Origin of the sequence: Klebsiella planticola (assembly GCF_000783935.2) — a bacterium.
GTDB classification, from domain to species: Bacteria; Pseudomonadota; Gammaproteobacteria; order Enterobacterales; family Enterobacteriaceae; genus Klebsiella; species Klebsiella planticola.
In genome coordinates, this window is record NZ_CP026049.1 from 114152 (window position 1) to 171822 (window position 57671).

At 54.3% G+C, this 57671-nt stretch carries 42 protein-coding genes, 12 pseudogenes and 1 riboswitch (1 of these 55 cut by a window edge); of the genes and pseudogenes, 27 read left to right on the forward strand and 27 right to left on the reverse strand.

All coding sequences use genetic code 11. The features are described 5' to 3' along the window. From MC50_RS28000 to MC50_RS28020, 4 genes and pseudogenes are all read left to right on the forward strand, one after another. Nucleotides 1-863: the 3' portion of an acetamidase/formamidase family protein gene (locus tag MC50_RS28000; protein ID WP_004118225.1), read on the forward strand. 85 nt of this gene lie to the left of the window's left edge; only the last 863 of its 948 coding nucleotides appear in the window; its start codon lies beyond the left edge, outside the window; it ends in the stop codon at nucleotides 861-863. A gap of 7 nt (nucleotides 864-870) precedes the next feature. Further along, entirely contained in the window at nucleotides 871-2604 is a 1734-nt protein-coding gene (locus MC50_RS28005) for an ABC transporter ATP-binding protein (RefSeq protein ID WP_004118832.1), read from the forward strand. Nucleotides 2605-2779: 175 nt separating this feature from the next. Further along, nucleotides 2780-2929 (forward strand): annotated as a pseudogene (locus MC50_RS28010) (creatininase family protein); the annotation flags it as partial. Nucleotides 2930-2979: 50 nt separating this feature from the next. Next, nucleotides 2980-3674: pseudogene (locus MC50_RS28020) on the forward strand (IS1 family transposase). A gap of 14 nt (nucleotides 3675-3688) precedes the next feature. Here the strand turns inward: MC50_RS28020 and MC50_RS28025 are convergent. The 4 genes and pseudogenes from MC50_RS28025 to lacI form a co-directional block, all read right to left on the reverse strand. Continuing rightward, a pseudogene (locus MC50_RS28025) lies at nucleotides 3689-3829 on the reverse strand (maltose acetyltransferase domain-containing protein); the annotation flags it as partial. A 65-nt stretch (nucleotides 3830-3894) separates the two neighbouring features. Further along, on the reverse strand, nucleotides 3895-5148 hold the full coding sequence (gene lacY / locus MC50_RS28030; protein ID WP_004118826.1) for a lactose permease: 1254 nt from the start codon (nucleotides 5146-5148) through the stop codon (nucleotides 3895-3897). A gap of 51 nt (nucleotides 5149-5199) precedes the next feature. Continuing rightward, nucleotides 5200-8274, reverse strand: a complete 3075-nt coding sequence (lacZ, locus tag MC50_RS28035) for a beta-galactosidase (RefSeq protein WP_032427316.1) — start codon at nucleotides 8272-8274, stop codon at nucleotides 5200-5202. Between the two features lie 121 nt (nucleotides 8275-8395). Continuing rightward, nucleotides 8396-9478 carry a DNA-binding transcriptional repressor LacI gene (gene lacI, locus MC50_RS28040; protein WP_004152286.1) on the reverse strand — a complete coding sequence of 361 codons (1083 nt, stop codon included), beginning with the start codon at nucleotides 9476-9478 and terminating at the stop codon, nucleotides 8396-8398. 222 nt (nucleotides 9479-9700) lie between these two features. Between lacI and MC50_RS29175 the strand changes: the two genes are divergently transcribed. The 3 genes from MC50_RS29175 (at nucleotide 9701) to MC50_RS28055 (ending at nucleotide 12357) form a co-directional block, all read left to right on the forward strand. Beyond that, on the forward strand, nucleotides 9701-9916 hold the full coding sequence (locus tag MC50_RS29175; RefSeq protein ID WP_032427315.1) for a hypothetical protein: 216 nt from the start codon (nucleotides 9701-9703) through the stop codon (nucleotides 9914-9916). Nucleotides 9917-9938: 22 nt separating this feature from the next. Next, complete coding sequence (locus tag MC50_RS28050) at nucleotides 9939-10949, forward strand: zinc-binding alcohol dehydrogenase family protein (RefSeq protein ID WP_004152284.1); 1011 nt, start codon at nucleotides 9939-9941, stop codon at nucleotides 10947-10949. Between the two features lie 403 nt (nucleotides 10950-11352). Then, nucleotides 11353-12357, forward strand: coding sequence for an IS110-like element IS5075 family transposase (locus MC50_RS28055; protein WP_000427614.1), 1005 nt, complete (start codon nucleotides 11353-11355; stop codon nucleotides 12355-12357). Nucleotides 12358-12737: 380 nt separating this feature from the next. Here the strand turns inward: MC50_RS28055 and MC50_RS28060 are convergent, their stop codons facing one another. Next, nucleotides 12738-13091, reverse strand: coding sequence for a metalloregulator ArsR/SmtB family transcription factor (locus MC50_RS28060; protein WP_001549886.1), 354 nt, complete (start codon nucleotides 13089-13091; stop codon nucleotides 12738-12740). Nucleotides 13092-13574: 483 nt separating this feature from the next. Between MC50_RS28060 and MC50_RS28065 the strand changes: the two genes are divergently transcribed. Together MC50_RS28065 and MC50_RS28070 are read left to right on the forward strand one after the other, a co-directional pair. Continuing rightward, complete coding sequence (locus MC50_RS28065) at nucleotides 13575-15053, forward strand: SulP family inorganic anion transporter (protein WP_001549885.1); 1479 nt, start codon at nucleotides 13575-13577, stop codon at nucleotides 15051-15053. Between the two features lie 18 nt (nucleotides 15054-15071). Beyond that, nucleotides 15072-15899, forward strand: a complete 828-nt coding sequence (locus tag MC50_RS28070; protein WP_004118529.1) for a universal stress protein — start codon at nucleotides 15072-15074, stop codon at nucleotides 15897-15899. Between the two features lie 71 nt (nucleotides 15900-15970). Here the strand turns inward: MC50_RS28070 and MC50_RS28075 are convergent, their stop codons facing one another. Next, entirely contained in the window at nucleotides 15971-17167 is a 1197-nt protein-coding gene (locus tag MC50_RS28075) for an MFS transporter (protein ID WP_001549953.1), read from the reverse strand. A 380-nt stretch (nucleotides 17168-17547) separates the two neighbouring features. After that, nucleotides 17548-17618: riboswitch (Fluoride riboswitch) on the forward strand. Nucleotides 17619-17695: 77 nt separating this feature from the next. On the opposite strand from MC50_RS28075, the gene crcB reads away from it, so the two are divergent. Next, on the forward strand, nucleotides 17696-18070 hold the full coding sequence (gene crcB, locus MC50_RS28080; protein WP_004118534.1) for a fluoride efflux transporter CrcB: 375 nt from the start codon (nucleotides 17696-17698) through the stop codon (nucleotides 18068-18070). Between the two features lie 274 nt (nucleotides 18071-18344). Beyond that, nucleotides 18345-19493, forward strand: coding sequence for a Na+/H+ antiporter NhaA (nhaA, locus tag MC50_RS28085; RefSeq protein ID WP_011977829.1), 1149 nt, complete (start codon nucleotides 18345-18347; stop codon nucleotides 19491-19493). Nucleotides 19494-19846: 353 nt separating this feature from the next. Here nhaA and MC50_RS28090 read toward each other — a convergent pair whose 3' ends face one another. Together MC50_RS28090 and MC50_RS28095 are read right to left on the reverse strand one after the other, a co-directional pair. After that, entirely contained in the window at nucleotides 19847-20179 is a 333-nt protein-coding gene (locus tag MC50_RS28090; protein ID WP_004118538.1) for a DMT family transporter, read from the reverse strand. A gap of 131 nt (nucleotides 20180-20310) precedes the next feature. Beyond that, on the reverse strand, nucleotides 20311-20868 hold the full coding sequence (locus MC50_RS28095) for a recombinase family protein (RefSeq protein WP_004118540.1): 558 nt from the start codon (nucleotides 20866-20868) through the stop codon (nucleotides 20311-20313). Nucleotides 20869-21028: 160 nt separating this feature from the next. Here MC50_RS28095 and MC50_RS28100 point away from each other — a divergent pair, with 160 nt between their 5' ends. The 7 genes and pseudogenes from MC50_RS28100 to MC50_RS28130 form a co-directional block, all read left to right on the forward strand. Next, nucleotides 21029-24037 (forward strand): Tn3 family transposase, encoded by a 3009-nt coding sequence (locus MC50_RS28100; RefSeq protein WP_004118541.1) that lies wholly within the window; start codon nucleotides 21029-21031, stop codon nucleotides 24035-24037. A 183-nt stretch (nucleotides 24038-24220) separates the two neighbouring features. Continuing rightward, entirely contained in the window at nucleotides 24221-25048 is an 828-nt protein-coding gene (phnC, locus tag MC50_RS28105) for a phosphonate ABC transporter ATP-binding protein (protein WP_012637488.1), read from the forward strand. Next, a complete protein-coding gene (phnD, locus tag MC50_RS28110; protein ID WP_004152695.1) occupies nucleotides 25045-25908 on the forward strand; it encodes a phosphate/phosphite/phosphonate ABC transporter substrate-binding protein in 864 nt (287 codons plus the stop codon). Before phnC ends, phnD begins: the two co-directional genes overlap by 4 nt. Before the next feature lie 8 nt (nucleotides 25909-25916). Continuing rightward, complete coding sequence (phnE, locus tag MC50_RS28115; protein ID WP_047665750.1) at nucleotides 25917-26744, forward strand: phosphonate ABC transporter, permease protein PhnE; 828 nt, start codon at nucleotides 25917-25919, stop codon at nucleotides 26742-26744. An 8-nt stretch (nucleotides 26745-26752) separates the two neighbouring features. Next, complete coding sequence (gene ptxD, locus MC50_RS28120) at nucleotides 26753-27763, forward strand: phosphonate dehydrogenase PtxD (RefSeq protein WP_004152693.1); 1011 nt, start codon at nucleotides 26753-26755, stop codon at nucleotides 27761-27763. Beyond that, a complete protein-coding gene (locus MC50_RS28125; RefSeq protein WP_004152692.1) occupies nucleotides 27757-28626 on the forward strand; it encodes a LysR family transcriptional regulator in 870 nt (289 codons plus the stop codon). The genes ptxD and MC50_RS28125 overlap by 7 nt, the downstream gene beginning before the upstream one ends. A gap of 107 nt (nucleotides 28627-28733) precedes the next feature. After that, nucleotides 28734-29253: pseudogene (locus tag MC50_RS28130) on the forward strand (IS5-like element ISPst7 family transposase); the annotation flags it as partial. 219 nt (nucleotides 29254-29472) lie between these two features. Here MC50_RS28130 and MC50_RS29415 read toward each other — a convergent pair. Both MC50_RS29415 and MC50_RS28145 read right to left on the reverse strand, forming a co-directional pair. Then, nucleotides 29473-29685 (reverse strand): annotated as a pseudogene (locus tag MC50_RS29415) (hypothetical protein); the annotation flags it as partial. A 149-nt stretch (nucleotides 29686-29834) separates the two neighbouring features. Then, a complete protein-coding gene (locus MC50_RS28145) occupies nucleotides 29835-30815 on the reverse strand; it encodes an IS5-like element ISKpn26 family transposase (RefSeq protein WP_000019473.1) in 981 nt (326 codons plus the stop codon). A 68-nt stretch (nucleotides 30816-30883) separates the two neighbouring features. Here MC50_RS28145 and MC50_RS28150 point away from each other — a divergent pair. Further along, nucleotides 30884-31683: pseudogene (locus MC50_RS28150) on the forward strand (IS3 family transposase); the annotation flags it as partial. Between the two features lie 208 nt (nucleotides 31684-31891). Here MC50_RS28150 and MC50_RS29105 read toward each other — a convergent pair. The 4 genes from MC50_RS29105 to MC50_RS28165 form a co-directional block, all read right to left on the reverse strand. Next, nucleotides 31892-32023: a hypothetical protein gene (locus tag MC50_RS29105; protein WP_004218042.1), complete on the reverse strand. Its 132-nt coding sequence runs from the start codon at nucleotides 32021-32023 to the stop codon at nucleotides 31892-31894. A 160-nt stretch (nucleotides 32024-32183) separates the two neighbouring features. Beyond that, nucleotides 32184-33530 carry an ISNCY family transposase gene (locus MC50_RS28155; RefSeq protein ID WP_020314316.1) on the reverse strand — a complete coding sequence of 449 codons (1347 nt, stop codon included), beginning with the start codon at nucleotides 33528-33530 and terminating at the stop codon, nucleotides 32184-32186. Nucleotides 33531-33741: 211 nt separating this feature from the next. Continuing rightward, nucleotides 33742-34224, reverse strand: coding sequence for a GNAT family N-acetyltransferase (locus MC50_RS28160; protein ID WP_003026803.1), 483 nt, complete (start codon nucleotides 34222-34224; stop codon nucleotides 33742-33744). After that, nucleotides 34212-34478, reverse strand: a complete 267-nt coding sequence (locus MC50_RS28165) for a type II toxin-antitoxin system TacA family antitoxin (RefSeq protein WP_003026799.1) — start codon at nucleotides 34476-34478, stop codon at nucleotides 34212-34214. Before MC50_RS28165 ends, MC50_RS28160 begins: the two co-directional genes overlap by 13 nt. Nucleotides 34479-34747: 269 nt before the next feature. On the opposite strand from MC50_RS28165, the gene MC50_RS28170 reads away from it, so the two are divergent. Further along, nucleotides 34748-35536, forward strand: coding sequence for a DUF6685 family protein (locus MC50_RS28170; RefSeq protein WP_077255422.1), 789 nt, complete (start codon nucleotides 34748-34750; stop codon nucleotides 35534-35536). Here the strand turns inward: MC50_RS28170 and MC50_RS28175 are convergent. Then, a complete protein-coding gene (locus MC50_RS28175; protein ID WP_001067855.1) occupies nucleotides 35482-36186 on the reverse strand; it encodes an IS6-like element IS26 family transposase in 705 nt (234 codons plus the stop codon). The two genes, MC50_RS28170 and MC50_RS28175, sit on opposite strands and share 55 nt — an antisense overlap. A 712-nt stretch (nucleotides 36187-36898) precedes the next feature. Between MC50_RS28175 and MC50_RS28180 the strand changes: the two genes are divergently transcribed. Continuing rightward, complete coding sequence (locus MC50_RS28180) at nucleotides 36899-42790, forward strand: DUF3320 domain-containing protein (protein ID WP_004118855.1); 5892 nt, start codon at nucleotides 36899-36901, stop codon at nucleotides 42788-42790. A gap of 1390 nt (nucleotides 42791-44180) precedes the next feature. On the opposite strand, the gene repA is transcribed toward MC50_RS28180, so the two are convergent. Together repA and tap are read right to left on the reverse strand one after the other, a co-directional pair. Continuing rightward, the gene (repA, locus tag MC50_RS28190) at nucleotides 44181-44987 is read right to left on the reverse strand and encodes an incFII family plasmid replication initiator RepA (RefSeq protein ID WP_044348844.1); all 807 of its coding nucleotides are present in this window, start codon (nucleotides 44985-44987) and stop codon (nucleotides 44181-44183) included. 58 nt (nucleotides 44988-45045) lie between these two features. Further along, on the reverse strand, nucleotides 45046-45117 hold the full coding sequence (gene tap, locus MC50_RS29180; protein WP_071887233.1) for a RepA leader peptide Tap: 72 nt from the start codon (nucleotides 45115-45117) through the stop codon (nucleotides 45046-45048). 78 nt (nucleotides 45118-45195) lie between these two features. On the opposite strand from tap, the pseudogene MC50_RS29330 reads away from it, so the two are divergent. Beyond that, nucleotides 45196-45309, forward strand: a pseudogene (locus tag MC50_RS29330) (replication protein RepA). 23 nt (nucleotides 45310-45332) lie between these two features. On the opposite strand, the gene MC50_RS28200 reads toward MC50_RS29330, so the two are convergent. The 4 genes and pseudogenes from MC50_RS28200 to MC50_RS28215 form a co-directional block, all read right to left on the reverse strand. Continuing rightward, nucleotides 45333-45602 carry a replication regulatory protein RepA gene (locus tag MC50_RS28200; protein ID WP_040118434.1) on the reverse strand — a complete coding sequence of 90 codons (270 nt, stop codon included), beginning with the start codon at nucleotides 45600-45602 and terminating at the stop codon, nucleotides 45333-45335. A gap of 140 nt (nucleotides 45603-45742) precedes the next feature. Continuing rightward, complete coding sequence (locus MC50_RS28205; RefSeq protein ID WP_051800686.1) at nucleotides 45743-46309, reverse strand: phospholipase D family nuclease; 567 nt, start codon at nucleotides 46307-46309, stop codon at nucleotides 45743-45745. A 6-nt stretch (nucleotides 46310-46315) separates the two neighbouring features. Further along, nucleotides 46316-46534, reverse strand: a pseudogene (locus tag MC50_RS28210) (DUF2726 domain-containing protein); the annotation flags it as partial. A gap of 15 nt (nucleotides 46535-46549) precedes the next feature. Further along, nucleotides 46550-47947, reverse strand: a pseudogene (locus MC50_RS28215) (Tn3 family transposase); the annotation flags it as partial. On the opposite strand from MC50_RS28215, the pseudogene MC50_RS28220 reads away from it, so the two are divergent. After that, nucleotides 47936-48214: pseudogene (locus MC50_RS28220) on the forward strand (IS3 family transposase); the annotation flags it as partial. The pseudogenes MC50_RS28215 and MC50_RS28220 sit on opposite strands and share 12 nt — an antisense overlap. A 202-nt stretch (nucleotides 48215-48416) precedes the next feature. On the opposite strand, the gene hutG reads toward MC50_RS28220, so the two are convergent. The 4 genes from hutG to hutU are packed head-to-tail and all read right to left on the reverse strand — an operon-like array spanning nucleotide 48417 to nucleotide 53559. Next, complete coding sequence (gene hutG / locus MC50_RS28225) at nucleotides 48417-49226, reverse strand: N-formylglutamate deformylase (protein ID WP_004118865.1); 810 nt, start codon at nucleotides 49224-49226, stop codon at nucleotides 48417-48419. After that, on the reverse strand, nucleotides 49219-50427 hold the full coding sequence (hutI, locus tag MC50_RS28230) for an imidazolonepropionase (protein ID WP_004118868.1): 1209 nt from the start codon (nucleotides 50425-50427) through the stop codon (nucleotides 49219-49221). The genes hutG and hutI overlap by 8 nt, the downstream gene beginning before the upstream one ends. A gap of 11 nt (nucleotides 50428-50438) precedes the next feature. Continuing rightward, complete coding sequence (locus tag MC50_RS28235) at nucleotides 50439-51830, reverse strand: purine-cytosine permease family protein (RefSeq protein ID WP_004118873.1); 1392 nt, start codon at nucleotides 51828-51830, stop codon at nucleotides 50439-50441. A 52-nt stretch (nucleotides 51831-51882) separates the two neighbouring features. Then, complete coding sequence (hutU, locus tag MC50_RS28240; protein WP_040118402.1) at nucleotides 51883-53559, reverse strand: urocanate hydratase; 1677 nt, start codon at nucleotides 53557-53559, stop codon at nucleotides 51883-51885. Nucleotides 53560-54058: 499 nt separating this feature from the next. Between hutU and MC50_RS29185 the strand changes: the two are divergent. From MC50_RS29185 to MC50_RS29340, 4 genes and pseudogenes are all read left to right on the forward strand, one after another. Beyond that, nucleotides 54059-55064, forward strand: a pseudogene (locus MC50_RS29185) (ATP-binding cassette domain-containing protein). Nucleotides 55065-55096: 32 nt separating this feature from the next. Continuing rightward, a pseudogene (locus tag MC50_RS28250) lies at nucleotides 55097-55706 on the forward strand (ABC transporter permease). A gap of 2 nt (nucleotides 55707-55708) precedes the next feature. Beyond that, complete coding sequence (locus MC50_RS29335; protein ID WP_040118403.1) at nucleotides 55709-56044, forward strand: aromatic amino acid lyase; 336 nt, start codon at nucleotides 55709-55711, stop codon at nucleotides 56042-56044. A 7-nt stretch (nucleotides 56045-56051) separates the two neighbouring features. Next, a complete protein-coding gene (locus tag MC50_RS29340; protein ID WP_305956192.1) occupies nucleotides 56052-56222 on the forward strand; it encodes a hypothetical protein in 171 nt (56 codons plus the stop codon). 86 nt (nucleotides 56223-56308) lie between these two features. Here the strand turns inward: MC50_RS29340 and MC50_RS28260 are convergent, their stop codons facing one another. Together MC50_RS28260 and hutC are read right to left on the reverse strand one after the other, a co-directional pair. Next, the gene (locus MC50_RS28260) at nucleotides 56309-56866 is read right to left on the reverse strand and encodes a HutD/Ves family protein (protein WP_040118404.1); all 558 of its coding nucleotides are present in this window, start codon (nucleotides 56864-56866) and stop codon (nucleotides 56309-56311) included. Next, a complete protein-coding gene (gene hutC, locus MC50_RS28265) occupies nucleotides 56863-57624 on the reverse strand; it encodes a histidine utilization repressor (RefSeq protein WP_032413289.1) in 762 nt (253 codons plus the stop codon). Before hutC ends, MC50_RS28260 begins: the two co-directional genes overlap by 4 nt. Nucleotides 57625-57671 lie beyond the last annotated feature (47 nt).

Sequence of the window (57671 nt, forward strand, 5' to 3'; positions counted from 1 at the left end):
TAGCTTCCGGCAGCCAACTGGAGTTTCACTGCCTGGATGCGGCTAACGGCTGGTTCAACGCCGGTTCTACCGCAGCGGATATCCCAACGCTGCCGTTTGATAAGCTCAACCCGGTCAGTGGCCCGGTCTATGTGGAAGGCGCTCAGCCGGGCGATGCGCTAAAGGTGACGCTGGAATCCTTTCGTCCCAGCGGCTTTGGCTGGACTGCGAATATCCCGGGCTTCGGCCTGCTGGCCGATCAGTTTTCTGATCCGGCGCTGACGCTGTGGCAATATGACCGCCAGGGCTTAACCCCCTGCGCCTTTGGCCGATATGGCCGCGTACCGCTGAAACCCTTCGCCGGTACCCTCGGCGTCGCTCCCGCCGCCGCGGGCCATCATTCGGTGGTGCCGCCGCGCCGCGTGGGCGGCAATCTGGATATTCGCGATCTGGCAGCTGGCTGCACATTATGGCTACCGGTGGAAGTAGAAGGCGCGTTGTTTTCTATTGGTGACACCCACGCCGCGCAGGGCGATGGTGAAGTCTGCGGCACGGCGATTGAAAGCGCGATGGACGTGGTGGTGAAGCTGGAAGTGGTTAAAGATATGCCGCTGAAAACGCCGCGTTTCGCCACCCCTGGCCCAGTGACCCAACATCTGGATCGGCACGGCTACAGCGCCTTCACCGGCATTGGCCCTGACCTGATGACCGCCGCCCGCGACGCGGTAAGCTATACCATCGATGCGCTGTGCCGCGAACAAGGGATGTCGGCGGAAGAGGCCTATATGCTCTGCTCCGTGTGCGGCGATCTGCGCATCAGCGAAATCGTCGATCGGCCTAACTGGGTGGTGTCGTTCTATTTTCCCAACAGCGTGTTTAATTAGGAGCGTTATGTCAGCAGTCCTATTTCCGGCGCCGCTGCTCTCGGTCGAGCGCCTGTCGATCCAGTTTGGTACACAGCGGGTGGTGGATGACGTCAGCTTTGCGCTCTGGCCGGGAAAAACTCTGTGCATTGCCGGCGAGTCGGGCAGCGGTAAATCGCTGACTTCGCTGGCGATCATGGGTTTGCTTCCGGAGGAGGCACAGATTCCAGGCGGCGCGATTATTTTTGATAACCAGGATTTGCTCAGCCTGCCGGAGCGGCAAATGCAGCTGCTGCGCGGCAAGTCGGTTGCCATGATTTTTCAGGAACCGATGACCTCGCTCAATCCGCTGATGACGGTGGGCCAGCAGCTGGAAGAGACGCTGCAACGCCACGAAGTGCTGGGCCGCCGTGAACGGCGCAGCCGGGTCAGCACGATGCTGGACGCGGTCAAAATCAGTCATGTGGAGAAGCGCCTGCAACAGTATCCGCACGAGCTTTCCGGCGGTATGCGCCAGCGGGTGATGATCGCCATGGCAATGCTGTGCCAGCCACAGGTGCTGATTGCCGATGAGCCGACCACGGCCCTCGACGTCACTATTCAGGCGCAGATCCTCGAGTTGATGCGCGAACTGCAGCAGGCGTTTTCCACCAGCCTGCTGTTGATCACCCACGATATGGGAGTGGTGGCAGAAATGGCCGATGATGTGCTGGTCATGAGTCACGGCAAAATCATGGAGCAGGCTCCGGCAAAAACGCTGTTTACCTCGCCGCAGGCGGCTTATACCCGCCAGCTGTTGCAGGCGGTACCGGTGCTGGGCCAGGCGCCCGCGCTGGCGCCGGTCGAGGCGACGCGACCGTTGCTCAGCGTCCGCGACCTCAGCGTGCGCTTTCCGGTGCGCGGCGACGGCCTGCGCGTGCGTCGCGAAGTCCATGCCGTCGATGGCGTCAGCTTCGATCTTTTCCCCGGCGAGACGTTGGGCATCGTCGGTGAAAGCGGCTGCGGTAAATCGACGACGGCAAAAGCGCTGATGAATATGGTGCCATTTAGCGGCAGCGCGCAGCTTAACGGACAGGAGCTGCACGGCCTGAAGGACGAGGCGTTAAGAGCGGTACGCCGCGATTTGCAGATGGTGTTTCAGGATCCCTGGGCGGCGCTCAATCCGCGCAAAACTATTTTCGACCTGGTTGGGGAGCCGCTGCTGATTCATGAGCAGATGCCCGCAGTACAGCGCACGGAGCGGGTGGCGCAGCTATTGCAGCAGGTCGGCCTGCCAGCGGAAGCGATGCGGCGTTATCCGCACCAGTTTTCCGGCGGCCAGCGCCAGCGCATTTGCATTGCCCGCGCGCTGGCGCTGAACCCGAAAGTGATCATCGCCGATGAATCGGTTTCCGCGCTGGATGTTTCAGTACAGGCGCAGGTGCTGACGCTGCTGGAAGATTTGCGTCAGCGCTATCGGCTCAGCTATCTGTTTATTTCCCATGATATGGCGGTGGTGGAGCGCATCTGCCACCGGGTAGCGGTGATGTTTGGCGGCCAGCTCGTGGAGATCGGCCCACGAGATCGAGTGTTGCACCATCCGCAGCATCCTTATACTCAGCACTTGCTCAGCGCCGTTCCTATACCTGACGTTCAGCAAAGACGGCAACCCCGAGCCACCAGCGCAATGCCGATAAGACCAGAACCGATCAAACCCATCGGCTATCAGAGAGTACCGCAGCGCTTTACCGATTTTGGCGACGGGCACCTCGTCGCCTGCTGAACAAAAAAGCATTCAAACCGGCGGATTTCCGCCGGTGGCAACACTGTTGCCACACAACTCGACGAGAGGCCATTAAACTGGAAAAGTTAGCACATAGCAGGACATAGAGCCGGTCTAAAATGCCCTAAATGCAACGTACCGTATCTTTTATTGTTAGACAAAACCGGAGGTAAACATGCTTAAACCGTCTTCTCCCTAGTGGTGTGATCTCACCACGCGGGAATTCAGTAAACTGGATATGGCGAATATCGTCGCCGTACTACCTATTTGCGCCGTAGAACAACACGGAGCTCATCTGCCGGTTCGGGTGTTTGCTGCCATTAATGTGAAGTGGTTTACTGATTTAGTGTATGATGGTGTTTTTGAGGTGCTCCAGTGGCTTCTGTTTCTATCAGCTGTCCCTCCTGTTCAGCTACTGACGGGGTGGTGCGTAACGGCAAAAGCACTGCCGGACATCAGCGCTATCTCTGCTCTCACTGCCGTAAAACATGGCAACTGCAGTTCACTTACACCGCTTCTCAACCCGGTACGCACCAGAAAATCATTGATATGGCCATGAATGGTGTTGGATGCCGGGCAACCGCCCGCATTATGGGCGTTGGCCTCAACACGATTTTACGTCACTTAAAAACTCAGGCCGCAGTCGGTAACCTCGCGCATACAGCCGGGCAGTGACGTCATCGTCTGCGCGGAAATGGACGAACAGTGGGGCTATGTCGGGGCTAAATCGCGCCAGCGCTGGCTGTTTTACGCGTATGACAGGCTCCGGAAGACGGTTTGCGCACGTATTCGGTGAACGCACTATGGCGACGCTGGGGCGTCTTATGAGCCTGCTGTCACCCTTTGACGTGGTGATATGGATGACGGATGGCTGGCCGCTGTATGAATCCCGCCTGAAGGGAAAGCTGCACGTAATCAGCAAGCGATATACGCAGCGAATTGAGCGGCATAACCTGAATCTGAGGCAGCACCTGGCACGGCTGGGACGGATGTCGCTGTCGCTCTCAAAATCGGTGGAGCTGCATGACAAAATCATTGGGCATTATCTGAACATAAAACACTATCAATAAGTTGGAGTCATTACCCTTTTTTCAACTTCTGATGGATGCGAGTGATTGAACTCATACATTAATGTTTTCCCACGAAGTCTTTTTTCAGGTAAGCCTTCGCACATATCGGTAAATAGCTTGCCTGCTTTTATTTTTTCTGTCATCGACATGTTCATTTTTAACATTCCGTCCTGATAAGTTGGTCGGATAAGGCGCTCGCGCCGTATCCGACATTAATTTCTTAATCGACTTCATTCACCTGGCGACGCAGCAGAGAAAGTGGGCCGGGGCCGCTAAGCGTGAACACGGAAATTAAGGTGAAGCCCAGCGCCACCAGACCCAGCACCAGGTAAGCGCCCTGGAAACCGATGCTTTCATACATATTGCCCGCCAGAATAGACATAAAAATCATCGCCAGTTGCTTAAAGAAGCAGAAACAGACCAGATAAATCGTCGCTGAAAAACGCACTTCAAACTGGCTGGTAATATATTTAAAGCAGCCCACCAGCAGGAACGGTACTTCAAACATATGCAGCGTTTTCAGAATAACCACTTCCAGTGCTGAGGTAGCGAACGATGAGCCAATAATACGTACTGACATAATAGTGCCAGCCAGCAGCAGGGCGTTTTTCCCACCGATGCGATTAATGATCAGTGGCGCAAAAAACATAATCGAGGCGTTAAGTAATTCGCCCATTGTCGTTACGTAGCCAAATACCCGCGTACCCTGTTCACCGGTAGCAAAGAACGAAGTAAAGAAATTAGCAAACTGTTGGTCAAAAACATCGTAGGTGCAGGAAACGCCAATAACATACAGTGACAAAAACCACAGTTTTGGCTGTCTGAACAGTTCCAGCGCCAGCTTAAGGCTAAATGCCGAATGGTTGGCACCTACCGCATTGGCAACCGTGGCAGAAGAGGGCGCATCCGTTTTGGCGAAAAAGAGTAAAACGGCGAGGATGAATGCACAGCCAGAACCCAGCCAGAAAACAAACTGATTATTGATGGTGAACATGATGCCGACAATCGAGGCACACAGCGCCCAGCCAACACAGCCAAACATCCGCGCGCGACCATATTCGAAATTACTGCGACGGCTGACTTTCTCGATAAATGCCTCTACTGCTGGCGCACCGGCGTTAAAACAAAAGCCTAGATAAATACCACCAACAATCGATCCTACTAAAATGTTGTATTGTAACAGTGGCCCGAAGATAAAAATAAAGAACGGCGCAAACATCACTAACATGCCGGTAATAATCCACAGCAGGTATTTGCGCAGCCCGAGTTTGTCAGAAAGCAGACCAAACAGCGGTTGGAATAATAGCGAGAACAGAGAAATAGCGGCAAAAATAATACCCGTATCACTTTTGCTGATATGGTTGATGTCATGTAGCCAAATCGGGAAAAACGGGAAGTAGGCTCCCATGATAAAAAAGTAAAAGAAAAAGAATAAACCGAACATCCAAAAGTTTGTGTTTTTTAAATAGTACATAATGGATTTCCTTACGCGAAATACGGGCAGACATGGCCTGCCCGGTTATTATTATTTTTGACACCAGAGCAACTGGTAATGGTAGCTACCGGCGCTAAGGTGGAATTCCGCCGACACTGACGGGCTCCAGGAGTCGTCGCCACCAATCCCCATATGGAAACCGTCGATATTCAGCCATGTGCCTTCTTCCGCGTGCAGCAGATGGCGATGGCTGGTTTCCATCAGTTGCTGTTGACTGTAGCGGCTGATGTTGAACTGGAAGTCGCCGCGCCACTGGTGTGGGCCATAATTCAATTCGCGCGTCCCGCAGCGCAGACCGTTTTCGCTCGGGAAGACGTACGGGGTATACATGTCTGACAATGGCAGATCCCAGCGGTCAAAACAGGCCGCAGTAAGGCGGTCGGGATAGTTTTCTTGCGGCCCTAATCCGAGCCAGTTTACCCGCTCTGCTACCTGCGCCAGCTGGCAGGTCAGGCCAATCCGCGCCGGATGTGGCGTATTGCTCGCCACTTCAACATCAACGGTAATCGCCATTTGACCACTTCCATCAATCCGGTAGGTTTTCCGGCTGATAAATAAGGTTTTCCCCTGATGCTGCCACGCGTGGACCGTGGTAATCAGCACCGCGTCGGCAAGCGTATCTGCCGTGCACTGCAACAACGCTGCTTCGGCCTGGTAATGGCCCGCCGCCTTCCAGCGTTCGACCCAGGCGTTAGGGTCAATGCGGGTCGCTTCACTTACGCCAATGTCGTTATCCAGCGGTGCGCGGGTGAACTGATCGCGCAGCGGCGTCAGCAGTTGTTTTTTATCGCCAATCCACATCTGTGAAAGAAAGCCTGACTGGCGGTTAAATTGCCAACGCTTATTATCCAGCTCGATGCAAAAATCCGTTTCGCTGGTGGTCAGTTGCGGGATGGCGTGGGGCGCGGAGGGGAGTGTCACGCTGAGGTTTTCCGCCAGACGCCACTGCTGCCAGGCGCTGATGTGTCCGGCTGCTGACCATGTGGTCGCGTTCGGTTGCACTACGTGAACCGTTAGCCAGAGTTGTCCGGCGCTCTTCGGCTGCGGTAGTCCAGGCAGTTCAATCAACTGTTTACCTTGTGGAGCGACATCCAGAGGCACTTCACCGCTTGCCAGCGGCTTGCCATCCAGCGCCACCATCCAGTGCAGGAGCTCGTTATCGCTATGACGGAACAGGTATTCGCTGGTCACTTCGATGGTTCGCCCGGATAAACTGAACTGGAAAAACTGCTGCTGGTGTTTTGCTTCCGTCAGCGCCGGATGCGGCGTGCGGTCGGCAAAGACCAGACCGTTCATGCAGAACTGGCGATCATTCGGCGTATCGCCAAAATCACCGCCGTAAGCCGACCACGGATTGCCATTTTCATCATATTTAATCAGCGACTGATCCACCCAGTCCCAGACGAAGCCGCCCTGTAAACGGGGGTACTGACGAAACGCCTGCCAGTATTTAGCGAAGCCGCCAAGACTGTTACCCATCGCGTGGGCGTATTCGCAAAGGATCAGCGGGCGCGTCTCTCCAGGCAACGAAAGCCATTTTTTGATGGACCATTTCGGCACAGCCGGGAAGGGCTGGTCTTCATCCACGCGCGCGTACATCGGGCAAATAATATCGGTTGCGAAGGTGTCGGCTCCGCCGCCTTCATACTGTACCGGGCGGGAAGGATCGACAGATTTGATCCAGCGATAGAGTGCGTCGTGATTAGCGCCGTGGCCTGATTCATTCCCCAGCGACCAGATGATCACACTCGGGTGATTACGATCGCGCTGCACCATTCGCGTTACGCGTTCGCTCATCGCGGGTAGCCAGCGCGGATCATCGGTCAGACGATTCATTGGCACCATGCCGTGGGTTTCAATGTTGGCTTCATCCACCACATACAGGCCGTAGTGGTCGCACAGCGTGTACCACAGCGGATGGTTCGGATAATGCGAACAGCGCACGGCGTTAAAGTTGTTCTGCTTCATCAGCAGGATATCCTGCACCATCGTCTGCTCATCCATGACCTGACCATGCAGAGGATGATGCTCGTGACGGTTAACGCCGCGAATCAGCAACGGCTTGCCGTTCAGCAGCAGCAGACCATTTTCAATCCGCACCTCGCGGAAACCGACATCGCAGGCTTCTGCTTCAATCAGCGTGCCGTCGGCGGTGTGCAGTTCAACCACCGCACGATAGAGATTCGGGATTTCGGCGCTCCACAGTTTCGGGTTTTCGACGTTCAGACGTAGGGTGACGTGATCGGCATAACCACCACGCTCATCGATAATTTCACCGCCGAAAGGCGCGGTGCCGCTGGCGACCTGCGTTTCACCCTGCCACAAAGAAACCGTCACCCGCAGCTCATCGCGCAGCTCGCCGTACATCTGAACGTCTGCCTCCAGTACAGCGCGGCTGAAATCATCATTAAAGTGAGTGGCTACATGGAAATCGCTGATTTGCGTGCTCGGTTTATGCAGCAACGAGACGTCACGGAAAATGCCGCTCATCCGCCACATATCCTGATCTTCCAGATAACTGCCGTCACTCCAGCGCAGCACCATCACCGCGAGGCGGTTTTCTCCGGCGTGTAAAAATGCGCTCAGGTCAAATTCAGACGGCAAACGACTGTCCTGTCCGTAACCGACCCAGCGCCCGTTGCACCACAAATGAAACGCCGAGTTAACACCATCAAAAATAATTCGCGTCTGGCCTTCCTGTAGCCAGCTTTCATCAATATTAAATGTGAGCGAGTAACAACCCGTCGGATTCTCCGTGGGAACATACGGCGGATTGACCGCAATGGGATAGGTCACGTTGGTGTAGATAGGCGCATCGTAACCGTGCATCTGCCAGTTTGAGGGGACGATGACAGTATCGGCGTCAGGAAGATCGCGCTCCAGCCAGCTTTCTGGTACCGCTTCTGGTGCCGGAAACCAGGCAAAGCGCCATTCACCATTCAGGCTGCGCGACTCTTGGGAAGGGCGATCGGTGCGAGCCTCTTCGCTATTACGCCAGCTGGCGAAAGGGGGATGTGCCGCAAGGCGATTAAGTTGGGTAACGCCAGGGTTTTCCCAGTCACGACGTTGTAATACGACGGCCAGTGAATCCGTAATCATTGTCATAGTTGTATCCTGTGTGAATTGTTATCCGCTCACATTTTCGCATAACATACGAGCCGGACACATAGAGTGTAAAGCCTGGGGTGCCTAATGAGTGAGCTGACTCACATTAATTGCGTTGCGCTCACTGCCCGCTTTCAAGTCGGGAAACTTGTCGTGCCAGCTGCATTAAGGAATCTGCCAACGTGCGGGGAGAGGTGGTTTGCGTATTGGGCGGTAGGGTGGTTTTTCTTTTCACCAGTGAGACGGGCAACAGCTGATTGCTCTTCACCGCCTGGCCCTGAGAGAGTTTCAGCAAGCGGTCCACGCTAGTTTTCCCCAGCAGGCGAAAATCCTGTTTGATGGTGGTTAACGGCGGGATATAACACGAGCTGTCTTCGGTATCGTCGTATCCCACTACCGAGATATCCGCACCAACGCGCAGCCCGGACTCGGTAATAGCGCGCATTGCGCCCAGCGCCATCTGATCGTTGGCAACCAGCATCGCAGTGGGAACGATGCCCTCATTCAGCATTTGCATAGTTTGTTGAAAACCGGACATGGCACTCCAGTCGCCTTCCCGTTCCGCTATCGGATGAATTTGATTGCGTGTGAGATATTTATGCCAGTCCGCCAGACGCAGACGCGCCGAGACAGAACTTAATGGACCGGCTAACAACGCGATTTGCTGGTGACCCAATGCGATCAGATGCTCCACGCCCAGTCGCGTACCGTCTTCATGGGAAAAAATAATACTGTTGATGGGAGTCTGGTCAGAGACATCAAGAAATAGGGCCGGAACATTAGCGCAGGCAGCTTCCACAGCAATGGCATCCTCGTCATCCAGCGGATAGTTAATGATCAGACCACTGACGCGTTGCGCGAGAAGGTTATGTACCGCCGCTTTACAGGCTTCGACGCTGCTTCGTTCTACCATCGACACCACCACGCTGGCACCCAGTTGATCGGCGCGAGATTTAATCGCCGCGACAATTTGCGACGGCGCGTGCAGGGCCAGACTGGAGGTAGCAACGCCAATCAGCAACGACTGTTTGCCCGCCAGTTGTTGTGCCACGCGGTTGGGAATGTAGTTCAGCTGCGCCATCGCCGCTTCCACCTTTTCCCGCGTTTTCGCAGAGACGTGGCTGGCCTGGTTCACCACGCGGGAAACGGTCTGATAAGAGACACCGGCATACTCTGCGACATCGTATAGCGTTACTGGTTTCACATTTACCACCCTGAATTGACTCTCTTCGGGTGCTATCATGCCATACCACGAAATGTTTTGCGCCATTCGGAGGGGGCACGCCGAAGTGAGATTCAAAATGCCGACGTCAGTTCACAGGTGGGTAATGATACCAACGTGTTGATTTCGTATTTTCACTGACACCAGGATCATCCTGATGTTACAAGGATTGAATGACTACAGATTAAAATAGTCATCAACAGGTTGACAGCATTACCGACTGACCTTATCCATAGCGGTAACCTGACCGTTAACGAAATTAACCGCTCAGCCGGATTTCTCATCAACAGTTTTGATTTGCCGGGCATTGGTATATTCATGGGCATCAGCGCCCGCTTTCTGCGTATTTTTCGATTTGCACTGCCGGAGGCACTGGCGGGTATCGCGTTCCGCACACTTTTACATTTATTTATCTGGTGACTGACCTTTTTAAGGAGACAGAATGAAAGCCGTTGGTTTCTGGCAACCCGGGGAAAGTACATCCGTTATTGAAGATTTGTCGCTTCCCCACCCATCCATGCCCAAGGGGCGTGATCTTTTGATCAGAGTCAGGGCGGTCGCGGTTAACCCACGGGACCTGAAAAGCCGGCGAAACATCAGTCCCTCTGCAGGCAATCCGGTAGTTATGGGATACGACGCTTCCGGTGTTGTTGAAGCAACCGGACCAGATGTGACGCTGTTCAGGCCAGGTGACCACGTTTTCTATGCCGGTGTGCTCGATCGCCAGGGAGCCAACGCAGAGTTTCAGCTGGTTGACGAACGCATTACGGGGATAAAGCCGGCAGCACTAAGTTTTGAAGCTGCAGCGTCGGTTCCTCTGACCGGTCTGACAGCCTGGGAAATGTTATTTGATCGTCTGCAGTTGTCAGTGAACGGAGATGCTGATCAGACCCTGTTGATGCTTGGCGGTGCGGGCGGAGTCCCTTGTATGGCTATACAGCTTGCCCGCACTCTGAGTCGGGTGAACATCATCGGGACTGCCTCCCGGCAGGAGAGTGTCAGAGCGGTTCGCGGGTTTGGTGCGCATTATGTCCTGGATCATTCATGTGCGCTTGCGCCACAGGTTGCCAGCCTTGCTGGACTCCCTCCCATTACCCGGATTTTCTCAACGTACACCACGCCATCTGCCTGGGAAAATATGGCCGAAATTATTGCCCCACAAGGCCGTATCGGACTCATCGACGACCCTGAACCACTGGATCTGCGTTTGATCAAATTTAAGAGCGTTTCTGTTCACTGGGAGGCAATGTTTACCCGCCCCATGCATGCTACTGCGGACATGTCTAAACAGCATGATATTCTTAACAAACTCTCATGCATGCTGGATTCCGGTAAGCTCAAACCTCCGTTGCTGGCAGAGTATGGCAGGCTGAATGCTAAAGCACTTCGCCGGGCTCATGAGGACATGGAAAATAAAAATGTGAACGGGAAAATTGTTTTTTCAGGGTTCTGATGAACAGGCCTGTCAGAGTAAAAAAAGATTCGGGTTCAGCACAATGCTGAATTCTGTCTGGCTATAGAGTAAGAATCGTACCGGAATTGAGCATTTACCCTCAGTACCTGCGGATGAAAAAGCAGTCTGCCCTGACATACTGAATAATCCCTTCTCATAAGATGCCTCTCTTTTGCTGTTTAAAGAGCTGAGCAGTCCGGGCGGAGACTGACCTCGTTCCGCTTTCCAAGCGACCCCCTTGTTGAAAGTGCGACAAAAGAGATAGGGCGAATGACTATACTTCGCTCATAGCTGCCCGTCATGCCAGCTCAAAAAACAGGCTTAACGTAGGATATTTAATGAGATGGTCACTCCCTCCTTCCCAGTACTATGCTGAGGACAGGCTTTCATTCGGAGAACCATCATGGAAAACATTGCGCTTATTGGTATCGATCTGGGTAAGAACTCTTTCCATATTCATTGTCAGGATCATCGTGGGAAGGCCGTTTACCGTAAAAAATTCACCCGACCAAAGCTAATCGAATTTCTGGCGACATGCCCGGCAACAACCATCGCGATGGAAGCCTGTGGCGGTTCTCACTTTATGGCACGCAAGCTGGCAGAGTTAGGGCATTTTCCAAAGCTGATATCACCGCAATTTGTCCGCCCATTCGTTAAAAGCAACAAAAATGACTTCGTTGATGCTGAAGCTATCTGTGAAGCAGCATCACGTCCATCTATGCGTTTCGTGCAGCCCAGAACCGAATCTCAGCAGGCAATGCGAGCTCTGCATCGTGTCCGTGAATCCCTGGTTCAGGATAAGGTGAAAACAACTAATCAGATGCATGCTTTTCTGCTGGAATTTGGTATCAGCGTTCCGCGAGGTGCTGCCGTTATTAGTCGACTGAGTACCCTTCTTGAGGACAGTAGTTTGCCTCTTTATCTCAGCCAGTTACTGCTGAAATTACAACAGCATTATCACTATCTTGTTGAGCAGATTAAAGATCTGGAATCTCAGTTGAAACGAAAGTTGGACGAAGATGAGGTTGGACAGCGCTTGCTGAGTATTCCCTGCGTTGGAACGCTGACTGCCAGTACTATTTCAACTGAGATTGGCGACGGGAAGCAGTACGCCAGCAGCCGTGACTTTGCGGCGGCAACAGGGCTGGTACCCCGACAGTACAGCACGGGAGGTCGGACGACATTGTTAGGGATTAGCAAGCGGGGCAACAAAAAGATCCGAACTTTGTTGGTTCAGTGTGCCAGGGTATTCATACAAAAACTGGAACACCAGTCTGGCAAGTTGGCCGACTGGGTCAGGGAGTTGTTGTGTCGGAAAAGCAACTTTGTCGTCACCTGTGCTCTGGCAAACAAGCTGGCCAGAATAGCCTGGGCACTGACGGCGCGACAGCAAACTTACGAAGCATAAAGGCAGAAATACACCAGTTTAAACAATCATTCATCTGGTTTTGCGAATACTGATATTGATGATACTAACGGCCCACCGGCCTGTTGAGGAACCTGTAAAACGGAAAGGCTCATTGAAGCCGTATATTTTCTGGAGGTTCATCAGGCGCGGAACTCATCGAGGCGCGGGAATAAAATCCCATTCAGACGCCGGATAGATTCAAGCAAGCCAACTTGTCGTCAAAATCGGTGTTGCAAAAACGGGAGTGACCATAGATTCCGTTTTCTGAGACGACCCCAGAAACATACCCGCTCCTATTGAATACAAATGCCTGTTAAACCGGACTGATAAATTTTCGATGCGTAATATATTCGATAATCCAGATATATACCGGTAAATTTTTAAATGCAGACAGGCTTGCCGTTGGTGGTGGCGTTATCGCGTTCAGCCTGCCGGCTGAGCTGGCGGATATCATCCCGCTGGCAGAGATAAGCCTGTTCGATAACCGCCGCTGCCCACGCCGGCATATGAGGCGACAGACGATAGTGGATCCATTTTCCGTCCCGCCGGTCGGTAAGCAGCCCGTTTTCTCTCAGCAGAGCCAGATGCCGTGAGATTTTGGGCTGAGTTTCTTTCAGCACGGACGTAAGTTCACAGACGCAGAGCTCCCCTTTTTCGCGTAGCAGCAGCACGAGGCTGAGTCGGGTTTCGTCGGAAAGGCTTTTAAAAAGCTGCAGGGGGGACACGGGTGGCATGGTGACTCCTTATTGTGACTGACCTGAGTGTACCTGTGAAACTTTCTCCGTCAAATTTATATTCACTTAATCATATGTATGTGCGAACGCCGGACGAGCCTGAGCATGCAGAAGGACTTTCCGTCCGGATGCGCCTGACCGGCATTCCATGAACAGCGTTTTTGCCCTGCGCGTTGACCCCGTTAACAATTCGTGTAGAGTAAAAAGCGCTTTTTGCCGTGGTTCATCTGCCCGGCGGGCATTTGTGGCCGGTACTGAACGTCTGTTCATCCGGTCTTTCTGATTACCCGCGCTGCTCTGTCAGCCGTGAAGGAGTGATAAACACCACCATGCGTCTTACGCCACCCTGAGTCGTACCCCTCCTCTGTCGCACTGAATAAACTTCGGCGCGCACTCAAAAACATCCCGTCTGCGGATGTGCTTTTTCGTACGTAAAATTTTTGCCCTCACGGGCTGACCGTAATCAAAAACTGAGAAATGACTATGCTGCTGTCCTCGACGCGTAAGGACTGGCTGGGTAACGTCCGTGGTGACGTCCTTGCCGGTATTGTGGTCGCGCTCGCGCTTATTCCCGAAGCGATCGCCTTTTCCATCATCGCCGGAGTCGACCCGCAGGTCGGGCTCTACTCTGCGTTCTGTATTCCCCTGGTTATGGCCTTCCTCGGCGGCCGTCCGGCAATGATATCGTCCGCCACCGGTGCGATGGCGCTGCTGCTGATCACGCTTGTAAAAGACCACGGCCTGCAGTATCTGCTGGCGGCCTCGGCGCTGACCGGCGTACTGCAGCTGGCGGCCGGCTACCTGAAGCTGGGCAGCCTGATGCGCTACGTCTCCCGCTCGGTGGTCACCGGTTTCGTGAACGCGCTGGCCATCCTGATATTTATGGCGCAGCTGCCGGAGCTGACCAACGTCACCTGGCACGTTTATGCCCTGACCGCTGCGGGCCTGGGCATCATTTATCTCTTCCCGTATCTGAACAAAACCATTCCCTCGCCGCTGGTCTGCATCATCGTGCTGACCGCCATTTCCATGTGGCTGCACCTGGACGTGCGCACCGTGGGTGACATGGGCAAACTGCCGGACAGCCTGCCGGTGTTTCTGATCCCGGATATCCCGCTTAACCTCGACACGCTGATGATTATTCTGCCGTACTCGGCAGGACTTGCCGTGGTGGGGCTGCTGGAGTCGATGATGACCGCCACCATCGTGGACGACATGACCGACACGCCGAGCGATAAAAACCGCGAGTGCAAGGCGCAGGGCGTGGCCAACATCTGCACCTCCTTTATCGGCGGCATGGCGGGCTGCGCGATGATTGGCCAGTCGGTGATCAACGTCAAATCGGGCGGGCGCGGGCGGCTTTCCACGCTCACCGCCGGCGTGGTGCTGCTGCTGATGGTGGTGTTCCTGCGCGACTGGGTGTCCCGGATACCCATGGCGGCTCTGGTGGCGGTGATGATCATGGTCTCCATCGGCACCTTCTCCTGGCGCTCCATCAGCAACCTGCGCAGCCATCCGCTGTCAACCAGCGTGGTGATGCTGGCCACCGTGGTGGTGGTGGTGGCGACCGATAACCTGGCGTTTGGCGTGCTCACCGGCGTGCTGATTGCCTCGCTGAACTTCGCCACCAAGGTCGCCCGCTTTATGGCGGTCTCCTCTGAGCTGAAGGACGACACCCGCACCTATACCGTAGCCGGCCAGGTATTCTTTGCCTCATCCGATCGCTTTATGAGCCACTTCGACTTCCGTGAAGCGGTGGAGCGCGTGGTGATTGACGTAACGCACGCCCACTTCTGGGATATCACCTCCGTGAGCGCGCTGGACCGGGTGGTTATCAAGTTCCGTCGCGAAGGCACGGAAGTGGAGATCAAGGGTATGAATGACGCGACCCGCACCCTCGTTGACCGCTTCGGAGTGCATGACAAGCCTGAAGAAGTGGAAAAGCTGATGGGTGGCCATTAATTTACTGGAGAAAGCATCATGAATAACACCGTTATTGCCTGCGTTGACGGCTCGCCGTCAACCCGGCCGGTCTGTGAGTATGCTGCCTGGGCAGCCGGTAAACTTGGCGCGCCGCTGGCGCTGCTGCACGTGCTCGAAAAGAGTGAGACTCCCGCCGTGTCTGACCTGACCGGGAGCATTGGTATTGACAGCCGGGAGCAGCTGACCGAAGCGCTGGTCCGCGTCGAGGGTGAGCGCAGCCGGCTGCTGATGGCGCAGGGCAAGGCCGTGCTGGCCGGCTGTGCGGAGCTCCTGAAGCAGACCGGACAGCCGGACGCACAGCTGCTGCAAAAGCACGGCGCACTGGACGAAATCCTGGCGGAGCTGGGCGAAGTCCGGCTGATGGTGCTGGGGCGCCGCGGGACGCAGAATCAGGTAGGCAGCCATCTGGAAAGCGTCATTCGCCTGCAGAAAAACCCGGTGCTGATTGTGCCGGAGACGTTTACGCCGCCGGCGCGGGTGATGTTTGCGTACGACGGCAGCAGTGAGAGCCGTAAAAACCTGACGCGCCTGACGGTCAGCCCGCTGCTGCACGGCCTGAGCTGTCATATCGTGATGGTCAACGGTGACATGTCAGCCCTGCAGGATGCGCAGGCTGTTCTTCAGGAAGCCGGTATCACGACCGAGACACGCCTGCTGGAAGACGAGTCCGTAACCGGGGCGCTGTGCCGCTACGCGGACGCCCATGATATCGACCTCACGGTAATGGGGGCCTGCGGGCACTCCCGGTTACGGCGATTCTTTATTGGCAGCCACACCACGGAAATGCTGTCTGAAAGCCGTCAGCCCCTGCTGATGCTGCGATGAAACAGGCGGGCCTGATATCAGGCCCGCCTTCACAGGGGAAAGAGGATGACGGGTATGAAGGTAAAGGCGCGTTATTGCGGCGCATCCGTCCTGATACCGGTGGCCAGCAGGCTGGCGCCAAGAATGTAGACCAGGCAGAACAGGGCCTGAAGATGCAGGGTGACATGGTTATCTATCAGCACGCCCATGATTACCGGGGATGCCCCGCTGGCAATCACCGTCCCTGCCTCAACCGCCGAGCGCACCCTGGCCAGCTGCGCCGGACCAAACAGCTGTACCCAGAGCGCGGTGGCAAGCGTTGAGGCAATGGCCGACGATACGCCGGTCATAATCAGGTAAAAAGGCGTCACCCACTGACCGTTGCTGAGCCATAGCGCCAGCATGGCCAGGGCCTGTGGCATCAGAAACCACGGCAGCAGCCTGCGTGGTGAGAGCCGGTCAATCAGCGGGCCAAACGACAGCAGCGATACCGCCTGGGTAATGGCATAGGCAATAAACCATACCGCCACCCACGACAGCTCCCAGCCTTTCTCCTGTGCCAGCCTCGCCTGGTGGAAGAAGAAGCCGGTGGTGATAAAGGGGGAGGCCAGCACGACAGGCAGCGCCAGCAGCAGGTTGCGGTTTCGCCATACCGGCGCCTCTTTTTCTTTCTCCTCACCCCGCTTTCTGAACGTACGCAGCGGCTTCTCTTTCCCGCGGGGCAAAAACATCAGCGCGACCCCCACGCCGGCAACAAGCATTCCGGCATTGATGCCCCAGGCAGCGCGCCATCCCGTCAGCGCGCTTATCTGCACCGCAATCACAGGAAAAACGGCCTGCGCCAGCGAGAGCCCCAGCGCGATGGCGCCGAGCGCCTTGCCTGCATCAAGGGGGAACTGGCGCGCCGTTGCGGTCAGCGCAGTATGCACCATCAGTCCCTGGCCGCCGAGGCGCAGAAAGTAAAACCCGATGCACAGCATCCACGCCGCCTGTGCGCCGGAAACCAGCAGGCAGGCCGTGAGCAGCAAAAGGGTGACCGCCAGCGTGAAGCGGCGGGTCGTGGTGTAGTCAATCAGCCGTCCGGCCCAGGTCAGCGTGATGGCGCTCATCACCGTTCCGATTGCGTACAGGCCGCCCAGTCCGCCGTCGGTGAGCCCAAAGGCCTCACGAAAATCCTGCCCGTAAAGTGAGACAAAATAGGTCTGTCCAAAGCTGGACATGGCCATCAGCATCGCACCGAACGTAAGGTGAGAGGCGTGATGAAACATAAACCGAAAAAGCTGACGCATGAATATCCCTGAAGGCGGGCTGCAGCCCGCCGATTAATCACGACGTGTCCGTACCGGCTGCTGCGGACACGGCGCCTGCGTCCCTGAAGCAGGTACACGCGGGTTCACCGTGAAAGGTGGCAGTCCCGTAACGGATATGAGAGAACGGTACCCGGCGCGGACTGGCTGTCGCGGCAGGCTCTCTGATAAAGGACGGGCGAAGAGAAACTCAGGGTGGCGTAATGTGCATGACTCACAGTCAGATATAAAATGCTGCCGAAACGATAATTTTTAATGCTCTTCAGGTCAAGCCTGAAAACGGGCTCCTCATGCCCGCCGCAGGGGGAGTCGCACAAAAACAGTGGATAGCCGCTTGATTAACGCCCGTGACCGGGCCAGAATTGCGGCGAGGTGATGGCGTTCCACCTTACCCAACCGCTTCCCCTGAGAAGCTGATGACGCCTGATATTACTCCCCTTTAACCGGGAGTATGTCAGGCCGCCCCGTATCATCAGCCTGCATACTCCCTCTGACACAGAGGTAAACCCCGTGAAATCTTATCTGGCCATTATCATTGGTGGATCCGCTGGCTGCCTGATCCGCTGGCTGCTTGGCGCACGCCTGAACAGCCTGTTTCCTGACCTGCCACCGGGCACGCTGGTAGTGAACCTTGCGGGCGGATTTATCATTGGTGCGTCGCTGGCCTGGTTCATGCGCCATCCTGACCTGGATCCGGCCTGGCGATTACTTGTTATCACCGGGCTGTGCGGTGGGCTGACCACGTTTTCCACGTTTTCCCTGGAAATATTCTCACAGCTGCAGTCCGGTAATTATTTCTGGGCGTTTACTTCACTGCTGGTACACGTAACCGGCTCCATTCTGATGACTGCCCTGGGTTTTTTTGTCGTCACATGGCTGCTGTGAGCGTGTGGCTGATGACGGATAAAAATGCCCCTGCCTGCGGCAGCTTTACAGGGCTTTACCTCTTCCGCCTGAAGCGGGCCGGACGTTATGATAAAATTAACGTCACGCTAATTCGTTAATTTATCAGCAATTAATTATCGTATTTTTTATATCTTCAGCGTAGCTCAGCCGGCTTATCCTCTGATAACCAGCGGTTGTATATCAGGGGAAGGCCTGTTTTTTTTGAATAAAGGGAGGGAGTGTGTCAGAAATCCCAGACAGAAATAAAAAGAGGATGTCAGAAGTGCCATCTGCATTTTTCAGCTCGCCCGCAGCCGGCGGCATCGTGCTCATCATCGCCTCAGCAGCCGCTATCATCGTGGCTAACTCTCCGCTCAGGGAGGGATATGAGGTATTCCTGAAATACAACGCCGCCGGCCTCTCCGTTGAGCACTGGATAAACGACGCCCTGATGGCCGTGTTCTTCATGATGGTCGGCCTGGAAATCAAGCGCGAGCTTCTCACCGGTCAGCTTGCCACCTGGGGCCAGCGCGCGCTGCCGGGATTTGCCGCGCTGGGCGGGATGGCCGTGCCTGCGGCCATTTACGTATGGTTTAATGCGGGCAGCGATGAAACCCTCGCTGGCTGGGCAATTCCTGCCGCCACGGACATTGCCTTTGCGCTCGGGGTACTGGCACTGCTGGGCAGTCGCGTACCTGCCTCGCTGAAAATTTTCCTGTCGGCGCTGGCTATTCTGGACGACATGGGCGCAGTGGCTATTATTGCGCTCTTCTATACCAGTAATATTTCGTTTCTGATGCTGGCCGGTGCGGCGGTCACGGTTGCTCTGCTGTTTATCATGAACCGTGCCGGGATTACCCGGCTGTTTCCCTATCTGCTGGCGGGGGGCGTGCTGTGGTTTTTCATGCTTCAGTCCGGGGTGCACGCCACCATCGCGGGTATCCTGCTGGCGCTCTTTATCCCGCTGCGGGTAACCGATCCGGATAAACAATCCCCTCTTGCCCGGCTGGAGCACGGCATCAATCCGTGGGTGACGTTTCTGATACTGCCGCTGTTTGGCTTCGCAAATGCGGGGGTCGCGCTCTCCGGTATGACGGCTGATGACCTGATGTCGCCGGTACCGGTCGGCGTTGCGCTGGGCCTGTTTGTTGGCAAGCAGGCGGGCATTTTCGGCCTGTCGCTGCTGGCCGTCAGCCTGGGCCTGGCAAAACGGCCTGAAAAAAGTACCTGGCTGCAGGTTTACGGCGTATCGGTCCTGTGCGGAATAGGGTTTACCATGAGCCTGTTTATCGGCAACCTGGCGTTTGCAGAAAGCCCCCTGTTGGTGGACGAGGTCAAGGTGGGGGTACTTGCCGGCTCTGTACTGGCAGCACTGGCGGGTATGCTGATACTGCGCTTTTCTCCTTCGCATCCTTCCCGGTAACGCATTCGGGTCCGGAAAATCCCCGTGATGACGGGGATTTTTATTTCCCTGCAAACTTATTAATCAACAGGGCCACCTTCATTACCGTCGGCATTTATTCAGGTGCTTATCATCACACTGGTGCCCGCATTTATAGTTTGCCGAAAAAATTCGCACCGTTAATCATGCAGGTACAAACAAAAAGCAGTCTTTTTGTCAATCATGGCAACTTTTCCTGGCCGCCCCCGGTTATGTCGGTTCTCTCGCCTGTTATTAATGTAGCGGGTAATGTCCCATTTCAAAAAGGGGAAAGGGAGAGGCATGCTGATGTCTAAAATCAGAATGCCCCCGGAGTTCTGTTTATGGATGAGAACCTACAGCTGCTTGTGTCCTGCCAGAATTTTCAGGCCAATGATACCCGCCAGAATCAGTCCGAAACAGGCAATGCGTAACAGGCCCTTATCTTCATTTAAGTAAATTATTCCGTACGCTGCTGTCCCTAAAGCACCAATCCCGACCCAGACCGCATAAGCGGTTCCTACAGGAATAGTCCGTGTTGCCAGGGACAAAAAGTACATGCTCACACCGATAAATGTCAGGCAAAAAATACTGGGGTAGATCCGGGTAAATCCCTCAGTCCGGAGCATTGACGCGGCATAAAAGACTTCGGCTATGCCGGCAATCACCAGATACATCCATCCATTCATAAAACTCCTTTAACGGCTCATCAAAACCAGCAATATTGTGGGCAATGTTAACTCTGTTTTTAAGCAGGGGATCATCAGCATCAACCGCGAAACCCTTTCCGGCACAGGAAAAAATCGCTGCCTGCGTCGGGTTAACTGCCTGGGCCCAGTTTTTTTAACCTGAAATAGGTGGCCCTGGATATGCCGGTTTTCTCCATCACCAGTTTAATGGGCGTTTCGTGCCGGATAAGCTCCAGTGCGGCGGCCGATTTGTGATGAGGTTTCCGTCCAAACCTGACGCCTGCCGCCATGGCGATGACCCGGCCTTCGTTTGTGCGCTCCAGGATCCGCTCCCGCTCAGCTTCAGCAACGGCAGCAAGGATCTGAATGACCATTTTACCCATCGTGCCTTCAGTACTCAGTCCATTCTCCAGAAACCGGATGGCTATTCCCTTTTTATAGCAGGCATCAACAATGTGGATCATATCCGCTGTGTTGCGGCCAAGCCGGTCCATTTTGGTACACATGATAATGTCATCTTTTTCGGCACGGGCAAGCAGCCGTTGTAACCCTTCACGTTCGTCCGTGGCGCCCGACATCATGTCAGTAAAAATCCGGTCATCTCTGACGCCTGAAGATTTCAGCTCCATGATCTGCGCCGTCAGTTTCTGATGGCTCGTTGATACCCTTGCATATCCCAGTAATGCCATATTGGTCTCACAAATCGATACTGATACTGCGTAGTATCATAAAGCATAAAACACGATTTTTGATACTCATGTAAGCACGCACTTTAAAAGGTCTCAAAACTTATAATATCTGAGACTATCAAAATTTGAGCAGAGCGATACCCTTACGAAAGGATGCGGGATGAGTGACGGTTTTCTGACCAGTGAACAGACCGAAAACTACGGACGGTATGCCGCCGAGCCTAACGAGGTTCAGCTGGCCCGGTATTTTCATCTTGATGAACGCGATCTTGTTTTTATTAATCAGCGCCGGGGGAAACATAACCGATTTGGGATTGCCCTTCAGCTAACCACGGCCCGTTTTCTGGGAACCTTCCAGACCGATCCCTTGCAAATACCTCCCGGCGTCCGAAATTACGTTGCATTACAGCTGAACATTCATCGCCCTGAGATCATGGCCCGATACGCCCAGAGAGAGAATACCCGTTGGGAGCATCAAAGGCTGATCAGGCAACACTCTGACTACCATGATTTTGGCGATTTCCCCTGGTCGTTCAGACTGAAACGTCTGCTTTATATCCGCACATGGCTCAGTAACGAGCGCCCCGGTCTGATGTTCGATTTTGCCACGGCATGGTTGCTCCAGAATAAAGTATTGTTGCCCGCAGCCTCAGCGCTGACGAGGCTCATTGGCGAAATTCGTGAGCGGGCAAGCAGGCGTTTGTGGCGCAGACTGGCTGCATTACCTGACAGCTGGCAGACTGAGCAACTGGCCGGTCTGCTTGTCATACCGGAAGGACAGCGGGTTTCCGTGATGGAGCAGATACGAAAAGGGCCCGTCAACGTCAGTGGTCCGGCCTTTACTGACGCACTTCAGCGCTACACACGCCTGCGCAGCCTGGAGTTTTCCCGGCTGAATTTTGCCGGGCTGCCTGCAATTCAACTCCGCAACCTGGCTCGTTATGCTGGCATGGCTTCGGTAAAATATATCGCCAGAATGCCGGAGGAACGGCGGCTGGCCATCCTGACCGCGTTTGTTAAAGCACAGGAAATTTTGGCACTCGATGAGGCTGTCGATGTTCTGGATCTGCTGATCCTCAATATCACGCGTTCAGCGAAGCAAACCGGGCAGAAAAAACGGCTCAGAACGCTCAAAGATCTTGATCGCGCGGCGCTACTTCTGGCACATGCATGTACGCTTTTACTGGATGATAAAATGGATGACGCAGCGCTGCGTCAGACTATTTTCAGCCACGTACCAAAGAACCGGCTGGCGGAATCCGTAGGTAAAGTCAATGAGCTTGCCCGCCCGCAGGACACAAATTTCCAGGATGAAATGGTCGAGCAATATGGACGGGTTAAGCGCTTTCTGCCAGCGATGCTGCGTGATTTACATTTTCAGTCTGCCCCTGCCGGCGAAAATACGCTATCGGCCATACATTACCTGGCCGAACTGAGTGGTTCGAAAAAACGCCTCCTGGAGAATGCGCCTGAGCAGATCATTACAGGTCCCTGGAAACGTCTGGTGTACGACTCCGAAGGCCGGATACAGCGTGCAGGATACTCATTGTGCCTGCTGGAACGCCTTCAGGATTCGCTGCGTCGCCGCGATATCTGGCTGGAGAACAGCGATCGCTGGGGCGATCCGCGTCAGAAGTTTCTTCAGGGGAAAGAATGGCAGGCTCAGCGGATCGCCGTATGCCGGGCGCTTGGACACCCCACCGATGGTGGAAATGCCGTTAAACAGCTGGCAACCGAACTGGACGAAACCTGGAAAACGGTGGCCTCACGCTTTGAGCTGAATGCTGCCGTGAGCATCTGTCATCAGGGTAAATATCCGTCCCTGACCATCAGCAGTCTGGAAAAACTGGAAGAACCGCAGCCGCTGATTCTTCTGAACAGCCGCGTCAGGCAGCTGGTCCCCCCTGTTGATCTGACAGAGCTGCTGCTTGAAATTGACGCCCGGACTGGTTTTACCCGCGAATTCACTCATGTGAGTGAGTCTGAAGCCCGTGCTCAGGATCTTAACATCAGCCTGTGTGCCGTACTGCTCGCTGAAGCCTGCAATATCGGACATGAACCGCTGATCAAACACAGTATTCCGGCACTGACCCGCCACCGTCTGAGCTGGGTAAAACAAAACTACATTCGGGCTGAAACGCTGGTCAGCGCTAATGCCCGGTTGGTCGATTTTCAGTCCACGCTGGAACTGTCTGAGCGCTGGGGCGGCGGAGAAGTGGCTTCTGCAGATGGGATGCGCTTTGTCACTCCTGTAAAAACGCTGAACTCTGGCCCTAACAGAAAATACTTTGGCTCAGGGCGTGGGATCACCTGGTACAATTTTGTTTCTGACCAGTATTCCGGCTTTCACGGCATCGTTATCCCCGGTACGTTGCGTGACTCTATCTTTGTGCTGGAAGGGCTTCTGGAGCAGCAGACGGGGCTGAATCCGGTGGAGATTATGACGGACACTGGAGGGTCCAGCGACATTATCTTTGGCCTGTTCTGGCTGCTGGGCTACCAGTTTTCGCCCCGCCTGGCAGATGCCGGTGAGGCGGTATTTTGGCGTGCAGATAAAAATGCGAACTACGGGGTACTGGATGAGCTGGCGCGGGGATGCGTTGAACTGTCAAAGATAGAAACCCAATGGGATGAAATGATGAGGGTTTCCGGTTCTCTGAAGCTGGGTACAGTCCACGCCTCAGAACTTGTGGGCTCGCTTTTAAAAAGTTCCCGTCCGTCAGGGCTGGCGCAGGCGATTATGGAGGTGGGACGGGTCAACAAGACGCTGTACCTCCTCAACTACATTGATGATGAAGAATATCGTCGCAGGATACTGACTCAGCTTAACCGGGGAGAAGGCCGTCACGCCGTGGCAAGGGCGATCTGTTACGGCCAACGTGGTGAGATTAGAAAACGTTACCGTGAGGGGCAGGAGGATCAACTGGGTGCGCTGGGGCTTGTCACTAACGCAGTTGTATTGTGGAACACGCTTTATATGCAGGAAGCGCTATCACATTTGCGCAGCGCTGGTGAGATCCCGGAAGACGAGCATATCTCACGCCTGTCGCCACTGATGTACGGTCATATCAACATGCTGGGACATTATACGTTCACGCTGCCGGAAAATATTCTGAAGGGAGAGTTGAGGCCATTAAATTTCAATTCAAACAATGAATTATTGCCTTAACGTGGTTTTTTACACGATTGAACCTCGAACCCCTTCCACGGCTTCGCTTGCCGCCCCGCTACGGCAGATTCGAAGTATTCATCGAAATGTCATCCTTTAGAAACAGTGCGTTAACAAGGAATTTCTATCCTTTGCATCGCGAACCGCAATTGTGCGGCCAGCAATATTGCAAAAGGTGATCAAATGATGCCCCATCCAATACAGGACGCCGTGCTGCGGGTCGACCGGTTGAGCGTCGTCTATCCAGGCGGCGTGACAGCCCTACGCGATACCTCGATTGCATTTCGGCGTGGTGAGTTCACCGTGCTGCTTGGTCTCTCGGGCGCAGGCAAGTCGACCTTGCTCCGTAGTCTCAATCGACTCGTCACGCCCACTGGCGGCAGTGTCACCAGCGAACTCGGTGAGCTCGGCAGCGGCTCGGCCTTGCGTCAGCATCGTCGGCGTACCGCCATGATCTTTCAGCACCACCAGCTAATCGAACGTCAAAGCGCACTGGCTAATGTGCTTACCGGTCGGCTGGCCTTTCACAACACGCTCCGCTCGCTGTTTCCTCTGCCGCGTGCCGATCAGGAGATTGCGCTCAGTTGCCTCGCTCGGGTCGGTCTGGCAGACAAGGCGCTAAGCCGGGTGGACAAACTGTCCGGTGGCCAGCAGCAGCGGGTAGGCATCGCGCGTGCGCTAGCGCAACAGCCGGCGATCATTCTGGCCGATGAGCCGGTAGCCAGTCTCGACCCGGCCACTTCGGTCCGTGTTCTCGGATTGCTGCGCGACATCTGCAAGGAAGACGGCATCACCGCCATCGTTTCGCTGCATCAACTCGAATATGCCCGCCGCTTCGCCGATCGCGTCGTCGGGCTGGCCGATTCTCAGATCGTTTTCGATGCCGCGCCCTCGGAACTCACCGATGCGCAGCTTGAGCGCATCTATGCAGGCCGCTCTACGACTCAGCCAGCGAATGCTCCGGCTGAACCACCTGTCATGCTCGAACCTTCACTGGAGATGTCCCGATGAAACGCTTATCCGCGCTCTTATTGACTTGCTTGCTGTCCGCTGTTTCAAGTTTGTCCGCCCTAGCGGCCGATGCCGATCCGGATGTGCTAAAGGTTGCCCTGCTGCCGGACGAAAACGCCTCCGAGCTGATCAAGCGTAACCAGCCGCTGAAGGATTATCTGGAAGAGCATCTGGACAAGAAGGTGCAGCTGATCGTAACCACCGACTATTCCTCGATGATTGAGGCGATGCGCTTTGGCCGTATCGACCTGGCGTATTTCGGTCCGCTGTCCTACGTCATGGCCAAAAGCAAAAGCGACATCGAGCCCTTCGCTGTCACGGTCATCGACGGCAAGCCGACCTATCGCTCGGTGATTATCGCCAATGTGGCGTCAGGCGTGAATGAGTATGCCGACCTTAAGGGCAAGAAGATGGCCTATGGTGACCGGGCATCGACGTCCAGCCATTTGATTCCCAAAACCGTGCTTCTTGAGACGGCCGGTTTGACGGGTGGGCGGGACTACGAAGAATATTTTGTGGGCACGCATGACGCCGTTGCCGTCAACGTGGCGAACGGCAACGCCGATGCGGGTGGGCTGTCGGAGGTAATTTTCAATCACGTAGTCGAACGTGGCCTAATCGATCCGAGCAAGGTGAAAGTACTTGGTTACAGCGGCGAATACCCCCAGTACCCCTGGGCGATGCGCTCGAACCTGAGCCCCGAGCTGAAAACCAAGGTGCGGGATGTATTCGTCGGTATCGACGATCCCGAAGTGCTGCGCAACTTCAAGGCCGAGGCCTTCGCGCCAATCACCGACGCCGACTACGATGTGATCCGCAAAATGGGATCGCTGCTCGGCCTCGACTTCGCCACGATGTGAGCACCGATATGTCTACTCATTACGACGTGCAGGCGCTGCCTGCAGAGCAACGCGAGCACATCCTTCGAGGCTTCGGCCTCGGTTGGTGGCGCCAGCTGGGGCAGGTGGCGATTGTATTCGGAGTGGTGCTGTTGGCCTGCTGGTACGTGGGGCTGCTCGATGCCACCACGCTGCTGAACGGGCTGCCCTCCATCACGACCCTGGCAGGCGAGGCCATGCCGCCAGACTTTTCGGGCTATCGAAGCTGGATTCGCCCCTTGATCGACACCTTGGCGATGAGCATCGCCGGTACGGCCATCGCAGTGGTGTTCTCGCTGGTGGTGGCCTTCGTTGCAGCGCGCAATACGGCGCCGCACCCCCTTGTGTTCGGTGTTGCCCGGGTGCTGCTCAATGCCCTGCGGTCGGTGCCGGAGCTGATCATGGGCATCATCTTCGTTGCAGCCGTAGGGTTCGGCGCCTTGCCGGGCGTGCTTGCCCTGGGTCTGCATTCGGTCGGCATGGTCAGCAAGTTCTTCGCCGAGGCCATCGAGCACGTCGACGAAGCGCCGGTGGAAGCCGCTCGGGCGGCGGGGGCTACGCCGATGCAAGTGCTGCTGCACGCGGTTTTGCCACAGGTGACGCCGCAGTTCGCCGACGTGGCGATCTACCGCTGGGAATACAACTTTCGCGCCTCCACCGTGATGGGCATGGTTGGCGCCGGCGGTATCGGCTTCGAACTCATGGGCTCGCTGCGCATCATGCAGTACCAGGAGGTTGCAGCAATCCTGCTGGTCATCCTGGCCATGGTCACGCTAGTAGACGCCTTCAGTGGCGTGCTGCGCAAACGTTTCAAATAGGACAAAACATGCTGCCGAAACTCGTTATAACTCACCGAGTACACGATGAGATCCTGCAACTGCTGGCGCCACATTGCGAGCTGGTGACCAACCAGACCGACAGCACGCTGACGCGCGAGGAAATTCTGCGCCGCTGTCGCGATGCTCAGGCGATGATGGCGTTCATGCCCGATCGGGTCGATGCAGACTTTCTTCAAGCCTGCCCTGAGCTGCGTGTAGTCGGCTGCGCGCTCAAGGGCTTCGACAATTTCGATGTGGACGCCTGTACTGCCCGCGGGGTCTGGCTGACCTTCGTGCCTGATCTGTTGACGGTCCCGACTGCCGAGCTGGCGATCGGACTGGCGGTGGGGCTGGGGCGGCATCTGCGGGCAGCAGATGCGTTCGTCCGCTCTGGCGAGTTCCAGGGCTGGCAACCACAGTTCTACGGCACGGGGCTGGATAACGCTACGGTCGGCATCCTTGGCATGGGCGCCATCGGACTGGCCATGGCTGAGCGCTTGCAGGGATGGGGCGCGACCCTGCAGTACCACGAGGCGAAGGCTCTGGATACACAAACCGAGCAACGGCTCGGCCTGCGCCAGGTGGCGTGCAGCGAACTCTTCGCCAGCTCGGACTTCATCCTGCTGGCGCTTCCCTTGAATGCCGATACCCAGCATCTGGTCAACGCCGAGCTGCTTGCCCTCGTACGGCCGGGCGCTCTGCTTGTAAACCCCTGTCGTGGTTCGGTAGTGGATGAAGCCGCCGTGCTCGCGGCGCTTGAGCGAGGCCAGCTCGGCGGGTATGCGGCGGATGTATTCGAAATGGAAGACTGGGCTCGCGCGGACCGGCCGCGGCTGATCGATCCTGCGCTGCTCGCGCATCCGAATACGCTGTTCACTCCGCACATAGGGTCGGCAGTGCGCGCGGTGCGCCTGGAGATTGAACGTTGTGCAGCGCAGAACATCATCCAGGTATTGGCAGGTGCGCGCCCAATCAACGCTGCGAACCGTCTGCCCAAGGCCGAGCCTGCCGCATGTTGAATCCGGTCTGGCTGAAGAGCCTGGTAGCGATCGTTCAAACAGGCAGTTTTCAGAGCGCGGCGAGGGCGTTGGGGCTGGCCCAGCCGACGGTGTCGCAGCACTTGCAGAAGCTTGAAGAGCAGGTCGGCGTAACGCTGGTGCAGCGCAGTCGTAGCGGCTGCCAGCCTACCACACGGGCGCTGGCCTTCATGCCGCATGCGACCGCCTTGCTCGACATGCACGCCCGGGCGCTAGAAGCCCTGCATGGCAATCGTGAGCGCGTCGGGGCCAGCACCAACATCGGCACCTACCTTCTCCAGCCATTCGTGCGCAACTATCTGACGACCGCAAATGAGAGGGGCGAGGTGGATCTGCGCATCGCCGCCAACCCGGATGTGGCCGACCAGCTACTGGCGGGCCAGCTCGACGCCGCGATCATGGAATGGTGGCTACCTCACCCCGACTTCGAACACCGCCTCTGGCGGGTCGAGCCGCTGGTGCTTATCGTCAGCCCCGACCATGCGCTGGCTGAAGCAGGGTGCATAGAACGTGATCGTCTGGTGGACCTGCCGATGCTGGGAGGTGAACCGGGTAGCGGTACCGGACGGCTTCTGACCGAATACTTTGGCGAACTGGGCGTGCCTCGCAGCGGTATGCAGCTAGGCAGCACCGAGGCAGTCAAACAAGCAGTGAGGGCGGGACTCGGCGTGTCGTTGGTGATGGCTTCCGCAGTACAAGACGAAGTTCGCAGTGGCGCGCTGGTAGCTCTTCCCATCCCGGGGCTTGAAAAGCGTCTCCAACTGATCTGGCGCAAACCTCCCGGAAATCTGCACCCGCCGGGATTTGTGCGGCACTTATTGGAGGAGGCAGATCTAGCTGGATAAGGTGATGGATGGTTGCGATCCAGCGCTTGGCTTGTCAGCCTAGGGAAACTCTGAAAAAGACTTTCTGATTTGGCAAAATACCGCGCCCCCACCCACCGAGTTTCCCGATGAAGCAGATGACCTTCGCCGACGCCGAGTACGCTGGCAAGCGCAAGCAAACCCGCAAGGAGTTGTTCCTGATCGAGATGGATCGGGTGGTGCCGTGGAAGGGCTTGATTGCTTTGATCGAGCCACATTATCCGAAGGGTGAAGGTGGCCGTCCGGCCTACCCGTTGATGGCGATGCTGCGTGTGCATCTGCTGCAGAACTGGTTCGGCTACAGCGATCCAGCGATGGAGGAAGCGCTGTACGAAACCACGATCCTGCGCCAGTTTGCCGGGCTGAACCTGGAGCGCATCCCCGACGAAACCACCATTCTCAACTTCCGCCGCTTGCTGGAGAAACACGAGCTGGCGGCCGGCATCCTCGCTGTCATCAATGGCTCTGGGCGACCGCGGCCTGTCGCTGCGCCAGGGCACCATCGTCGATGCAACGCTGATCAATGCGCCCAGTTCGACCAAGAACAAGGACGGCAAGCGCGACCCGGAAATGCACCAGACCAAGAAGGGAAACCAGTATTATTTCGGCAGTGCGACCTGAAAGTCGCATGGGTTTCTGTTCCGCAGGTTAACGCCCGACGGAACCGACTGTTCCACCACTCGTTCCCTACCCAGACAGGCGTGGCCGGTAACAGCCGGGTCTGAAGCTCTGGGGACAATGTAACCGCCGATATTTCGGTAGGTCGAACCGCGAGGCCAGACTGAATCTGCCAGCATCAAGGCGGAGAGGCGCCAGGGATGAACAGGTACCCGCCAACTGCACGGGGGTGATGGTGCTCGCTTGGCGACTGGCTTCTTGCTGGAGGTTAGAGATTGCTTCGGCAATTGCCTTGGTCTGAGCCACATAGCTGCCGGATAGGTTGGCAATCACAATGCAGCAACGCGGTAACTCCAGAGCGGCGCTCATCAGGCAGCTGAGTGTGTAGGTGCTCACGGTAGCCAGCGTACCGCCGCCGATGACAGGGAAGGTGCGAATAAGCAGGTCATTTCTTCCCAAGCTGACTCGCTGATTAAAATTTCGCGGATCTGGGCCGATTTTTTTCCCGCAAACACATCGAATCAGCCTATTTAGGCTATTTTTTCCACCATTTCTGGCGTTATTTCCGGTTTTTACTGAGATCTCTCCCACTGACGTATCATTTGGTCCACCCGAAACAGGTTGGCCAGGGTGAATAACATCGCCAGTTGGTTATCGTTTTTCAGCAGCCCTTTGTATCTGGCTTTCACGAAGCCGAACTGCCGCTTGATGATGCGAAACGGGTGCTCCACCCTGGCACGGATGCTGGCTTTCATGTATTCGATGTTGATGGCCGTTTTGTTCTTGCGCGGATGCTGCTTCAAGGTTTTTACCTTGCCGGGACGCTCGGCGATCAGCCAGTCCACATCCACCTCGGCCAGCTCCTCGCGCTGTGGCGCTCCTTGGTAGCCGGCATCGGCTGAGACAAATTGCTCCTCTCCATGAAGCAGATTACCCAGCTGATTGAGGTCATGCTCGTTGGCCGCGGTGGTGACTAGGCTGTGGGTCAGGCCACTCTTGGCATCGACACCAATGTGGGCCTTCATGCCAAAGTGCCACTGATTGCCTTTCTTGGTCTGATGCATCTCCGGATCGCGTTGCTGCTCTTTGTTCTTGGTAGAGCTGGGTGCCTCAATGATGGTGGCATCCACCAAAGTGCCTTGGGTCATCATGACGCCTGCTTCGGCCAGCCAGCGATTGATGGTCTTGAACAATTGACGGGCCAGTTGATGCTGCTCGAGCAGGTGGCGGAAATTCATGATGGTGGTGCGATCCGGCAGGGCGCTATCCAGGGATAATCGGGCAAACAGGCGCATGGAGGCGATTTCGTACAGGGCATCTTCCATGGCACCGTCGCTCAGGTTGTACCAATGCTGCATGCAGTGAATACGCAGCATGGTCTCCAGCGGATAGGGCCGTCGGCCATTGCCCGCCTTGGGATAAAACGGCTCGATGACTTCCACCATGTTTTGCCATGGCAGAATCTGCTCCATGCGGGAGAGGAAAATCTCTTTTCGGGTCTGACGGCGCTTAGTGCTGAATTCACTATCGGCGAAGGTGAGTTGATGGCTCATGATGTCCCTCTGGGATGCGCTCCGGATGAATATGATGATCTCATATCAGGAACTTGTTCGCACCTTCCCTAAGCGTTCTGCAACTTGCCCGCAGCTGTTATTTTTACCAAAACGTCTGTACGATAAGTATGCGGAAATACGCGTGATCATGGCCGATATCTTTGAGGAGAATTACCGCTGTTACGACTATCGGCGCCTTCACGCGATGCTTCGCGGTAACAACAGGGTTATTTCTGAAAAGGTTGTCCGCAGACTGATGGCAGAAGAGCAGCTCGTTGTTAAGCGCACCAGGCGACGACGATACAACTCTTACTGTGGCGAAATCGGCCCGGCACCGGAAAATTTACTCGCCCGGGATTTTAGTTCCTGCAGGCCAAATGAGAAGTGGCTGACCGATATTACGGAGTTCCAGCTTCCGGCTGGAAAAGTCTATCTGTCGCCGGTTATCGACTGCTTTGATGGCCTGGTTGTAAGCTGGTCGATAGGAACACGCCCGGACGCGACGCTGGTGAATACGATGCTCGATGACGCACTCGATACGCTCAACGAACATGATAAACCAGTGATACACAGCGATCGTGGTGGCCATTACCGGTGGCCGGGCTGGCTCGAGCGTATCAACACCTCCGGACTTATAAGGTCCATGTCGCGCAAAGGATGCTCGTCGGATAATGCTGCGTGTGAAGGCTTCTTCGGGCGTATCAAAAACGAAATGTTCTATGGCAGAGACTGGGCGGGTATCACGCTGGAAAAATTTATCTGCTTCCTGGACAGGTACATACGCTGGTATAACGAGAAACGTATCAAGCTATCATTAGGTGCAATGAGTCCTGTGAAGTACCGGCAGCATCTTGGGATCATAACATAACAGTCCAGGAAAACATCCGCAGCCCCCTAATAGACATTAGCATTGAGCCCCTACAATACATGTTATTGCAAGCTTAAAATGTCACCAAATTCAGCCAGTTAGAAATGTCACCTTAAGAGATGTGAAGAGAGAGAAGTTGGTTTATGTCAGAGGAAAGCAGGCATGAATGACGTCCATGCCTGTGATGAGAGGCTATACCAATAAGCTGTTATTCCCCTTTTTTATGGTCGTGTTCCTTCAGTCCGGGATGCTTTGGCTTGTTTTCCGGAGTGACACGCCTTCTTTTATCTTCTTTGCCAGTTGATTCAGCAATCGGCTTTGGGCCAGGTTTAATACCCATAAAAATCTCCTTGAGTGACAAACAGATTCATATTTACGAACTGTGGCAGTAATGCCAAATATGAAATGAGGGTTCATGGTTATAAAACCAACTGACGTGTTTTCAGAAGCTTGCACTCCATCACACTGCTAAAGGTAAAAAAACAGAACAGAGCAGGGGGCTAGCGTTTCAGACTGGCTCGGAACTCTTCAGGATTAGCCAGTACGGGGTTGATGGCTCTGAGTTGCTCCTGAACCCGGGCTTGTGCACGTCGTTTGGGCATTTTTTTACTCCTATCTCGCTTTCCCTCTCGATCCAATTCATCCATCTTGTCCTGAGCCAGTTTCAGTACAGCACCGAGCCGTTTGTTATCAACGATTTGCCCCTGGTCGATGCATTCCAGTTTATCGAAGACCTGATAATTGAGTGATCGGTAGCCATATTTAAACGCCAGCGTACCATTTGGGTAGTCGTAAACTGTGATTTTTTCACCTGCAATTCTGGTATTTTCTTCCGTAGGTTCAACGAGATATATCATCTTATCGTAACGGAAAGTCAGTGTTTTCGAGAGTTTTCGTGATTCCTGCCAAGCAAAGATATCATCCAGATCTTCAGAGCTTTCAAGCACCGGTCGATGCAGGTCTTTGGGATATTTTGCTGGTCTGGCAAAACGACGATTGAAGTCAATAATGAAGGAATCCAGCCAGGCATTGGCATCCTCGATGCTGCTGATGCCTTCAAGCCGCATTTCTTTGATAAGTCGATCCTGAAGAGTCTGGTTTGCGCGCTCAACGCGACCTTTAGCTTGCGGGCTGTTGGCGCATATCAACTCGATCCCCAGTTCGGAAAGCACCCGGCCGAACTGAGTGATTCCAGTTGTGGTAGTGCCACCATTATTGACCCTGAAAATGCCGTGCTTATCGCTGTAGAACGCCAGTGGTTTGCCATGCTGTTCAAGATACGCGCGGGTGGCCATCATGTAATCAAAGGCTGATTCAGTCTCGCCGAAACGGAGGTGCATCAGGCGCCCAGTAGCATCATCAATGAAGACGAGCAGGCAGCATTTGGGGGCACGTCCTTCAAACCAGTCATGCGGGGAACCATCGATCTGAACAAGTTCTCCAAGGCAGTCACGCCGGTATCTGGGTTGATGAACACGTGGCCTGCGACGTGAGTATGGGACCCAGAGTCCATCAGCCGTCATCCATTTTCTCAGTGTTTCAACAGACACCGTGATGTTATGGCGTTCGCGCAATTTTTCTGCGGCCAGCGTTGGTCCAAAGTCGCTGTAATGATCGTGAAGTAAAGAAAGTACACGCAGCTTCAGTGACTCAGGAAGTCTGTGATTACCGGGGCGTCCTCGTCGAAGGTTTGCCAGACCTGCAGCACCAGATTCACGAAAGCGGTTCATCAAACGCTGTGTCTGACGTTCGGTCAAAGCAAGCTGATGAGCAGCGTCGCGACGGCGCATGCGCTTTTCAACAACTGACTGAATGATGTTGATCCGACTGAGTTCTTTATCTGACATGGTCACAAGCATCCTGATGTCTCCATGGCCTGAGGATTGGATCCTTTATGCCAGAAAAAGTGACATCACTAAATGGGTTAAAAGTGACATCAGAATATTGGAGTTACAATACAGGTGCGCATAACAAAGATTATGTTAAATATTAAAATAAATAGCATAAAAATCAATATGTTAAGACGGTAACCAGCTACTTTCCCATTCCAGCAACCAGTCATGGAAGCTTTAGAAACAGAGTCCTCTCATGAGTTTGTGATGCCTTAAATCCATGGTGAGCATAGAAACCTTTGGCTTCTTCAGTAAGCGCATGAACCATTATCGCACGAACCCCAATGTTCTCAGCTACGCGATAACACCGTAGAACTGCATCGTGGAGTAAATCGGCGCCAACCCCTTTTCCGTGCAATGAGACATCTACCGCCAGGCGAGCGAGTATAATCACCGGTATAGGATCTGGCATGTTACGCCGAAGACTACCTGTCGCTTCCGTATGGTTAACGCTACCGGTGGCCAAAGAGTAAAAACCAGCTACTTGCTTCGTACCCGTCTTGCAAACAACGAACGTTCGGGCAGCGCCAAGAGCTTGATTTTTTAAACCTCTCTGTTTTAGCCATTCATCGAGGACTGTCTCTCCACTGACGAACTCAGCCAGCTGATGAGAGCTGGATAACGGCTCGGGCGTGGTTATACGTCCCACTGAGGTTTCCTTGCCAGTAGTTTATTAATGGCGGGCTCATCCTCGACTGGTGCATCGAGCATATCGATGAACTCTGCATACTGTTCGTCGTTAAAATTGAAAACACGGCGATCAAGGATCACATTCTCCGCAGCCTTGCAGGCCATCTCCAGGATAAAGTCGGTTCGCGATTTATGAAGGATCTCTGCAGCAGCATCGATGAGTGCTCTCTGAGACTCTTTAGCTCTTAGGTTGAGTTGAACATCTGATTTCATACACACCTCTCTTGTATAGCAATTGATATACAAGAATAACACAACACGAACGTATAGCAAATGCTATACACTTCAAAGTACCGATAATGCGTTTTATGTTAAATATCAGTTAGTTACATGAATTTCATGATGCCCAAAAATAAATTTCTCTAAAAGTTTCTTTTAGAGTCTGGAGGCCCTTCGGCCTAAATTTTTCTGCGGTAGTCTGGTTGTGGTGGCCAGCAACAACTGTTGGTCAGTTGCAACTGAACTGAATTGGGATCATTGATATGATGGATGATGAAATAAGCAGCTCACCGCCCCTGTGGCGTAAAATCCTCCACGGCATCCTGGATGACTTGCTAAATTCGCTGGGATATCCGGCCACATTGCGCCGTCGCCTAAACAACGGGATTTTGCCAGTGAGTCACCCGCAACTGCGGAACACGTTCTGGCTGCGTTCCGTGGTTTGTTGGCAAACCTGGCTCGAATACGAAAAACACTGTATTCGCTACCTGCGTCTCGGCCACGACGGTGATTATGATTACCTCCAGCGCCATATTCCTCAGCTGGATGGGCTGATAAACAGCGAGACCTCAGAAAGTTTTTGTTGTGATATTACGGCCGTTGGGGGACTGAGTGCATCGAGTGATTGTGACCAGGAGCTCTCCAGCCTGGATGCGTTTGCGCAGCAGTGTTGCCAGGAATTGGCAATACCACTGACCAGAGATCGGTTAAACCGTAATCTCAGCCACCACGGCTTACGGCTGTCAGAGATGGTATTCAGCCAGTTTACCTGGATGCCTGCCCGGCTTTACTGGAACAATGTCGACGGCGCCCACCATTTTGCAGCAGCCCGTTTCCTGGCAACACAGTTGAGTCAGCCGGTTTCTCTGACAGGCCAGTTGAACACCTATAGTATAAATCCGCAAAAAATACGGCAGCTGACGGCGCAGTGGGATTTGTTCCTGGGGCACTGTTGCAAAGTTAGCGATGAGGCAGCCTTTTGTCTTATTCAAAGGCCTTACATTTCAAAAACTCTGCTTACCAGGCGCATTTCGCCCAGGGGATCACCATAATAAAATGCTGAGGCCTGGCCTTTGCGTAGTGCACGCATCACCTCAATACCTTTGATGGTAGCGTAAGCCGTCTTCATGGATTTAAATCCCAGCGTGGCGCCGATTATCCGTTTCAGTTTGCCATGATCGCATTCAATCACGTTGTTCCGGTACTTAATCTGTCGGTGTTCAACGTCAGACGGGCACCGGCCTTCGCGTTTGAGCAGAGCAAGCGCGCGACCATAGGCGGGCGCTTTATCCGTGTTGATGAATCGCGGGATCTGCCACTTCTTCACGTTGTTGAGGATTTTACCCAGAAACCGGTATGCAGCTTTGCTGTTACGACGGGAGGAGAGATAAAAATCGACAGTGCGGCCCCGGCTGTCGACGGCCCGGTACAGATACGCCCAGCGGCCATTGACCTTCACGTAGGTTTCATCCATGTGCCACGGGCAAAGATCGGAAGGGTTACGCCAGTACCAGCGCAGCCGTTTTTCCATTTCAGGCGCATAACGCTGAACCCAGCGGTAAATCGTGGAGTGATCGACATTCACTCCGCGTTCAGCCAGCATCTCCTGCAGCTCACGGTAACTGATGCCGTATTTGCAGTACCAGCGTACGGCCCACAGAATGATGTCACGCTGAAAATGCCGGCCTTTGAATGGGTTCATGTGCAGCTCCATCAGCAAAAGGGGATGATAAGTTTATCACCACCGACTATTTGCAACAGTGCCGTTTTTAATGACGAAGACCTGAAACCGGTACTGTCAACCTGACTATACCAGGCTGGCATTAAACACAAGGTAACGCTCACTGCAATAAGTGAGCGCAGTCCGTTATGAGCGAATAGCGGAAGTTCACAGTTTGACAAAGGTATGATTAAAATAGTGCCTTGTTCAACAACAGGGAACAGGTCAAGAGATATATTCAATTGTTATCCAGGAATTTTTCAAAATATTATATCGAACATCATCTTTTCTTGTTTTTTTTGTTGTTCATCGTTACAAGTGAATCGAGGGATGAAAGAAAAAAATATATTTATCAAAAACATAAATCTTTCTGAAATTGCTATCCCACCTCAGATTACTGGGCTGACCTAATCTATAGATCAAGTTCGCGTTATACTTTAATGTTAGCAAAATACTAAGATGATTCTTAGGGACGACCTCTTGACGGTAGAGGAAGCGTGCATTGATTTTTACAATCACTACCTTTCGCCCCCAACCTAATCCGCGAATGATGCTTTCTGTACTTGCGCGCCTGTTCTGATACTCGCCGCCAGAGCAATCAAATTGCTGATGCTTTCTGCCTGTTCAATGCGTCTCCTGTCGTCAGCACTACTGTGCATATTTGAGTGATTTCCTCTTAAGGAGAACTAGTTTCATGGGTATAAAAGCGCAGGTGAGTATCGCGCACAAGCTGGGGTTCACATCACACCAGAATGCAGTTCCGCTGTTACGTGAGCTCATCTTGCATAATGAGTCCGAAGAGACATTTCAGGATCTGACGCTGCATCTGCGGACCGCGCCAGCCGTGCTCGAAGATAAAAAATGGAATATCGACCGCCTGCTTCCCGGTACTTCACTGGATATCAGGGATCGGGATGTCAAACTTAATGCCAAATGGCTCGCCGAACTGACCGAAAGCGTACTCTGCGAAGTCACCATAAGTTTGTGCCAGGGTGAGGAAGAAATCTTCATTACTCATTATTCGCTTGAGGCACTTGCGAAAAATGAATGGGGCGGCAGCGCAATGATTGAATTGCTCCCTTCATTTATCATTCCTAATGATCCGGCGGTAGATCGTGTACTCAAGGCAGCCTCTGATGTCCTTCGCCGTGCAGGCAAGAATGACGCTCTTGATGGTTATGAAAGCAAGTCGAGAACTCGTGTCTGGGAAATTACCTCAGCTCTCTGGACTGCTGTCTGCAACCTCAATATCAGTTATGCCCTTCCCCCAGCCAGCTTTGAACGGAATGGCCAGAAAATTCGCACACCAGGCATCATTCTGGAAGGAAAAGTCGCGACCTGTCTGGATACAACCTTATTATTTGCTTCAGCACTGGAACAGATTGGTTTGAATTCACTGCTAATGCTCAGTGAAGGTCATGCGTTTGCTGGCGTCTGGTTACAACCACAGGAATTTTCGCAGCTAGTGACAGAAGACGTCTCTGCGGTGCGCAAACGTGTCGACCTAAAAGAAATGGTCGTATTTGAGACAACTCTCGCGACCAGAGCCCACCCGCCTTCATTTACTCAGGCATCTGATGAAGCGTTAAAGTATCTTAACGAGGATGTTTTTCACGCAGCCATTGATTCGCGTCGCGCGCGGATGCAGAAAATTCGGCCACTGGCTCTGGGTGTCACTCGCCTTGAAGGACAGCCTGATGCTGAGGAGGTTATTTCTCATGGGTTTGAGGACGCTCCCTCTCTCCCTGATGTTGACATTGATATTGAAACAGCTGGCGAAAAAGAAGCTGGGGGCCGGCTTGTACAATGGCAACGAAAACTTCTGGACTTAACCACCCGTAACCGCCTGTTACACCTGCCTGAAAGCGCTAAAGGCATTCGTTTGATCTGTGCGAATCCTGGCCATCTTGAAGATAAGCTAGCTGAAGGCAAACGCATTCGCATTGTCCCGCTCCCTGATCTAGAGAGTGGAGGCCGCGATGCCGAACTTTATCAGCAGCTCACAAACGAGAACCTGCGGGAAGAATACGCCCAGATTGCGCTGGAACGCGGTGAAGTCGTCTCCGCAATGGAAAAATACCGCCTCGAGTCATCCCTAATCGACCTCTATCGAAAATCGAAAAGTGATTTGGAGGAAGGTGGTGCCAACACTCTTTTCCTCGCTGTGGGCTTCCTTAAATGGAAAAAATCCGCTGATGATCCCAAAAGTTACTCAGCTCCACTGATACTACTGCCGATTCAGCTTGACCGTAAAAGTGTACTTTCGGGCGTGTCCATGCGTTTGCTGGAAGAAGAGCCCCGCTTCAACCTTACTCTGCTTGAACTGCTACATAATGACTTTGCTCTGACAATTAACGGCCTCGATGGCGATCTGCCCACCGATGAAAGTGGTGTTGATGTGGATGGCATCTGGAATATGGTACGGCGTGCTGTGCGCGACATACCCGGTTTCGAAGTCACCCGTGATGTCGTGATTGGCACATTCTCTTTTGCCAAATATCTGATGTGGAAAGATCTAATCGATCGGGCACCTCAGTTGATGCAAAGTGCGCTGGTAAAGTATCTCATCGAACGCGGCCAGGACAATGCCGTTCTGGATAAGAGCGGAGAAGTCATCAACGTTGAGGAACTCGATGACAACGTCAATACGCAGGATCTTTTCCTACCGCTGCCTGCAGATTCCTCGCAAATCGCCGCCGTTGTAGCCTCTGCAAAAGGGAGGGATTTTGTTCTGGATGGCCCCCCCGGTACCGGTAAGTCGCAAACCATAGCCAATATGATCGCGCATAATCTTGCGCTGGGAAGGCGCGTACTTTTTGTTGCTGAGAAGAAAGCGGCACTGGATGTGGTCTATCGCAGGCTTGAGGCTCAGGGACTCGGTGAATTTTGTCTGGAACTGCACTCGAGCAAAACGTCCAAGATGGATTTTCTGAAACAGCTAGAGCGGGCATGGGATGCGCGTGATCTACTGACTACCTCGGAGTGGAAGGAAGAAGCGGCCAAGGTGCAGCACCTGCGAGACAAACTCAATGAGGTTGTCCGTTTGCTCCATCTGCGCTGGCCAAATGGCTTAACGCTCCATCAGGCAATGGGCACGGTTATCAGGGATGCAAGTAGCGCCACGCCGCACTTTAGCTGGCCTGCATCGACTTTGCATTCTTCTTCAGAGATGACTCAGTTCAGAGAGATAGTAAAACGTCTGGAGCTGAACCGTGATACCTGGAAACAGCACGGCGATCATTTTGACCTCATCACGCAGGCTGACTGGACCAATGGGTGGCAGTCTTCTCTCATTGCTGCAGCAAATTCATTGCCTGCAATCATCGATCACCTTGAAAACGCCACCGAGGAATTACTGAAGGCGACGGGAGTTACTCTGGACTCTACTGAGCCCGAGAGACTGTCGCAACTAACTTCATTCTGTGAATTATTGACGGAAGCTTACGGCATTGATCTGAATTTCATGTTCGCACCGGATGCCACAAGCCGTATAGAGTCAGCGAATAAAGCCGTTCACCTCCTGAAAGAGATTGAAGTGACAAAGGCTAATCTGTCAGTTACCTACCCTGGTAACAGCTGGCAGTACGTTAATGCTCCGCAGATCAGAAACGTACTTGACGTCGCTGACAAAAAATTCTGGTTCTTTGCGACCAGTGCCCGCAAGAAAGTCATTGGTGAAGTTATCCGACAATACTCGCTAACGTCAGCTCCCGACTTATCCGTTGATCTCCCCATTGCTGAAACTCTGCAGACATTGCTGCAACGTCTGACCGAGCTTAACTCTGTCACTTTATCCCTGCCGGGATGGGCTGGGCTGGATACCAACGTTGCACAGTTGCAGACCACCCTGGAACTTGCAGAATCTATCCGCAATTCGCTTGGTGGTTTTGCTTCTTCGCCACAGCAGTTGGTCGAGATCCGCACTGCTGTAAAAAATCTGATTATTGATGCCAATGACCTTCTCGGTTCGCAGGGTGTTATCTCCGCCCTGACTCGGAAACTGCGCACAGCAATCGCCAATTTCAATGATGCACAGGTTAGCTTCTGCAATCTGATAAAACCAGCTGAGGACAAACCATCGCTCCCGGCACTGCGTGACTGCGCACTCAATATCCTGCAACATCAGTCTGCTCTTAAAGCCTGGAGTGACTGGAGCCGTGTACGTGAGGAAGCGATTTCACATGGCCTGCAGCCAGTGATCAACGCGCTGATCCATCTTAACTCAGGAGAAATAAGCGCTGCAGAGATTTTTGAAACTGCCTATTGCCGCTGGTTTGCATCGTGGATGATCGATTCAGAGCCGCTGCTGCACAATTTTGTGCCGGCTGAGCACATGAGTGATATTGAGGCTTACCGTGCTCAAACCGATCGTCTGGCCAAACTGACAGTACGCTATATCCGTGCTCGTTTATGTGGCGTCATTCCTGCAAAAAATGAGGTCAGCAAGCAGAGTGGTTTTGCACTGCTTAAACATGAACTACAGAAATCCCGTCGTCATAAACCGGTACGCCAGATGGCAGCCGAAATGGGCGATGCCATGGCCAAACTTGCCCCCTGCATGCTGATGAGTCCGCTTTCAGTCGCCCAGTTCCTGCCCTCCGACCAAGCCTTGTTTGATCTGGTGATTTTCGATGAGGCATCACAGATTGCCCCGTGGGATGCTATCGGCACCATGGCGCGTGGCAAACAGGTGGTAATCGCCGGTGATCCCCGCCAGATGCCGCCAACCAGCTTCTTTAATCGTGCAGCTAATGACACGGACGATGATACTGAAGAAGATATGGAAAGCATTCTGGATGAGTGTCTTGCTGCCGGCCTGTATAACCACAGCCTGAGCTGGCATTACCGGAGCCGTCATGAAAGCCTGATTACCTTCTCCAACCATCGCTACTATGACAGCAACCTGATTACGTTCCCCGCTTCCGAAACAAAGCAAAGTGCTGTCCAGTGGTGCAAGGTTACAGGCGTCTACTCTAAAGGGAAAGGACGTCATAATCAGGTCGAGGCAGAAGCGATCGTCGCTGAAACGGTGAAGCGACTGACTGATAAAGAGTTCGTTGCATCAGGCAGATCGATAGGCATTATCACGCTGAATACTGAACAGCAAAAGCTAGTCAGCGATCTGCTGGACCGTGCCAGACAGCATCACCCTGAAATTGAACCCTTCTTCCAGTCTGAACTGGAAGAACCTGTTGTGGTTAAAAACCTCGAAACGGTTCAGGGGGATGAACGCGATTTGATCATAATTAGCATCGGGTACGGCCCGACTGAGCCGGGCGCAAATACAATGTCGATGAATTTTGGCCCGCTTAATCGCGAGGGAGGCTGGCGCCGGCTGAATGTTGCCGTCACACGTGCGCGACAGGAAATGATGGTCTTCAGCTCGTTCGATCCTTCCTTCATCGACCTTAATCGGACCAGCGCCCGCGCGGTTGCTGACCTCAAACACTTTATTGAGTTTGCCCAGCGCGGCCCTGAAGCTCTTTCTCAGGCAGTACGTGGGTCTGTAGGCGGTTATGACTCACCGTTTGAAGAGGCAGTAGCAAATGGTCTGAGGAGAAAAGGCTGGCATGTTGTCCCGCAAATTGGCGTATCCCGTTTCCGTATTGATTTGGGGATCGTTCATCCGGATAAGCCTGGCGACTATCTTGTCGGTGTTGAATGTGACGGTGCCACTTACCATAGCGCAGCAACAGCACGCGATCGCGATAAAGTCCGCAGCGCTATCCTACAGGGCCTGGGCTGGAAATTACTGCGCCTCTGGTCAACTGAATGGTGGATTGATAAAGAAGGTGCACTCGACAGGCTGGATACAGCAATAAATCGCCTGCTGGAGGAATCCAGAGCAGCGGAAGCCGCACTGATTGCTGAAGCAGAAAAACAAAAGCAGATTACGCCAGTCATCGGTCACGTAACCAATGATGCCAGTGAAGACATACTGGTATCTGAAATTACACCTGTCGCTAATGATGAAGAAATATCCACGTCAGTAAACCCTATCATCACGCCTCCCGCCGAAGTAAGCGAAGATGATGGTGGCACTGAGTTGAAGTATGCATCTACAGCTTCTCAGAATAACAACAAGCCAGCGCATGCCGGTAAGTATGTCGTTAACGATCTTCAGGAATGGCACGACAGGACAGATGCAGAACAATTCTATATCGCTGAATATGATGAGACACTTAAAACCCTCATTGAAGCGGTGGTAACAAGTGAATCACCCGTTCTGGATACAACGCTTGTGCAACGCATCGCACGTATACACGGCTTCACTCGCGCTGGCAGACTGATACGTGAACGCGTAATGGAAATTGTGGATCAACACTATCACCTTGCAGCCGATCACTCAGGTGAAAACTTCGTCTGGCTGTCCGCTGAGCAACGTGCTGACTGGAATGCGTTTCGTTTGCCTGCCACGGATAACGACATTCGCCAGGTTGACGCGATCCCTAGTGAGGAATTGCGCGCACTGGCGCTGAGTATTAAAGGTGACAATAAGATACAGGAAATGACCCGCTCGCTTGGAATTAAGCGCCTGACCAGTCAGGCAAAAAAAAGGATTGAATCAATACTTAATGTTGTTTGAAGGTCAACCGTGTGGAAAACCACTTTTAGAGACTAATAGTCTGAAATATAGAGTCTTAATCGACCATTTTGAGACCGGATGTATTAAAGTCGATTTCTGACACCTCTTATCGTGGTTTTCCACATCACCAACATCGACCAGTTGGGCGTAATTAAGGAGTACTAACCTGCTCCCCGTATTTTCACACAGACTGCTGTTAGTTACTTCCGCTTTTGGCACAAAGCAGACGTTAAGACTTACAGCATCGGGAAACTTCTGGATGCCGCGTCAGCGGCATGGAGGCGCCAGATGAGGTTACATGTGTCTGTGGAGTCAAATGGCGCCGAAAGCCCGGCGTAGCCGGTTACCTGGCTATAAACTCTGCCACCCTACCCCCTGCCCTGATTAGCCTTAACCCGCTTACAGCAATGAAGAAGTAAAAGTAATCCCTTTTAACCCCGGTGAGCGGGCTTTACGGCGTTTACGACGTAAAGGGCGTGATTTCCGGGGCCTTAGCGGCGGCAGCTTGCTGCTGACGCTTAGGGGGATGTTCTTCAGTTATTTCAGCGACACCAGGGAACTTAACACGGTAGCTGGCAAAGCCATACCCGCTTAAAACATCACAGAAGCCTCTGTACGCGGTCGGAGTGGACCCGACAAGGCGACAGCCGCAGTCGGGGCGTATCTCCGCGTTAGTGCCGTCAGGCGCTTACGAGCGTATACCCCGGGATTACAGCAGCACGACTTACAGCGATGAAGAATAAATAGTTACAACACTCATCATTAAAAGCGATGTCTTTCCCCGGCCTTCGGCCGGGGGCGGCGGCGCTTTTCAGTGGTGGGATGAGTTATGTAGTTACCGCTGTGCACGGAACTGAATAGTGGTCTGAGAGGGGCTCAGTGTTGCAGGACGGCGCCGGAGGTTTGTTTAAATGGTTAATTGAATGCTGTAACTAAAGTGCTTGCTGGTGCTGTGCCCGCCGCTTGCCGGCGGGAGGTACTTCTCGATTCTGAGCGGCGCGGGCGTTTGCGACCGCTGCCAGCGAAGGCCTCATTGAGACTGTCCACAGGACAGACGGCGAACAGGTTTTCCTTTGAGATGAAAGAGATTCAGATCTTTAAAAGAAGTACAGAGCAGGTATTTAAAGGGAACCACGCGGTCTGTAATTCTTTCGACGGGCACCCAGGAAACGTATCGGGTGTAGCCTTGTGAATAGTTCCCTTGCAGTTAAATGTGTATAAGTAAAATCCGGTCAAAAAACCGGGGCCGGAGACCTGAAATTTCATCCACGAAAAGGAAAAATTAGGAGGTGGCCGTGGTGGCTGTTACAGGAATGGTCAGAAATCAGGCAACTGCAGAAGACGGGCGAGCGAAAGTCTCCGGCGTCGGCCGGATAAAAAAGTGGGAGGTTTATATGGGCTCGGGGTACGGCGCCAGGCGGGTATAGTTATTGCCCCGGGATATCAGCATTCGTTCCGTCACACGTCGCTCCACCTCACGCTTCAGCGCGTCATGATCGCCTCTGAAGCGGCCGGTGGCATATTCACGGGTCAGCTGCTGACGAACGCGCGTCTCTATATCCTTACGCTGGCGTGAAGCATCCCGGCGAGCTGTCGCTCGCTTCTGGCCATGTGATTTACGCTCAGCCTGGTAGCTACGAAAACGCTCGCGTACAAAACGCCAGGATTTAGCGATCAGCTCGTCCATTTCCAGTTGTGGCAGGCTCTGCTTTTTACGCTGTTTGTTTTCCCACTCCACACGGCTACGACGCGCGGCCACGACAGCGACATCTGACACATCCAGAGCCTGAAAAAGAGCCGGCGTGAACGTCATGTCGGTCGGGATGTTACAGCCAATCTGCGGGTCATATTCCGTGGTGTAGGTGATCAGGCCCAACTCGGACATAAAGCGCAGCGCACGGGTCGCCCGCGAGATAGAGAGATTGCCACTTGCGGATTCCGTGGCCAGCCCGCACTCGATGGCCATATTGGTAATCGAGCGCTGCACGCGATTGGCCAGCGGATCATAATGGAAGCACATTGCCTGCAGGAGCGCGTCAATTGCACGTCGACGCAGTATAGGAGGCATGCGGCGGCGCTTACCCAGTGAGCGGGCAAAGGCAACATGGATTGAAAAATCAAAGGTAGCGGTGAAGCCTTCGGCTTTGGCCATCAGCTTACGACAGAACGGCAGTGTCTTTTTGCCTTCACGCGCCATATAACGCGGCTCGGCATTTTTAACCTGAACGTAATGAAATGAGTTTTCTGAATTCTGGTCAGCCACCGCTTCCTGCGCTTATGTTGCACGGAAGGAGTGAGCACAGAAGGTCTTGAACTTTTCTGAGCATGAATCTATACTCCCTGCATAGAGCAACAGCTTCTATGCAGTTTTGAAAGGCCCCGTTAATCTTTTCGCTCCGCCAAGAATGAAGAAGATTATCGGGGTTTTTGCTTTTCTGGTTCCAGGTAAATTCCCCATCCGAACCAGTTCCCTGCCACCTTGCGGCGTGGCCAGCCAGAAATCTCTAAACGATCAGTAATCTAGCACTCAAAGCCGGATGGATCAAGAATGTGACGTCGTTACATCAATTCCAAGCTTCGCGGACTCCATTTCAATAAGCCTTTCAATCATTTCTGCCTGAGTAATTCCTTCACTCTCACACATGATTTGAAGCTGATTTTTAAGTGAATCGCGCACAAACACCCTCACCTCTTTGTGCGTCGTTTTTTTACGCGCAACAGCCTTCTGCTGCCGTTCTGCAGCAGAAAGTGGTTTCCCTTTTCTGTAGGGGCGTTTAGATGAGGAAGTAACTGCGTTTATGGCCTGTGACATCTCTGCCTCCTCAAGCATTTAACTAAATACCTGAACAAAGATACTACAGCTGGCCTGATGCGGCGAGTGGCTATGTTATTTTTTGTTATATAACCTAATCTCCGTTGGCGCGAAGTTCAGGTTAAAAAACGTAACGATTTTCAGTACGTACTCTGCCAGTCCGTTCCCTGTGCCCAGCGGGATGCCCAGTGGTTCAGGTAACTGTGGGCGACAACCGGGTCATCCCACACGACCAGCACATTCTCTGAATTCGAACGGTCCGCAGCCCGACTGAAATTGAAAGAGCCGACCTCGGTATTGCGTTTGTCTGCGACGATCACTTTGTCATGAAGGATCGTATATACGTCGACGGTGCGGACAGGGATACCCGCGCTGACCAGCACGTTCATGGCGGCCACACTGGCTTTCCCGGTATTCGCCTTCTGGTCCAGTACTACCCTGATATCCACTCCACGCCGTTTTGCCGCAATAAGCGAGCGAGTCACCTCCGGCGACGTGAAGGAGTATCCCATCAGGCGGATTTCCTGCTGCGCTGAATCGATGGTCTTCAGGACCAGCTGCAGGGCCGTTCCTTCCGGGGAAAAGCCGGTCTCGATGGACGCGGCGTTGACTGCCGGCACTGGCGTGTAAAGCGCCAGACTGAGCAGTCCGGGCAACCACCACCGGCTGGCTGGGGTTTGACGGGTCGTTCTTTTTTCTATACTCATACGATTTCACTCCTGATGACATTCAGTGATGTCGTGTCGGTGCTTCAGAAAATCCCTCACACACCTGACCAGTTTCTCTGAATCCCGCTCCCGCAACAGCGGAATGCCGGCCTGGCGAAGTACCTCTTCCAGCAGAATATCCCGGCGTACCCGATGTTTTTTCAGGTGCGAGGCATCATCCAGTTCGACAGCGGCCACAATGGCAAAGGTCGTGATAGGGGTCAGCTTGGATATCGAAAATTATTGTACGTTAAGGCTATTTTTTGACCTTTCGACTTTAGCTGGTCTCAGCCGACGAAACTTACCGGAAGCCGGTATCCGGTTGCTTTTCCATTTATAATCGCCTGTCAGATTGATGTGTTCCCAGCCTAACGGGGACAAATGCGACAGCAGTTGCTCGTTGATCTTCACCCCTTTGCGCTTCAGGGCATCGACCGCTCTTTCCATATAGACGGTATTCCACAGGGATATGGCAGCCGTCAGCAGCGTCAGTCCACTGGCGCGATAGCTCTGATTTTCCGGTTTTCTGTCCCTGATTTCACCCAGCCGGTGTAGGAATACCGCACGCGCCAGCGCGTTACGGGCTTCTCCTTTATTCAGTCCCGCCTGTACCCGCCGACGAAGTGCCGGATCGCGGAACCAGTCGAGCATAAACAGAGTTCGTTCAAGACGACCAATTTCCCTCAGTGCTTTGGCAAGTCCGTTTTGTTTGGGGTAGCTGGCAAGCTTTTTCAACATCAGGGATGCCGTCACGGTTCCCTGCTTTATTGAAGTGGCCAGACGAAGTACTTCACGCCAGTGAATTTCGATCTCTTTCAGATTCAGGCTGGTCGTTGATATCAGTGACTGAAGCGCCGGGTATTGGTCTGCTTTCCCTTTGATAAACAGCTTTTTGTCGTGGAGATCCCTGATCCGCGGACAGAACGCAAATCCCAGCAGATGCATCAGGGCAAAGACATGATCGGTGAAACCAGCGGTATCGGTGTAATGCTCCCTGATTTCCAGGTCGCTTTCGTGGTACAGCAAGCCATCGAGCACATGGGTTGAATCCCTGACCCGGCTGATTATGCAGGTGTAAAACGGGCTGTATTGATCCGAAATATGGGTATAAAACTGACGTCCAGGCTCTTGCCCATATTTCGGGTTAACCTGCCCTGCGTAGCGGCCTGAGCTGCCTGTTCTGAAATTCTGTCCATCTGATGATGACGTTGTCCCGTCTCCCCAGAATGCCGCCAGTGGTCTTTTCCCCTGCGCGTTTACCAGCTCTGCGAGGGCGGCTGAATAGGTTTCGTCGCGGATGTACCATGCCTGGATATCTTCCAGTGATGATTTGGTGCTTCCGGGGCAGGCTTCCGCCATTTTGGTCAGGCCAAGATTGATGCCATCCGCAAGGATGGTGGTGAGGAGCTGGCGGGTATCGGGACGGGTAATGTCATTTTTTATATGCGAAAAATGTCGGGTAAACGCCGTCCAGCTGTTTACCTCATCGAGAATTTCCGTGATTTTAGGGCGCGGTAGCATGCTGTAAACCAGCTCTGCCAGCGGTGAAACCTGTACCGGGACGCAGTTATCCAGCGGAGAGACTTTTACTCCCCTGTCAGATATTTCGACATCGGGCAGCTCACCAAGGGCAGCCAGTACGGCAGTGACGACTGGCAGCGCTTCTGCCGGGCCAACAATCTGGCGCCAAGCATGAGCCGTCGCGGGAACTGCTGGGATAATGCAGTGGCAGAATCGTTCTTCAGTTCACTCAAAAAAGAACGGATCAGAAAACGCATCTATAAAACCCGGGATCTGGCCCGGGCGGATATCTTCGATTACATTGAAGTGTTCTACAACCGGGCCCGGCGCCACAGTCATCTCGGCGGCGTCAGTCCGGAGGCCTTCGAGCAGGCCTCGTCGTGAGGACAGAATTTGTCTATTGTCGTGGGGTCAGTCCATTGGCTGATTATAACTGTCAAGCTGTATGGGGTCAGTTCCTTCATGGGAGAATCCTGCTTCAGCATTAAGGCTAAGCGATCGTTGTGTCAGCACTTCCCTTCCTTATCGCTTTCGTCTATTTTGGTGTTTTCGTGTGATTGTGTCTTCGGCTTTTCAATATACGTGTTCACATTCCGGGCTTGCCGTACTCCTCTCGTCCCCACTGCAACGCAGTATTAATCAACCTCTCCAGCAGTTGTTGCGCCTGCAGCCCTTTCTCCGGAAGATAAGCAAAGCTCTCCTCATCCATATAGCAGCACTGGGCCATTTCTAGCTGAACTGCATGAATATGGTTGACGGGATCGCCATAGTGACGGGTGATATATCCGCCTTTAAAGCGGCCATTGAGTATCCGGCTATACTGCGGGAACGCACTGCAGCTTGCCAGCAGCGCCTGGCTGAGCTGCGTCGAACAGCTGGCGCCGTCCGCCGTACCAAAGTTCAGATCCGGCAGGCGCCCTTCAAACAAGCGCGGCACCACGGATTTGATCGAGTGTGCATCCCACAACAGCGCATAGCCAAATTTCTCACGCAGGCGTGCCAGTTCAGCGGCAAGCGCCTGGTGATAAGGCTGCCAGACCTGTTTTAGGATCGCGTCCTTCGCCGCCGCGTCAGGCGCACCGCCCGGCACGAACAGGGCTTCGCCGTCAAAAAAGATATCGGTAAACAGCCCGGTTGTCGCCGTGCTGTAAAGCGGTTTATCATCCGCCGGGCGATTGATATCCACCACATAGCGGGAATAGCGGGCGCATAACGTGCTGGCCCCCATGTCCGCGATGGTCTTATAGAGCAAGGGAACATGCCAGTCGGTATCTTCCAGACGCTTCGCCCTCGGCGTGAGTCCCTGGTCGACTTCGGGGGTTAATAACGTTCCCGGATGGGGCATACTGACCAGCAGGGGCAGGTTCCCCTGCCGCAAATCAAACGCCTTAATCACAATAAACCTCCTTACCTTGATAAATCACCTGTTTCGAAAGGGAGCCTCCCAGCCAGTAGCTTAGCTCCGCCGGATGAGCGATATCCCACGCCACGAAGCTGGCCTCTTTTCCGGCTTCCAGAGAACCGCAAACTGTATCCAGCCCCAGCGCCTTCGCGCCGTTAAGCGTCACGCCAGCCAACGCCTCTTCCGGCGTCATGCGGAATAGCGTACAGGCCATATTCATCATCAGACGCAGGGACAACACCGGCGAGGTGCCGGGATTTAAATCGCTGGCGAGGGCAATCGGCACCCTGTACTGACGCAGCAGATCCAGCGGCGGTAGCTGTTTCTCACGCAGGAAGTAATAGGCGCCCGGCAGCAGCACCGCCACCGTCCCATGGCGTGCCATTACGGCGACATCTTCTTCGCACAAATATTCCAGATGATCCGCCGACAGCGCATGGTAGCGAGCGGCCAACGCCGCCCCATGCTGTAGCGTTAGCTGTTCAGCATGGAGCTTCACTGGCAACCCCAGTTCCCGGGCTTTCTGAAAGACCCGCTCCACTTGCGAGGGCGAAAATGCCAGGTGTTCGCAGAACGCATCCACCGCATCCACCAGCCCTTCCTGATGCAGTTCCGGCAGCAGTCGTTCGCAAATATAGTCAATCCAGGCATCCGCCCGCTCCTGATACTCGACGGGCACCGCATGGGCCGCCAGGCAGGTACTGCGCACGGTCAGCGGCACTATGTCGCCTAAACGGCGGATCACCCGCAGCATTTTACGTTCGTTAGCCAGATCCAGGCCGTAGCCGGATTTGATCTCCAGCGCCGTTACGCCGTCCCGGCACAGCTCCCGGATACGCTGCCGCGCGCTCTCCAGCAACTGGCTTTCGCTGGCCTGTCGCGTGGCGTTGACTGTACTGGCGATCCCACCGCCGCCGGCCGCGATCTCCGCATAGCTCGCCCCGTTGAGACGCATTTCAAATTCCCGGGCCCGGTCGCCGCCAAACACTGCGTGGCTATGACAATCCACCAGTCCCGGCGTGACCACCCTGCCCTGCAAATCCACCTGCTGCGCAACGGGCAAGTCCGGCATTTCTGCCCGGTTCCCGACCCATAACAGCACTGCGCCGTCGGTCAGCATCGCGCCATCGTTAAGCAACTGATAATGCCCTGCGGCCATGGTGGCGATCCGGCAGTGGTGCCAAAGGGTATACATGACGCTCTCCTTTAACGACTGATGGCGGCGACAGCCGCCGCGGACGGCGCTTTGCGCAGGACATAGTAGAGCCCCGCCGGAAGCGCCAGCCCAATGAGCCAGGAGATATCGATACCGCCCAGCATCTTCACGAATGGGCCGGAATAGAATCCACTATCAATAAACGGCGTCTGTACCGCCACTCCAACGAGATAAACCCCGAGCCCCGTCACATTCCACGCCCGATATTTCCCGTTCGGATCGTTCAGCGCCTCCATGTCTATCGCCTGATGGTTGAAAAAATAGTAATCCACCAGGTTAATCGCGCTCCACGGTGTAAAGAAAGTCAACAGGAACAACAGGAAGGATTTAAACGCCGACAGGAAAGAGTGTTGCCCGATAATCGCGATAGCGGTCGCCAGGGTAATAATCATCGCCAACACCAGCAGACGTACCGACTGGCTTACGCGCACTCGCTGCTTCCCGCAGCTGTACACCGTCGCCAGGCACATCAGGCTGCCGTAGGCATTCAGGGTATTGATCGTCAGTTTACCAAACGCGATGCTCAGATATAACAGCGTGGCAATCGCGCCGGTGCCGCCCAGGCCGACGATATAGTCCACCTCATGACCGACCAGTTTTCCCTGAGAGAGAGCGGCAGCCAGCACCCCGACGGTCATGGCGATTTGCGCGCCAATCACCGAACCGCTCCCGACGGCGAAAAAGACCTTCCCGGGAGAGGTGCTGCGCGGCAGATAGCGGGAATAATCGGCAACATAGGGGCCAAAGGTGATCTGCCAGGAAGCCGCAAGGCCGGTGGCGGTTAAAAACGTACTCCAGCTAAAGGGTCGGATACTCAGCAGGTCGCCAATAGCCGGAAAGGCACTGATTTTCCACAGCAGGTAGATAAACGCGATAATCCCCACCAGGCTTGCCAGCTTACCCAACAGGTGGATCAACCGATAGCCGACGTAGGCGATAACCAGCGTGGCGGCAGCAAAAAGCAGAATGCCGCTGGTTTCCGTAGTATGGAAAACCGCTGAGATCGCCTGGCCGGACAGCACCGCCCCGGTGGCGATAAAGCCAAGGTACATCAGGCAGACCAGCAGAATCGGCAGGCAGGCGCCGTAGACGCCGAACTGTACCCGGCTGCTGATCATCTGTGGTATCCCCAGCTGCGGCCCTTGCGCGGCATGCAATGCCATCACAATCCCACCGGCAATCTGCCCCAGCATAAGACCGGCCAGCGACCAGAAAACATCCCCGCCGAATACAATCGTTAATGCGCCAGTGACCATGGCGGTAATTTGCAGGTTAGCCCCCAGCCACAGGGTGAACTGGCTAAAAATGCTACCGTGGCGTTCACCGTCAGGGATGGGTTCAATAGAACGTGTTTCGATGTATGTTGTGTTGTTATTATTCATGGCTGCACTCCGGTGAGGCGAAGGGGATACATTGCCCCCTTCGCCGGAGAAATTAATCCGCAATCATTGGCAGGTTAAGTCCTTGCTCTCTGGCGCATTCAATCGCGATGTCATAACCCGCATCCGCATGGCGCATCACACCGGTGGCCGGATCGTTGCTCAGCACCCGGGCAATACGTTCCGCCGCTGCATCGCTGCCGTCGCAGACAATGACGACGCCGGAGTGCTGGGAGAAGCCCATCCCTACGCCGCCGCCATGGTGCAGGGAAACCCAGGTCGCGCCACTGGCGGTATTCAGCAGCGCGTTCAGCAATGGCCAGTCGGATACCGCGTCGGAGCCGTCCTGCATCGCTTCCGTTTCGCGGTTAGGGCTGGCAACGGAGCCGGAGTCAAGATGATCGCGGCCGATCACGATTGGCGCCGACAGCTCGCCGCTGCGGACCATTTCGTTAAACGCCAGGCCCAGACGGGCGCGCTGCCCCAAGCCGACCCAGCAGATGCGGGCCGGCAGCCCCTGGAAGCTGATGCGCTCTCTGGCCATATCCAGCCAGTGGTGGAGGTGTTCGTCGTCGGGGATCAGCTCTTTAACTTTCGCGTCGGTGCGGTAGATATCCTGCGGATCGCCGGAAAGCGCCGCCCAGCGGAATGGGCCAATACCCCGGCAAAACAGCGGACGAATATAGGCGGGAACAAAGCCTGGGAAGTCAAAAGCGTTTTCCACCCCCATCTCTTTCGCCATCTGGCGGATGTTGTTGCCGTAATCGAAGGTGGGAATCTCCTGCTGCTGGAAGGCGAGCATGGCTTTAACGTGTTCGGCCATTGAGGCTTTCGCCGCGTGGATCGTCTCCACCGGGTGGGACTGCGCGCGTGCGCGGTAGTCTTCCCAGCTCATGCCCAGCGGCAGATAACCGTTGAGGGGATCGTGTGCGCTGGTCTGGTCGGTCACCATGTCCGGGCGCACGCCGCGTCTTACCAGCTCCGGTAAAATTTCCGCCGCGTTGCCATGCAGCGCGATGGATACCGCTTCTCCTTTTGCGGTATAGCGGGCAATGCGGGTCAGGGCGTCATCCAGGTCGCTCGCCTGCTCATCGACATAGCCGGTACGCAGACGGAAGTCGATACGCGACTGCTGGCATTCAATATTCAGCGAACAGGCTCCCGCCAGGGTTGCGGCCAGCGGCTGGGCGCCGCCCATCCCCCCCAGACCCGCAGTCAGCACCCAGCGTCCGCGCAGGCTACCGTTATAGTGCTGGCGCCCGGCTTCCACAAACGTTTCGTAAGTGCCCTGAACAATGCCCTGGCTTCCGATGTAGATCCATGAGCCGGCCGTCATTTGCCCGTACATCGCCAGACCTTTTGCATCAAGCTCGTTGAAGTGCTCCCAGTTTGCCCAGTGCGGCACGAGGTTCGAGTTGGCGATCAGCACCCGCGGGGCATTGTCGTGGGTTTTGAAAACCCCCACCGGTTTACCGGACTGGATCAGCAGCGTTTCATCATCATTGAGCTGCTTCAGGGTCTCCACGATCTTGTCGTAGCATTCCCAGTTGCGGGCCGCCCGGCCAATACCGCCGTACACCACCAGCTCTTTTGGATTTTCGGCGACATCGGGATCCAGGTTGTTCATCAGCATGCGCAGCGGCGCCTCTGTGAACCAACTTTTTGCGTTCAGCTTAGTGCCTCGCGGGGCTCTGATTTCAATATCGCGAAAACGGGTTGCTTGTTTACTCATGCGCTTTACCTTCTTATCTGTAACCTGTCATATGCTACTTAATCGTAAATTTTATTTTTTACGGCTTAGTTGTGTATACATGATAAGCATATTGAGTGCCAGGTTAGTAATAAATTTATAAAACCCATAAAATACAGCAAGTTAACATTAAATCAGAGAGGCATCCTGCGCTATACCATCGTGAACACACTGTGGTGATGTGCCATTATGGTGCAAAAATACAGCTCTCTGCCTTATTTTTGTGCACCAAAACATCACAAAAAGATAACACCAGTGCATTTTCTATCTCGTCATGACTTCTTATCTCGCCATAAACGGCAGTACCCTATAACGGAAAAATACACTAATGAATTGTTTTAAATCACTAAATAACCATCTTGTTGCGTATTTCACTGGTACTGACGCAAGCGTTTTTATTGTACATACAAGATTACCTATAGCAGAATTTTGTCGCGTGACTCCCCTGCACTCGGGAACACCACACACAACAATCAGACGCGTGAAGACGATTACCTTCCAGAATGTGGCTGAGCACTACGACAACGGTTCGATCGAAGTAAATGGCCTTAGCCTGGTAGCACAGTGTGGCAATATTAGGGTATTTGTCGGCCCTTCGGGCTGTGGAAAACCACCTTGTTGCGGATAATTAACCGGTTACTGGAATCGTTATGCAGGATTTGGCCCGATAACGGTTCCAGTAACCGAGCAAATGGATATCGTGCGACTGCGCCACTAAAAGTAAAGCCAGAGCCGGGGGAATTACTGGAAGTCGTCGGTCTGGATCCGCAAATCGCCAAACCTTCCGCTGACAGCTTTCCGGAGGCCAGCAGCAGCGCGTGGGCGTTGCCCGCGCCCTGGCGGCAGACCCGGAGTTTATGTTGATGGACGAACCGTTCAGCGCGGTCGACCCGGTGGTCCGCGAACAGCTGCAGGAAAAGTTTTTGTGTATTCAGAAAGAGGTGAGCAAAACCATCATTATGGTCACTCACGATATTGATGAAGCCATGAAGCTCGGCGACCTGGTCGCGGTACTTAAACCTGGCGGCAAGCTGGCGCAGATGGCCTCTCCTGGCGAACTGCTCAATACGCCGCAAAACGCCTTTGTGTCGGACTTTATCGGCAAAGACAGAGGCTATCGCAAACTGAGTTTCCACGCCTCCGACACAGAAACCGGGTTACGCAACTAGCCCTATGCCGAGCTGGACTGTTCCTTCGAGCAGGCCAATGAGATGACCATCGACCGCTGGCTGCTGGTTACCCAAAACGGCAAAGCGTTTGGCTGGTTCGACACCCATCAGCCGGCAACAGCAATTACCCACGACAACATCAATCTGGGGGCGACGTTCCACCAGCAAGGGAGCCCGTTGCGCCATTTACTGGACGCTGCACTGAGCTCGCCCAACCACCGGGCCGTGATCGTCGATGAACGGCAAATCCCGCAGGGGACCATCCACCTCGATCAAGTACTCGACATGTGTAAATCCACGCGCAAGGAGGGAGCATGAGATTCGATTGGCTATGGGCGCAGAGCGATTAAATCTTCAACCTGTTTCTCTGGCACAGCTATCTCGCAATTGTGCAGGTAGTAATAGGGGTAATTCTGGCGCCCCCTGTAGCCTGGGGCATTCACCACCTGCCATCGGTCAAGCCGGCGATCGTTAACCTGTTTGGCATACTGTATACCATTCGGTCACTGGCGCTGTTTGTGCTGCTGCCCCCGCTGCTCTACACGCAGATTCTGGACCCCATTAATGTTGTTGTCGCACTTGCCATCGGCAGCTTTGCGCTACTGGTTTGCACCGTCTGCGACGGGCTGAACTCCGTATCGGCCGATACCCGTCAGTCCGCGGCAGCGCTCGGGTATAAACCCGCCCAGCAGTTTTTCCAGAACGACCCGCCGCTGGCCGTGCCGGTGATTCGTTACGGTCTGTGCGTTGCCGTGGTGTTTAAGGTCAGAATCGTTTCCGTCGCGGCATTAATTGGCACACCACAGCTCGGCTCGCTGTTTACCCTGGTGCTTCCTGCTGCAATTTCTGACTCCCATCATCGGTGGGATCGCGGACAGCATCATTCTGGCGCTGCTGCTGTATATGCTGGTGGTTTACGCCACTCATCAACTCAGCAGCTGGCAACCTCAGAGAGGATAATTATGCTTCAGGACTCGCTTAGTATACGCTGTATCCCCCAGATCCGCGGTGCGCCAACGGCGCTGGCCGTTGCGATTGCCCAGTTGAGCACCGCTTCCCAGGCCCGTTGCGACCGAATAACCAATACGCATCTCAGCGGGCTGCCGGCCTTTCTTATCTCGCCGGATTCGGGGTACTCCGGGATGATGATCCCACCCTACGTCGCCGCTGCGCTGGCGGGCGATAACCGCAGTCTGGCCGGCCCGGTCAGTATCCACACGGTGTCCACCTGCGCCGGTCAGGAAGATCATGTCAGCATGTGGAGGTTGCCGCCGCACGCAAAGCGCTTCAGGCGGTAGAAACGCCGTGGACATCGTCGCCATCGAACTGCTGTGCGCCTGTCAGGCGCTGAAGTTCCATCGCCCGCTGCGTGCCGCCGTGGGCAGCGAGGCGACGCTGGAGAGAGTGCGTCAGGCGTGCCGTTTCGGGATAAAGATACGCTGCTCTACCCCGATATACATGCGCTACGCGCCCTGATTCATCAGGGCGAACTCAGCGCGATGCTGCAGGCATTGTGCGAAGAGGAGTGACAACAGGCGCCGCAGATGGAGCCTGCAGCGTGATTAAAGGGGAACCAGCGTGATGCGGGCCAGACGCACGCCCGGAGAGTCCTGGATAACCAGCGCCACCGCTTCATCCACCAGCAGGCTGTCGTAATGTTCCAGTAAATAGCGTTGGTCGCCGACGCTCACCCGCAACGCGGGCCCGGCATTAAACAATAACCGCAGTCCGCCCTGATACGACCACGTTCCCGCCCCGCACCAGCTTACCGTCGCCCGCAGAGCGGCTTCCCGGTAAATCACATTAAAATCCAGCAGCGGGCCGCCGACAATCTCACAGGATACGCCGCTCGCGCCGTTGAACCCCAGCGCCTGGAAAGGCGCAATCAATGCGCTGCGCTGCCCATCAATTGTCAGGTACATCCCGCCGCCTTCCAGCACGCTGATATTGCGCAGGTAGCCGGGAAATGTGGAGAACGGACCAGGCTGGCGAATGGTCGCCAGGGATATACGCCATTCATATTCTCCCGATTCCGGATAGCGGGCCACTTCGCGCGTCACGCCCAGGCCGTTTTTCCAGGGCATTTCCGTATACAACCCGGCAGGGAGCAGACGGATCATTTGCGCATGCTCCCTTCCAGACGGTAACGCGGACCGGGATAGACCAGGCGCACGCTGGTGACGATTTTCTTCTCCTGACGGCCGGTCCACGTCCGACGATTGACCAGCAGACAAGGCGTATGTTCATCAATTTCCAGGTAAACACACTCGGCCCGCGTGACGTTGACCGCTTCAATAACGTGTTCGCCTTCAACAATCGGCGCAATTGAGGAGAGATAGGCGTTCGGCGTGATACGTGTAAAATCCTGCTGCAGGTAGTCAGGCACAACCTGCATATTCACCAGTCGGTCTTCCAGCATAACCGGTACGCCATTTTCATAATGGCAAATCAGCGAATGGTACAGACCGCAACCCTGCTGCATGCCAAAGCTGAACGCCTGCTGGGCATCGGCTTCGATTTCCGTCAGTCTGAAAACTCTGGCGTGGTGGCGATGGCCACGGCTGACGATTTCGTCAGCGATATTGTTAATGTCCAGCAGCGCCGACTGACCGCGAATTTCGGCGACAAAAGTACCAACCCCCTGCATTCGCACCAGCAAGCCCTCCGCGGTCAGTTCTCGCAACGCGCGGTTAATCGTCATCCTGCTATAACCAAACAGCGTAACCAGTTCGCTTTCAGAGGGAACACGGTAATTCGCTGGCCATGCCCCGCTGTGGATCTTGGTTTTGATCATGACCTTAACCCTTTCATAAAAGGGGGCGGGATGTTCAAGTATCTCATCCACGGAATCCGAATTTGACAAGTCATTACGCGCCATTAACTATTCCTCATATGCTGACGTTGTCAGTTTACTCTATGACCTGT

Bases quoted from the DNA above. Each gene is read 5' to 3' on its own strand.
- hutC (WP_032413289.1), bottom strand. From the start codon at position 57,624: ATGGCGCGTAATGACTTGTCAAATTCGGATTCCGTGGATGAGATACTT.
- MC50_RS28100 (WP_004118541.1), top strand. From the start codon at position 21,029: ATGAGTGACGGTTTTCTGACCAGTGAACAGACCGAAAACTACGGACGG.
- repA (WP_044348844.1), bottom strand. From the start codon at position 44,987: ATGGCGCGTGAAGGCAAAAAGACACTGCCGTTCTGTCGTAAGCTGATG.
- MC50_RS28055 (WP_000427614.1), top strand. From the start codon at position 11,353: ATGGAAAACATTGCGCTTATTGGTATCGATCTGGGTAAGAACTCTTTC.
- MC50_RS28260 (WP_040118404.1), bottom strand. From the start codon at position 56,866: ATGATCCGTCTGCTCCCTGCCGGGTTGTATACGGAAATGCCCTGGAAA.
- MC50_RS28125 (WP_004152692.1), top strand. From the start codon at position 27,757: ATGTTGAATCCGGTCTGGCTGAAGAGCCTGGTAGCGATCGTTCAAACA.
- MC50_RS28070 (WP_004118529.1), top strand. From the start codon at position 15,072: ATGAATAACACCGTTATTGCCTGCGTTGACGGCTCGCCGTCAACCCGG.
- phnD (WP_004152695.1), top strand. From the start codon at position 25,045: ATGAAACGCTTATCCGCGCTCTTATTGACTTGCTTGCTGTCCGCTGTT.
- MC50_RS28170 (WP_077255422.1), top strand. From the start codon at position 34,748: ATGATGGATGATGAAATAAGCAGCTCACCGCCCCTGTGGCGTAAAATC.
- MC50_RS28090 (WP_004118538.1), bottom strand. From the start codon at position 20,179: ATGAATGGATGGATGTATCTGGTGATTGCCGGCATAGCCGAAGTCTTT.
- MC50_RS28005 (WP_004118832.1), top strand. From the start codon at position 871: ATGTCAGCAGTCCTATTTCCGGCGCCGCTGCTCTCGGTCGAGCGCCTG.
- MC50_RS28075 (WP_001549953.1), bottom strand. From the start codon at position 17,167: ATGCGTCAGCTTTTTCGGTTTATGTTTCATCACGCCTCTCACCTTACG.
- MC50_RS28145 (WP_000019473.1), bottom strand. From the start codon at position 30,815: ATGAGCCATCAACTCACCTTCGCCGATAGTGAATTCAGCACTAAGCGC.
- MC50_RS29105 (WP_004218042.1), bottom strand. From the start codon at position 32,023: ATGGGTATTAAACCTGGCCCAAAGCCGATTGCTGAATCAACTGGCAAA.
- MC50_RS28060 (WP_001549886.1), bottom strand. From the start codon at position 13,091: ATGCCACCCGTGTCCCCCCTGCAGCTTTTTAAAAGCCTTTCCGACGAA.
- MC50_RS28095 (WP_004118540.1), bottom strand. From the start codon at position 20,868: ATGGCATTACTGGGATATGCAAGGGTATCAACGAGCCATCAGAAACTG.
- MC50_RS28165 (WP_003026799.1), bottom strand. From the start codon at position 34,478: ATGAAATCAGATGTTCAACTCAACCTAAGAGCTAAAGAGTCTCAGAGA.
- hutU (WP_040118402.1), bottom strand. From the start codon at position 53,559: ATGAGTAAACAAGCAACCCGTTTTCGCGATATTGAAATCAGAGCCCCG.
- lacZ (WP_032427316.1), bottom strand. From the start codon at position 8,274: ATGACAATGATTACGGATTCACTGGCCGTCGTATTACAACGTCGTGAC.
- ptxD (WP_004152693.1), top strand. From the start codon at position 26,753: ATGCTGCCGAAACTCGTTATAACTCACCGAGTACACGATGAGATCCTG.
- phnC (WP_012637488.1), top strand. From the start codon at position 24,221: ATGATGCCCCATCCAATACAGGACGCCGTGCTGCGGGTCGACCGGTTG.
- nhaA (WP_011977829.1), top strand. From the start codon at position 18,345: ATGTCAGAAGTGCCATCTGCATTTTTCAGCTCGCCCGCAGCCGGCGGC.
- MC50_RS28200 (WP_040118434.1), bottom strand. From the start codon at position 45,602: ATGTCACAGGCCATAAACGCAGTTACTTCCTCATCTAAACGCCCCTAC.
- MC50_RS28205 (WP_051800686.1), bottom strand. From the start codon at position 46,309: ATGAGTATAGAAAAAAGAACGACCCGTCAAACCCCAGCCAGCCGGTGG.
- MC50_RS28235 (WP_004118873.1), bottom strand. From the start codon at position 51,830: ATGAATAATAACAACACAACATACATCGAAACACGTTCTATTGAACCC.
- phnE (WP_047665750.1), top strand. From the start codon at position 25,917: ATGTCTACTCATTACGACGTGCAGGCGCTGCCTGCAGAGCAACGCGAG.
- MC50_RS28175 (WP_001067855.1), bottom strand. From the start codon at position 36,186: ATGAACCCATTCAAAGGCCGGCATTTTCAGCGTGACATCATTCTGTGG.
- hutI (WP_004118868.1), bottom strand. From the start codon at position 50,427: ATGTATACCCTTTGGCACCACTGCCGGATCGCCACCATGGCCGCAGGG.
- MC50_RS28180 (WP_004118855.1), top strand. From the start codon at position 36,899: ATGGGTATAAAAGCGCAGGTGAGTATCGCGCACAAGCTGGGGTTCACA.
- MC50_RS28155 (WP_020314316.1), bottom strand. From the start codon at position 33,530: ATGTCAGATAAAGAACTCAGTCGGATCAACATCATTCAGTCAGTTGTT.
- MC50_RS28050 (WP_004152284.1), top strand. From the start codon at position 9,939: ATGAAAGCCGTTGGTTTCTGGCAACCCGGGGAAAGTACATCCGTTATT.
- MC50_RS28065 (WP_001549885.1), top strand. From the start codon at position 13,575: ATGCTGCTGTCCTCGACGCGTAAGGACTGGCTGGGTAACGTCCGTGGT.
- MC50_RS29335 (WP_040118403.1), top strand. From the start codon at position 55,709: ATGCTTCAGGACTCGCTTAGTATACGCTGTATCCCCCAGATCCGCGGT.
- lacY (WP_004118826.1), bottom strand. From the start codon at position 5,148: ATGTACTATTTAAAAAACACAAACTTTTGGATGTTCGGTTTATTCTTT.